Origin of the sequence: Thermoplasma volcanium GSS1 (genome assembly GCF_000011185.1) — an archaeon.
GTDB lineage: Archaea > Thermoplasmatota > Thermoplasmata > Thermoplasmatales > Thermoplasmataceae > Thermoplasma > Thermoplasma volcanium.
Genome location: NC_002689.2, coordinates 516748 through 574418 on the forward strand (window position 1 = coordinate 516748; position 57671 = coordinate 574418).

Sequence of the window (57671 nt, forward strand, 5' to 3'; positions counted from 1 at the left end):
TGCAAGAAGAGGCGTAGCAAACGGAACTATACCGATATCGAGATCCGTGGTAACTTCTGATCCTGAAGTCTTGGGACGGTTTCCTTCCATGATCATCTCTACGGCCATCAGCAGTAAGATGACCCCACCGGCCATCTCTAACGCTTCTATGGATATACCAAAGAAATATATTATAAACTGGCCCGCAAGAGCGAACATGACGAGTATTATCCCACCATATACAACTGCATCTTTTGTAGCACGCATTTTTTCTCCTTCGTTAAAATTGTAAGTCATTGATGTAAACAGCACTAAGCTGCCAAACGGGTCTATAACAATGAAGAGAGGGATGAACACCTTGAGGAATTCAACTATATCATTCACTTCGGTGTATCTAAATCCTATAAAATAGTTTTCTTATCTATTCTTCCGAATGCCACTTTATCATTACGCGCCCGAGAAATGCATATATTATAGTTTCTAAGATAAATATGTATAACATTTGCATAAGTATAGGTGACAGCCCGAATGCGCCCTGGACGATTACTGCTGCTGATGCGGCTGGTGATACAGACAATGCATAGAGAAAAGCCTTGGGTATTATGTAGTAAGGATAAAATGTAGGTGGTAGTACGGTCATAACAACGGATAGTATCCCCGCAATCCCCCACACGTTCCTAACGTGTGAGATAAGACCAGATACTATAAATGAAATTGAGCTGGTCGATATAGTTAAAAGAATCAGGACTGCTACAAGTACAAGCACGCCTATGAATGTGAAAACATGGAATATTATGCCAAGTATCACGTAGACTACAAGCCCAGGAATAGAAAAAACAAAATAACTTAACGTAAGCCCGAACATGTAGTCCGTTGGAGAGATAGATGTTGCTACAAATAGGTCCTGTATTCTTAGTTGTAGTCTAAGAAAAGCGGCATCTCCAGCACTCGATAGGGAGACAGATGACACGAGGCCTATAAAGCCGCCAACAAGTGCGTAGTCTAATAGTTTGCCCCGTGAAATAATGAATATTAAGAATAAAAGGGCAAGAGGCGTGCTCATTGCAGATATAAGGTAGGATGGCCCGCGCTTCACAGCTCTGAAACCGTAATACCAAGCGAACAGTGAAATGTACCTAAGGTTCAAGATATATCCTCTCCTTAATGAAAACATCGTCCAATGTAATGTTCTTTACATCACACCCCATGCTTATATACTCGTTAGCCTCCGAAGCATTTACATATTTTATGTATATCCCGCCTACTGGAGAACTATCTGGCAACGGCTGCCTAGATTCCACTCTTATTAGGCCGTCAAATTCTGATAGGAGTTCTTTCAACGTTCCCTCTTTTATAACAGTCCCGTGGTCTACCATTATTATGTACTTAGACAGCGATGCAGCCTCTTCCATGTAGTGTGTTGTAAGGACTATGTCTGATCTCAGGTTCCTTATGAGGGACCAAACTTCAAGCCTAGACATAGGGTCGAGTCCGGTCGTAGGCTCGTCCAAAAAAACTATATCTGCATTTGCTGAAAGAGCCATAGCAACGAATACCTTCCTCTTCATGCCGCCGGAAAGTGTGTCTGCAGGCGCTTTCATGCTTTCTTCCAGGCCCACTGAGGAGAGTGCAATCCTGGCTTCTCTATCAGCAGACGAAATAGAAAGCCCCCTTGCAACTAAGTACATTTTTACCTGCTCAAGCGGTGTTAATACACCTATTGGTGACGCTTCCTGCGGTATGCTGCATATAATTTTTCTAACTTTGTTGGATTCCTTAACTACATCATAACCGTTAATCGTTACAGAACCGCTTGTAGGTCTTAGCTGCGTTGAGAATATTCGCATCATAGTGGTTTTTCCAGCACCATTTCTGCCTATTACAGAAGTTATGCCAGAACCTATGTCCAACGATATATCTTTTAGCGCGTTGTTTCCGTTTTTGTAGACCTTGGTTAAGGATCGGGTCTCTATCATAAAAAATCACAGCTTTGGTTTACGTTCACTGCAACTCTACATAAAAAGCTTTTTATTGCTTCTTCAATACAATAATCATGAAGATACTCATAATGGGGGTAGATGGCTACATAGGTTTTCCCCTTGCCCTTAGGCTGCTTACTAGAGGACATGACGTTTACGGCATAGATAATTTCATAACAAGGAAACGTGTTCAAAAGGTCGGTTCTGACTCTGCATTGCCTATAAGTTCATTTGCCTTTAGGAATTCGGTAATTAAGAAGAAATTTGGGAAAGGTATAGGATTCTTTTATGGTGACGCGACAAATCCAAAGTTTATCTATCGGGTAATCAATGAGGTGAGGCCTGATGCTATAGTCCATCTCGCCGAACAGCGCTCGGCCCCCTACTCTATGATCGGGTTGAAAGAAGCCAATGAAACAATGGTAAAGAACATAGTGAGTACGTTGAATCTTATATATGCAGTAAAGGATATTACGCCAGAAGCCCACATACTAAAGTTAGGGACTATGGGTGAATATGGGACACCGAACATAGATATACCGGAGGGTTTCTTTGAAATCGAATACCACGGTAGGAAAGATGTTCTTCCATTTCCTAGAAACGCAAGTTCATGGTACCATTGGACAAAGGTGCACGATAGTAACAATTTGATGTTTGCAAACAAAGTTTGGGGGACAAAGGTCACCGATGTCATGCAGGGTGTCGTGTATGGCACAAGGACTGAGGAAATAGAGAAAACTGGACTTTACACCCGCTTTGATATAGACGAGGTATATGGGACTGCCCTAAATCGCTTCACGGCAGAAGCCATAATTAACGAGCCTATAACGCCATACGGAAAGGGCGGGCAGACGAGAGGATTTCTCTCCCTTAACGACAGCATCGAATGCCTTACGTTAGCATTGGAGAATCCGCCTGAGTTCGGTGAATATAGGGTATTTAACCAGTTTGATGAGAAATATTCCGTCAATCAACTAGCAGAAATGGTTCGAGATCTGTATAAGGAGAAATTTGGAAAAGAACCTGAAATAGTACACGTTGATAATCCGAGGGTTGAAAAAGAAGAACACTACTATAATCCAGAGCACGAAAAACTGAAGGCTCTTGGTTACAAGCGGACTAAGGATATAAAATCAGAGATATATGATGCCATAGATGATCTCAACAAGTTTAAGGAACGATTAATGAATTTGCGCAATGTAATAATGCCCCGCACTTATTGGAAGAAATCTGCGTATAATCTCTAAAATTTCCCTATCTTTCTTAGAGCTTTTATGCGTGTTTCACTTACTACGTCTGCGTATCTGTCAGCCAATCCCACACTGATCCACTCGCTTCTGTCTATTTCGATTACATCGCTTTTGACGCCTTTTTTTATTGTTCTATCGATTGCGTCAGTTAGCTCTACGTTTGCCTTTCCTGTATCTATTTCGTTTAAGACGGATTTATCCAATATATATATTGCAGCCAAGGCTAGGTTGGATTTAGGCAAATTTGGTTTTTCTTCTAGGCCTGCTATATTTCCATTCTCATCCATCTCAACTACACCGTATCTCCTTGGGTCATCTACTTTGAAGGCGATAAGCCTATTCCCTGATTTGTACGAATCCACTATCCTCTTTTCGGTATTGTCATCAAATAGTACGCCATCGCCAGCATTAAGGAGAAACGGGCCGTGTATAAATTGGAGCGCCGAGTGAACAGCGTCCCCGTAACCGCGTTTCTCAGTCTGATAGGCAATTTGAACGTCGGGATAGCTTAACTCTATATATTTTTTCGTCACTTCATCTTTCGGATCTAGCACCACTATAATATCGTCTATACCGCTAATCTTCATTCTATATATCACGCAATCTATGATTGGTCTGATTACTACCTTCCCATCCCTTGCGTCATATATTGAGAACATCTCCTTCCGGTAGAACTGAGAGGCGCCTGAACGAGTCCCAAGACCAGCCGCCGTTATTAGACCCTGCAACTCCATGCACTGGTAAGATCAATTCATTAAATTACTTTTCTGCCATAAAAATAAATTTAATAATAGTCCATATTAAGGATCATGGCTGATTTCTTTCTCATGGATTCTTTCGATCTCGCAGGAAGGACTATATATCTAAGGGTTGATATAAACTCACCTGTGAATCCAGTAACTGGAGAAATAATGGGTACAGATAGGTTTAGGGCCCATGTCGAGACTATTAGGAAGCTAAGAGATTCAAAGGTCGTTATTGTGGCCCATCAGAGCCGGCCTGGAAAGGATGATTTTACGTCGCTGAGGCAGCACGCGCAGGTCATGTCGCGTATTTTGAACAAGAAAGTAATGTTTGTAGATCAGCTCTTCGGATCACTTGTAAACAAGACTGTTGAATCAATGAATGAGGGAGATATAGTAATGCTAGAAAACGCTAGGTTCTATTCAGAAGAAGTTGACCTTACGACTTTAGAATCGATGGAAAATTCAAACATAGTTAAGGGTCTCTCTACTCTCTTCGATTACTATATTATAGATGCGTTTGCCGCAATACATAGGGCACAGACCACCCTTGTAGGTTTCAGGAGGATAAAGCCAAACATAGCAGGTGCGCTTATAGAGAAAGAGGTTACAATGATCGATAGGTTCAGGCATCTAAACGAATCTCCAAAAATAGCCATACTAGGCGGCGCAAAGATCGACGATTCTATCGCTGTATCAGAGAATTTCCTGAAATCCGGCTTCGTTGATAAAATACTCACCGGCGGTGTTGTTGCGAACGCATTCCTTTGGGCCAAAGGCATCGACATTGGAAAGAAGAACAGGGACTTCATAATAAAAAATAACGGAGATTACGAGAAGTTGATCGCTAAGTGTAAGGGTCTGCTCTCCGAGTTTGGTGATAGGATACTGGTACCGTCGGATTTCATTTTAAGTCCTTCAGGAGAAAGGGTCTCCGCAAACGGAAAGATTCCTGACGATCAGATACTTGCTGACATTGGACTCGATACCGTGGTCGAATACTCCGAAATAATTGATAAGGCTAAGGCAATATTTATGAATGGCCCAATGGGTATATATGAGATCGAAGCGTATTCATCTGGTACTAGGGAGATATTTTCTTCTGTAGCAAAATCAGAGGCCTTTAGCATAGCAGGTGGAGGGCATACTCTTAGCGCACTGGACAAGCTTGGTCTGACAAACAGGATAGATCATGCGTCAACAGGCGGAGGGGCACTCATAAGCTATTTAAGTGGTGAAGCTATGCCAGTACTCGAAGCATTGAAGGAAAGCAAACGTTTGTTTGAGGTGTAGATAAATGGCAAGAGATGTTGAGGCTCAATTGAATTACATAGAATCTCTAATTTCATCAGTTGATGCACAGATAGATGCAATTAATAAAATGGTATTGGAAGTGCAAACCACGATACAAATACTTAGCAGTGATGAACTGAGACAGAGTAAGGAGAGGCTTATATCTGTTGGATCGGGGATATTTGCTAATGGGAATTTAGATCTGGACAGCGATTTGATAGTCCCAATCGGCTCTGGCGTATATATAGCTGAAAAAAGATCGGAAACTATAGAAAGGCTTAAGGCTAACATAGAAAACCTAAAAGAGTCGATACAGAAATTAATGGATCAAAGGCGTACCCTTGTAGATCAATACAATACCGTATATACTACGGAAGCTACAAGAAATATAAAATGATGCAAGATGTTCGAAAAATTTAAGAAAAAACTTGTAGAGATATTTTCAAGAAAGAAAATCGATCCTGATGAAGCTGCGGAGGAAATACCATTAAAATTGATCGAGGCAGATGTATCAGTAGAAACTGCAGAATACCTTGGAAATTTAGTAAGGAACAAACTAAAGGACAGAGATTTTTCAGGTGAACTAAACGATGTACTCTACGCCTCCATAAAAGAGATCCTTGCGATACCTAAGCCAGACATATTAAATGTGAATAAAAAACCGTTCGTAATAATGTTCCTTGGAATAAATGGCACAGGTAAGACGACAACGATAGGGAAAGTAGCAAAGTACTTAAAATCAAAGGGAAAGTCCGTTGTATTATCCGCTTCCGATACCTTTAGGGCAGGTGCTATTGAGCAGCTTTCTATGATTGGCAAAGAGATCGGTGTTGAAGTAATTAAACATGAAAAGGGCAGTGACCCATCATCCGTTGCCTTTGATGCTATTCAACATGCCAAAGCAAGGAATATAGACTACGTTCTTGTCGATACAGCCGGAAGAATGAATACAAACAAGAACCTTATGGATGAAATGAAGAAGATAAAGAGGGTTTCAAATCCAGATATTACACTTCTCGTCCTGGATGCCGTTGCAGGACAAGATTCAATAAACCAGGCAAGAACGTTTCATGAAAATGTGGGTTTCGATGCGGTTATAGTAACGAAACTAGATACAGACGCAAGGGGCGGTTCCATACTTTCGATTTACCATGACTTGAGAAAACCGGTTCTGTTTGCCTGCGTAGGCCAGGGCCTTGATGATATAATGCAGTTTGACGCAGATTGGTACATAGAAAAGCTGATGCCAGAAAATAGTATAGCCTAATCAAAATGGCAAAGGTTAAAGTTATATTATAATTACACCAAACATGGAAGTTGATATCAATTACTTTCGAACGCTTGATATCAGAGCTGCGAAGGTTGTTTCATGCGAAAAGGTCGAAAAGTCTAGGAGTCTGTTGAGGATAGTTGTAGATCTTGGCGATCAACAGAAACAAATAATATCTAGCATAGCAGATTATTATAATCCATCAGATCTTATAGGAAAAACAATAATAATTCTGAACAATTTGAAACCGGCTAAATTCATGGGGCTTGAAAGCCAGGGTATGCTATTGGCAGTAGATAACGAAGAAGGCGTCAAGCTCCTTACTGTAGACGGAGAAGTTAAACCTGGGTCAAAGGTGTCTTAATGGAATGGGCCGATAAGTATAGGCCAAAACGAATTGAAGACCTTATTGTAAGTGAAGAAATAAGGCAGAAGATTCAATCTTGGATCGATGCGTGGGAGGAAGGCAGCCCTAAAAAGAGGGCATTGATATTGTATGGTGTTCAGGGCTCTGGTAAGACTTCTGCAGCATATGCAATTGCAGGCACTTTCGGTCTTCCTGTTGTTGAAATGAATGCATCTGAACAAAGAAACAGGGAGAGCATGAAAGCTACCGCTTTGATGGCCTCGCTTTACGCTGACCTAGGCGCAAGTGATTTCAGAAAGCCAAGCAAAGTTATTCTTATCGATGAGGCGGACAATATATTTGAGAGCAACAACCCAAAGCGAGGTGGCGATACAGGAGGAGTATATGAATTATCGAAGATAGTTAAAGAAACGCGGAATCCAGTAATAATAACAATGAACGATTTTTACGAATTTAGGAAGAAGAATTACTCATCTGAGGTAATAAATAATTCCGAATCCATAGAGTTCAAACCTTATGCTAGAAGGTTAGATAGAAATTACAACGAGTTTAAGAAAAATGTGAGGAATAGAATAAAATGGATAATCAATCAAGAGGGATTTTCGCTTCCAGATGATATTATAAATTCTATAATAGATAAGAACGCACCGGATATAAGGAGTATAATAAATGATGTGGAGGCAGCAGCAGTATCGCAGTCTAGCATAAGCCAGAACAATGATAGAGATACAGTTGAGAGCGTGTATTACCTCGTGGACAAGGCATTTAAGAAAAACTACGATGACACGTTGAAGTCTATATATGGTTCCGATGTGGACAGCGATTATTTTATCAATTGGGTCGAAGAGAACCTTCCATCGAAGACGGATGATATATCTGATCTTAATTCAGCCTATGAACAGCTGTCTTTCGCTGATCATATCCTTTGGGCTATAGAGAGAAAAAGGCACTTCGATCTTATGACCTTTCCTATGGAGATCGCTGGAGGATTAGCTTACTATATAGAAAATCCGAAGCATGAATACGTGAAATTCCATAGCCCTTCCTACATAAACAGCATGTCAAGATCCAAGGAAAGGAGGCACGCTCTAAATGCAGTTTCTTTGAAGATAGGTCTACTGTTACACATGAGCGGAGTTGAATCCCTCAACTATGTCTGGTTCTACCGTCTTATGTTTAAGGTGAACGCAGGATTCAGGGACACGGTTTATGAAAGGTTGAACTTGACGCAGGGAGAGGAGGCTGTACTTGAGAGTTAGCTGAACCCTATGGCATGGAAGGCAAACTTATATAACAGCGTAATAATTATGGGTAAGTCAGGCGAATTTAATGTCATTTACAAATCTTTACCAGGAAATAAGGGAAGAATGGAAGAGCCTTAAAAAGTCAGAGATATACGATGTAGAGAAAAGTAGGATGATTGGTTGGAGGCACGGCCCTTCCGTTGTTAGGTTAGATCATCCAACAAGGATCGACCGGGCAAGGGCCCTTGGTTATAAGAGCAAGGATGGCTTTATAGTTGTAAGGTCGCGCGTAAGGAGAGGCGGAAGCAACAGAGAAAAGATCATGGGTGGACGCAGGCCAAGGCGTCTTGCGTATAACAAACTCACTAGAAAAAAGAGCCTAAAGCTTATCGCTGAGGAGAGGGCAGCCGATAAGTACCCTAACTTGGAAGTTTTAAACTCATACTATGTCGGAGAAGACGGCCTTTACAAATACTATGAAGTGATCCTAGTTGATAAATCACATCCAAACATATACAACGATCCCCACATATCGTGGATATCTGAGCCTCAGAATACCGGTAGAGTTTATCGTGGTCTTACTTCTGCTGGCTACAAAGTCAGAGGTCTTCGCACTGGAAGGAAGGGGTCTAGCAAGAGCAGGCCTTCTATAAGGGCAAACGGCCGTCTCAGAAGATAAAGCCGCGGTGGCCCAGCGGTACGGCGCCAGACTTGAGATCTGGTTCCCTTGTGGATCGGGAGTTCGAATCTCCCCCGCGGCGCATTAGCTGCCTAAAGTTTTATGTTATTTGTTCATAGAATTTTTCAGACTGATTTTTTTAGTTGGCAGGATTCGTATTTATACGCTAAAATCTGCGGTTTTGGCGAGTATAAATAGTGTATAAAATCATATTTTTTTAAATATTAATCTCAATCCATAAAGTGGACAATGTATTAATGCGATGCAATAATCTGCCCATATGGATAGAGAAATATTCGTGTCTTATAGCGTAAGCGCTAATAGTATAGCCGGATGGGTAGCATACGGCGGTTCCGAATCGTTCCATGATATGTCTAGGGGCATACTGGCAGCGAGGATAGGCATCCCAAGGCTCTTGAGGATGTTTCGTAAATTCTGTATAAAATCTAGCTGGTATGTGCCTGGTATAGTCATGGAAACATTTCCTGATGAAGTTCGGGCTATATACGCTGATGGTCATGAACTTGGCACGCATGGGTACCTGCACGAATATGCGCCATCGATGAGCTATGATCAAGAGGAACGGGTTATTGCTAAAACAGCAGAACTTGTTAAAGACATAACTGGCCACAACCCATATGGCCACCTTCCATCGCAGTGGGAGGAATCAGTGAATACTATGCGTATTCTTATGAATCATGGATACAAATATGCAAGAGGATTAGAGGACGATGATTTTCATCCATTTTATGCTTCGACAGGTAGATCTTGGCCAAGAGTGGACTATTCCAAATTGCCAGAAACATGGATGAAGCCAATGAATCTTGGTGAAAAGATTGATTTTGTTGAGATACCGATCAACTGGTTCCTGAACGATGGCACATATTTCAACTTTAACAAGCATGTGCCTGGAAAAAGACCAATGTCACTCTCAGAAGTACTTGAGAACTGGAAGGCTGCCTTTGATTACGTGTACAGGGAATACGAGTATGCGATATTTCCAGTAAATATACATCCAGATACTAGCGGCAACCCTGAGGTGCAGATATTTCACGAGAAATTCATATCATACATCCTAGAGCACAATGGAGCTAGCTTTGTTTCAGATTCCTTCATCGCGGAAGATTTCAGGAAGAGATATCCATTTCCGCATGAATTCAGGGAAAAAGTTGATCTTTAATTCGAAGATAACAACATCCTTATTTTTTTGGTAATATCAATCTCAATCAAAATTCGCATCTTGGTTTGCTAGATCCTAAGGAAAGTATTTAAAGGGTAATAAAATTACGAGCAGATATTAATGAGCTGGCAAGAAGCAGAAGTTAGAGAACTTAAAGTTGGCAGATACATACTCATAGATGATGTACCTTGCAAAATAGTTGAAATAACGATGTCTAAACCAGGTAAACACGGCGAAGCAAAGGGTAGAATCGTGGCCATTGGGGTATTCGATAATCAGAAACGGAGTGTTGTATATCCAGTGAAGCATAAAGTGAAGATACCTATAATAGAAAAAAAGAATGCGCAGGTGCTATCTGTGATGAACAACGAAGCTCAGCTTATGGATTCCGAAACTTTCGAAACATTCGTGCTCCCGCTTGATCCAGAAATAGCTGACAAAGTTAAGCCGGGAATGGAGGTGCCGTATTGGGAGGCAATGGGCGTGAGAAAGATCATGCTTCAGAATTAAGATCTATTTTTAGCCTTAAAAAGATAGCGGATGCTGTAAACGGCTATGAGGAAGCAAAATACGTTGTATTTGGAATCCCATTTGATAATACGTCTAGCTATAGACGTGGATCAAAGTATGCACCGGATTCTATAAGAGGAGCATACGTGAACTTGGAATCATACGAATATTCCTATGGGATCGATCTCCTAGCATCTGGCATGGCGGATCTAGGGGATATGGAAGAATCGGAAGACGTAGAGTATGTGATAGATACAGTTGAAAGTGTGGTTTCTGCTGTGATGAGCGATGGAAAAATACCAATAATGCTAGGCGGAGAGCACTCAATAACCGTTGGTGCAGTAAGGGCTCTTCCTAAAGATGTGGATCTTGTTATTGTGGATGCGCATTCGGATTTCAGATCATCGTATATGGGCAACAAATACAACCATGCATGCGTAACTCGAAGAGCATTGGATCTGTTGGGAGAAGGAAGGATTACTTCTATAGGGATAAGATCTGTTTCTAGGGAAGAATTTGAAGATCCAGATTTTAGGAAGGTATCCTTTATTTCATCCTTTGATGTTAAGAAGAACGGTATCGATAAGTATATAGAAGAAGTTGATAGGAAGAGTAGAAGGGTGTATATATCCGTAGACATGGACGGCATAGATCCTGCATACGCACCAGCTGTAGGTACTCCTGAACCATTTGGCCTTGCTGATACAGATGTACGGCGCCTTATTGAACGGCTTTCTTACAAAGCTGTTGGTTTCGATATAGTTGAATTCTCACCGCTATACGATAACGGAAATACATCTATGCTTGCCGCAAAATTACTACAGGTTTTCATAGCAAGTAGAGAAAAATACTATAAAGAACACATTTAATTAATAAAATTATTCTATAGAAGTAAATAAGTAAAAATTAAACACCAATTGCCCCAGCTATCTCTTTTCCTTTTGTTATAACAACTTTACAAGGCGTAGGTAGTTTTATAGCTGCCTTTTTGAGAGCAATTTTCAACTCGTGGGCATGCGCTTCGTCAGTTCTGCCTATCATTATAACATCGTTCTGGTAAACTCTCGCTGCCGTGCCTACAGGTCTTCCGAACGCAGCCCTCATTCCGCTTGATATACGGTCAGCTCCTGCCCCAGTAGCCATCTTATGCTCTCTTAATACGTGGTGAGGATAAGGAACAACCTTAAGATAGAAATTATCGAGGCCAGCAGCTTCTGTCATCCTCCTATTTACTGAAACCCTGGCAGCCTCCAGAGCTGTATGTCTAACCTGGCAGGATTCCATGGCAATTAGCTGCATTTCTATTGGAAAGTCTCTTTTCTGATTTCCTTGCACGAAGGTAGTTATTTTTGGATAGGGGACACCTCCCATGAATTCCTTCCTAGTATATGCAGGACCGGTAATACGTGTATACATTCTTGCTGGCTTTGTTACCATAAATACACCTTTTTCTCATATTAATGGCATATATTTAAACTTGTGTCACTTTCAAATTGAATATGCTTTACCATAGTGAAATTGCACTCTGAATTTGAATATTAAAACTAAAGCTTATTTTACGGTAAAATTAAATAGTATACCTGGTAATAAAGACAAATTTCCCTTGTAAATTCAAGTTCTTCTCAGTATTATAGAAACTTCTCCATTCTCCTCCTGAACGTCTATCAATTTAAATTTTGACGTCCTTGCCAACCCATCGTATACGCTGCGGTCAAATGGGAATTTTTCTTTAAGGACTATTAGCTTAACGTCTTGTCCAGGCTCTAACTGAAATGATAGGCCCTTCAAAGTACTCTTCAAATAATTGAAGGGATCACCGCCACACGTTATATTCCTCTGATCTTCAATCTGCATAGTACAATAATTCTTGCGTAGTATTTAACTGTAAAGTAAAAATTATAATTTACAAACTATTTATTTCTGCAATTTGTGAAATTTTAAGTTTTCGAGCGCTAACGTTATATGTCTTTGACCAATATGGAGAGGATATGACAGACGATAACTACGACTCATCCCAAATACAAATACTTGAAGGGTTGAAAGCTGTAAGAAAAGTGCCTGGAATGTATATAGGTTCAACCGATACAAGAGGCTTACATCACTTAGTATACGAGGTTGTGGACAATAGCGTAGATGAATCGGTAGCTGGATTTTGTTCCAACATTTATGTTAAGATAGGAAAAGATGGATCTGTCCTAGTTGAGGATGATGGAAGGGGCATACCTGTAGACATACATCCTAAATATAACAGACCAGGGCTAGAAATAGTACTCACAGAACTGCACAGTGGTGCAAAATTCGATAAGAAAGTATATAAAATAACTGGCGGGCTCCATGGAGTAGGCGTTCATGTTGTCAATGCTCTCTCGTCAAAACTGATCGCAGTAGTGAAGAGGGATGGGCACATATACTACGAAGTGTTTGAAAAGGGCATACCAAAGGAAGGCCTTAAGACCGTTGAAGACAAATCTGTTCTTGAGAAATTTGGAATAGATATTAAATATCCAGGGCACGGTACAATAATAAAATTTTATCCTGATCCTGAAATATTTGAGACAACTGAATTTTCAAAGGAAACTATACTTGCAAGGGTTACTGACCTGGCATATCTTAATCCGCAGCTTACGATCACGCTTGAAGATGAAAGGACAGGATCTTTGGAGACTCTGCATTACGAAGGTGGCATCGTCGAACTAGTAAAGCATCTTTCCGAAGGGAAGAACCTTATAGTTGACCCTCTGTATTGGAGGGAAGAGGTAGATCACTACATCGTTGAATTTGCTTTTACTTACACCACCGATGTTCAGGAAATACTCCAATCGTACGTGAACAATATAAGTACACCTGAGGGGGGCACTCATGTGGCCGGTTTTCATCAAGGCCTTTCGAGGGCAATACAGGATTATGCCAGATCTAATGGTAAAATAAAGGGTGTAGACGACATAACAGGCGATGATGTAAAAGAAGGTGTAATAGCCGTACTCCACATTAAAATGCAGGACCCACAGTTCGAGGGTCAAACTAAAGCTAAGCTTGGCAACAGCAAGGTTAGAGGAATAGTACAGTCTATTACATCAAAATTCGTGAAAACATTCCTTGAAACAAATCCGCATATAGCTGATTTAATATTGTCTAGAGTGTTGTCGGCAGCTGCAGCAAGGGAAGCTTCTAGGAAAGCGAAGGAGCTTGTTAGGAGGAAATCTGCACTTGAAGGCGGAGGGCTTCCGGGAAAGCTTGCTGATTGTTCTTCAAATGATCCAAACAATACTGAACTTTACATTGTAGAAGGAGATTCAGCTGGAGGCTCTGCAAAGCAGGCAAGGAATAGGCAATATCAGGCTGTTCTGCCTTTGAGGGGAAAAATACTCAATGTAGAAAAAGCATCAGACATGAAGGTTGTCGAAAACGAAATAATAAAGGATCTTGTAGTTGCGATCGGCACCGGAGTAAAGGAAGACATAAATCCTAGGAAGTTGAGATATGGGAAGATAATAATAATGACTGATGCAGATGTAGACGGTGCTCACATAAGAACTCTGTTGCTAACGTTCTTCTTCCGTTATGCCAGGTCGTTAATAGAAAACGGAAACGTCTACTTTGCCGAACCACCATTGTACAGGATACAGAAGGGGCAAGATGTTAGGTACGTTTATACGGAGGAAGAGAAGGATAAGCTGAGCATAGAATTCGGTCCAAACGCAATAATACAACGATTCAAAGGATTAGGTGAAATGAATCCAGAGCAGCTTTGGGATACCACCATGAATCCGAAGACTAGAAAGCTGGTTCAAGTAACGATACAAGATGCTGAAGAAGCAGAACGCATATTTTCAATACTTATGGGCGAAAAAGTTGAGCCAAGGAGAAGATTCATCGAAGAAAATGCGGTTTATGCTGAGAACATAGATCTGTAAGGTGTTTTTTTATGGAGAAGAGGCCAGTAGAAGTTGAGATAAAAAAGTCGTACTTAGAGTACGCAATGAGTGTTATCGTGAGCAGAGCAATACCGGACGCTAGGGACGGCCTTAAGCCTGTCCAAAGGCGTGTCCTGTATGCTATGCGGGAATTGAACGTTACACATGATAAGCCGTACAAAAAGTGTGCAAGGATAGTTGGAGAAACCATGGGAAAGTACCATCCGCATGGGGATATGGCTATATACGATGCACTAGTAAGAATGGCACAGGATTTTTCCCTTAGGTATCCGCTTGTAGATGGACAAGGCAACTTTGGTTCCATAGATGGGGACTCTCCGGCGGCGATGAGGTATACAGAAGCCAGGTTAACTCAGTTTGCGGAAGATATGATGGAAGATATTGATGAGGAAACAGTTAACTTCCGGTTAAATTTTGACGGAACCCTGCCTGAGCCTGAATACCTTCCTTCAAAGGTTCCAAACCTTCTAGTAAATGGAAGCTCGGGCATAGCTGTGGGTATGGCAACGAACATGGTGCCCCACAATTTATCGGAGATAAGTGATGCCATTAAATACGAGCTAAGGAATAGATCATGCAGCGTTGACGATCTCCTAAAGATCGTTAAAGGGCCTGACTTCCCAGGCGGGGGAATAGTATTTTACAGCAAGGATCTGATTGAAGCTTATAGGACAGGAAAGGGAAAGGTAATCGTGCAAGGTGAAGTTGATACCTCTGAAGAACGTAGGATCATAATAAAAAGCTTGCCGTATGGTGTGAATAAGTCAGTATTGGTAGAATCAATAGCCAACCTGGCAAAGAATGGCATTATTAAGGATATAACAGACATAAAAGATGAGAGTGACAGGAACGGTATACGAATAGTCATAAGAGTTAGGGACGAAGATCTTAAGCCATTAGTTATGAATCAATTATACGAACATACAGATCTAGAGACGACCATAGGCATAATAAACCTAGTACTTGTCGGAAATCAGCCAAAGCTTCTTAACTTGAAGCAGCTTTTAGACCAATTCATAGATCATCGGCTAGATGTAATTCTTAAAAGGTCACGATATAGGCTTGAGAAGAAGAATGAAAGGCACGATGTACTTTCAGGCGTATTAACAGCTATAGACAACATAGACAGAGTCGTAGAAATTGTGAGAGGTTCGGATGATGTGCAGAAGGCTTCTGAAACACTCAAGAAAACTTTTAATCTTAATGATAGGCAAGTAAAAGCTATTCTTGAGATGAGGCTGCAGAGATTAGTACACATGGAAAGAGAGAGTGTAGTGAACGAACTGAAAAGCATAGAAAAGGAGATAGCCGATCTAAAAGAAATAATAGAAAGCGAACAGAAGAGGATCGAAGTCCTGGAAGGTGAAATCGACGAAATAAAGAAGAGGTATGGGGATAAGCGTAGGACAAAGATCAAATTCAAGGAGATAGGAGAGAGATCGACTGAAGACCTAATTCCAAACGAAGAATCTGTTATAATGTTGAGTTACGGAGGCCTCGTTAAAAGAGTGCCTATCGACGAATATAGATCTCAGCGTAGGGGAGGAAAAGGCGTCAACACATCTATGAAGATATCCGATACCGTGAAAAGCATTATACACTGCTTCTCACACGATACTATATATTTCTTCACCAGTGGCGGAAGAGTTTTCAAGATTAAGGCGTACGAAATACCAAAGAAGAGCAGAACCTCGCTTGGTGTTTCAGCTGGAGCATTCCTCAAACTTCAGCAGAATGAAAGAGTGACTGAGGTAATGAAAGCACCCGCTGACAGAGGCGAACATCTCGTACTAGTGACAAGAAATGGATTTGTTAAGAAGACGCCTGCAGATCCTGTCTTTGATGCAAAAAGTTCTGGGCTTAAAATAATTACATTGGATGGTGACGATGAACTAGTCTCTGCGTCTACGATTGATACAGATACGAACATGTTTGTACTTTCCTCCAAGGGTAAGGGTTCGGTCTTTAACACCTCTGAGGTTAGAGAGACAGGGCGATCATCTATGGGTGTGCGATCAATGAGACTAGGCGAAGAAGATTATGTTGTTACAGCGTTCGTAGTTAAGGAAGGCCAAGATATACTTAGCATATCGGAGAAAGGCTTCGGAAAGAGAACAAACTTATCGGAGTTTCCTGTACACCACCGCGGATCGGGTGGGGTGCTAGTATATAGGGACACTGAGCGCACTGGAAAGATCAGCCAGGCAATTCCAGTTAAGGAAGACGATGAAGTAATTATCGTATCCATGAACGAGAAAACTATAAGGATAAAAGCCTCCGAAATACCAGAGACATCGCGCGTTACATCGGGAGTGAAGCTGATCGATTTAGAAGATGGAGATCGCATAATGGCAGTAGCTGTGTTTTGAGTTGAAAATAGTTTAGTGCAATATATATACTAAGAAATCATTTTAAGCTATGGTTGCAAGACTTTATCGTGAATTGAAAGAGATAGTTGAACCTTCACATACTGTATTAGTAGCATGGGACGTACAGAATGGGCTTGTGAATTCTATATTTAATAAAAATGAATTCTTAGGCGTTGTAAAAAATGTTATACAGTCAGCGAGAAAAAAAGGTGTCAAGGTTATCTACACAAAAATAACTCCAATGCCTCCAGGTTTTGAATCCGGCTATCGCCTATACTCCATGATGAAGAGATACGGTGTAAGTGATCCGGATAAAGTAAGATTTATGGAACCTGGGTCACCGGAAGCCGAAATATATTCAGAGCTCGCGCCAGAACAGGGCGATATCGTTATAAATAAGAACACAGCAGACCTATTCATCGGAACGAATGTGGAGTTGATGTTGCGCAATGCTGGAATAGATACAATACTGTTCACAGGCATAGCGACAGAATTTGGAATAGAATCATCAGCGAGGTCTGCAGGGAATAGAGGATTTTACCCTGTAGTTATACAAGATGGTGTTTCTTCGCCTAACAAAGACATGCACGAAGCCGCTCTGAAAATTCTCGCTACTCAGGCTATAACCATAAAATCAGAAGATCTTATGTCAGCATGGGACACAGCAAAAATTTAAACATTTCTTTTTTATCTCAACGACATGCAACCTTCTTTTACTCCTTCCGGCGGGAAATGGCTGTCAATTGCCGTTATACTCTTGGTTATTGGTTTGGTTGTTGGATTTGCCGCTGGTAGATTTACGGCACCAATACAGCAATCCAAGGAGCTCAATACATTCGCTGCAGGTTCTTTGAAATATGCATTAGGCAACGATTTTAACCCAGAATTTAATAACTTAACTGGGATAAAAGTAGGCATGACGTTTTCTGGTTCGATCTCAGGTGCCAAAGAAGTCCAAGCCGGAAAACAGTATAGTGTTTTTGTATCTGCCTCTGCACCTGTACTCTACCAGAACCTTATAAATAACACGCATTATGCAAGTTGGCAGATCGTCTTTTCTGCCAATGAGATGGCCATCACCTGGACAAACTCCAAATACGCAATAAATCCTTCTTGGCCCTACTGGTTTGAGAACATAACCAAAAATAGTACTATAGTCGCCGCCTCAAACGCTTCCTTAGACCCGAGCGGTTTCCAGGCTATAGAGACCATGAAACTAGCAGGGATCCTCTATACGAACTGGAGCGATCCTTTCGTACAAATGGCATTCAACCATAACGAAAGCTTATTTTTACAATACAACAAAGCATACAACACTTGGTTCGAGAAACTTGGCTACAAAGCTAACGATTCTCTTGCCCTATACCATCAGATCTTCATTTCAAAGTATCTAAACCATACGACAAAACTGACAACCGTTGAGATAGGTTTGGATGGATACTTAACTTCTGGTGCTGCTGATTACGCTCTAACATATGTTTCACAGGCTATTAACCAGAACCTATCCTACTATAAGAGCGCGACTGGCGGAAATGGCCTTCCTATTTGGATAAACCTTGGCAGTCTTAACAAAACTATAGATCAATTTTACGAACAAATAAATGAAAGCGGTCCAGCGTGGGACAACGTGGGCAATCTCCCTGGAGCACCTATATTGTATAGCGTGACAATAATAAATAACTACACAAGCCCATACGCGGTACAATACGTATACGATCTCATAACTCAAATGGGCCAGCATTACCTTGCCATGAGCAGATTCGACCCGTTGTCTCAGCCATTCGGCATTAATATATCGAACATGCCGAAACAGCTTCAGGCGGTTGTGACTCCGCCACCTAGTTATCTGCCGGTTTCAGCCTACGAGTGAAATGAAGTCTAAAATAATTTATCTATTTTTCCCAATATTTTTGCTTTACATATTGATAATACTCGTGCCAATAATAAGGGCGCTTACCTATTCTTCAATTGGCGAGATAACAGCTGATCTTTCTTCAGGCATATTGCCGAGCATAGAGTACACCTACGCCATATGCGGTGTTGTAGCTTTTCTTGCTGTTCTCTTTTCCCTGCCGTATTCGTATGTTATTTCCAGGCATACGGGCCCCGCTTACAAAGCCGCTGATAGCCTAGTCGAGATCCCTATAATGATACCGCACAGCGTGGTTGGAATAATTATGCTTATAACCTTCGAGCCGACCATGCCAATTGGCCATTTGCTTGCTAAATATATTCCTGGATATTCATTTGATGGGACACTCTTTGCTGTGATCATTACCCTCTTCTTTTTATCTTCTGCTTATTCCATAAGAGAGATAGGCATTGCATACCAGAAGGATGTTATGGAGTACGAGAACGTGGCTAAGACGCTTGGATTGGGGGAAACACTGAGTTTCGTTATAATATCAATGCGTTTGCTGCTTAGGCCAATGATGAAAGGTTTCCTCCTTTCATGGGCTCGATCTGTATCAGAGGTCGGAGCAATACTAATTGTAGCATACTACATATTTCCTAGCTTCGTAAAACTAGCAGGCGTATTTATATATTCGCAATGGCTTGGATATGGGTTGGGTCCAGCAGCAGCTTCGTCGGCCATACTCATAATTACTGGGATTGCAGTTACTGGCATATTCAAGATGGTAGAGAGCTATCATGTTAGGTATTAAAGGCTTGAAGGTGCAGATAGGAAAGTTCCAGCTTAGCATCAAGGAGCTTTCGCTTTCGGGAAGGCACAACTTCATAATGGGTGAAAATGGATCAGGAAAATCAACGTTCCTAAAGACTATTGCCGGGTTGATTGATCCGATATCTGGAAGGATCGATATTGACGGAAATGACATCACGAATATGCCTCCTTGGAAGCGTCACATTGCGTATATCCCCCAGAATTTACTGCTCTTTCCGCAATATAAGGTCATGGATAATATCGCGATCTCCATAAAATATGGGCAGGGAGATCCAGAAATATTCAAGGAGGTCGTAAAAGTAATGCACCTTGAGGATCTATTGGAACGAAACATATATCAGCTTTCTGGTGGTCAGCAGCAAAGGGTTGCAGTAGCCAGGGCTATTGTCTCTATGCCAAGGATCCTGCTCATGGATGAACCCTTCTCTATGCAGGACGAAAGGTCTAGAATGTCGCTTATATCGAATCTCCTAGATCTTATAGATAGATACGAAATAGATTATATTTATGTAACGCACAATTCAAGGGATCTAGAACTTGGTTTTGATACCTTATCAATTATGTACAATGGAACTATAATCGAAAGCGTACGATCAATCGATGATCTCCAAACTTACGAAGGGAACTCACTAATTGACTACAGAGATATAATAAAAATTGACGACAAGTACTACAAAGTTGGAATATCATCAGTAATCCCAGCTCAAGACGGTTATTCATCTAGGTGCGTGAAAGAGGGCGATTACTATCTCTGTGTTGTCGATATAGATGGCGATCAGTACTTCGTCCGTTCATCCTTCGATGCCCATAGCGTTAGATTTGACTTGTCTAAAGCTAGAGAACTTAGTATCGCCTCTTCTTTATTATAAGATTGCATAAGGTTAAAAGTTTGAATATAATTCATACCTGCTGGAAACAGCAGATGAGAAAGCACGAGGGCAACTGACGCCGTAAGGTGAGGAAAGTCCCCCCTCCTCGGCAGGGCCCAGTTGGCGCAAGCCAGTGTTCCGAGAGGAATGGTAAAGGCAAAAGAAATCAACGGTTCCCAGTAAAGGATGAACTCGAAGGGGAGACGTTTCTGGGAGATCCGATGGGAAGCCTTCCTGGGTGGAGAAAGTCTAAAATGGCCCTGTGAAGCTGCCGTTAGGGCCGGGTGAGACGACTAGTCGAATGTTGCCAGCCCGAAAGGGTGAACAGAAGGGGGCTTACTCCGTGGATTCTCATCTTAACTTATATAACAGGTAACCTGCAGCCCCTGCAGACATGTGCATAAAATCATAGAAGTTGTGGCCTAACCTTATATCCGTCTTTTTAAGCATTCCCGGGTGTTTTTCCTCGAGCTGCGCCCTTCCGTAGCCATTCCAAAAAGCTTGCTTAAGAAACGATATAAAGCTATCTCTTACTTTAGCATAGACTACGCATTCATTGCAGAATCCAAATTTGAATCCGGACATAGCAGCACGGAGGTTAAGATCTATGTCCTCAGCTGTAACAAATCTCTTGTCGAATCCACCTAGGCTGAAAAAAGCTCTCTTTTTATATGCCAAATTTACTGAAGGAGCAGTAATTTCTATGCCATTGAAATAGATCTTTACTCTATCCTGTATGTACCTTTTCTTTCCGGTATATACTGTCTTTCCTATTGCAATTTCGAATCCGTTGTTTAATACGGAAACCATGCCGCCTATCCAGCCATTTGAAACTATAGCGTCGCCATCCGTGAAAAGTATGTTTTCAAATGAAGAATTCATAGCGCCTATATTTCTGCCTTCGCCCCTGGAACACCTTGTCCTTATGTACTTTACTTTGTCGTATTTCTTCACGATGCCCTCGGTGCCATCATTGCTCATATCATCTACTACAACGACCTCGAAATGTTCGTAATCATTGTTGAATAGGCTGTCAAGCAATTTCTGTATATTTTTGGCTTCATTCTTAATTGTTATTACAACAGACGCCCCTTCTTCATCCATGGCACACGAAATTGATTTAAATCCAGTCGGCGCGATCTACGTCTCTTTCTTCCTTTGTCTTTTTCTTGTACTCCTTGTAGTGTTCCTTGCATAAATGTACTTTAGTTTTGTCGGTTTTGAGGGAAAATACCTTTTTTGCTAGCTCCGCAGGCACAGTTTTAAATCTTTCATTGCTGCATTCTACGACGTCACAAATTTTGTCCATCGTATTAAGATACTATCTACTCTAATTAATTTTCTTTTTTCGTATGTTTAAATTAAACATTAATCTGAGATCAACTCTATCAAAAGCGGCAGCGACTTAAGATATAAGTAGTCAAGGTCGAAGTGTGTTTCGTCGTAGGTTTCGAAGAAGTGGACTATTCCATTTTTCTCCAAAAAATTGTGCATTGCTTCCATTCCGATATCTATGTGAAAGTCATCCCTTGAGCCGACCTGCATAAACACAGCCATATCCTTAAGGACGTCGATATTGTTCGATATATTGAATGCCGGATCGAGACGCCTCCACTTATCCCACACGTCATATTTCAGAAGCCCAGTCCTTGTATCAAATGGGAGTCCGATACCCATCTCTGCTTCCTGATCGGGACTGTAAAAAGCAGACATTGCAAGGACATTCACGACTTTCATGTCTTCTGGCGACATGTTCATTTTGCTCTTCACATAGGTGTACCATTCTAAAACACCGTATCTTCTAAAATATTTGATTGCGGCTGGAAAATCTGGGAGATAGCAATATTCAAATCCGGAATCCCCGGCTACGTCGACAAAGCCAGATATTTTGTCTGGATGCCTTACTGCAAGCGTATAGGCCCCGAAACCTCCAGAAGATTTTCCAAAGAGCCCAACAGGCCTTTTTCCATAACGTTTAAACAAATACTCTAACACATCAGATACAATAAAATCTTCATAGTTTCCAACCGCTGGTGAATTTATGTACTGGTTCCCATAAAGTGAAGTCATTGTATCAGGCAGTGCTATTATGAAGCCGTCATTTTCGGCTTTTTCAGCGATTTTTTCTAGTACTGAAATGAAATCAACTTTATTGAAGTATCGGTTCATAAAGCTTCTGTTAGTACCAAAGAAGCCTTGCAATCCAATCAGAATAGGCGATCGATCGTTTCTACTATGATCGATTATTATAATGGATCTTTTTGAGGGATCTTTAAGTGGATTATTCAGCAGCGATATAGAATCTATCTCATCCTCCGTGATATTCAGCATATAGCATTTAACATATTATCATAGATTAATTTATGCTATTCTCGATCTATGCAACATAATCCCCCGGAACAGCGCCTTCGTCAACCGATAACAATTTTACCCCATCCTTCGTTATGGATCCGAGAACTAGTACCTGTGAAATAAAGTTTGCCACTCTTTTTGGAGGAAAGTTTACTACAGCAACAACTAATCGGCCTAAGAGGTCTTCAGGTTTGTAGTTAGTTATCTGAGCAGAAGAGTTCAATATACCGATGTCGTCTCCGAAATATATCTTTAGCTTATAGGCTGGTTTCCTAGCTTCCGGAAAAGAATCTACTGAAATGATCCTGCCTATCCTTATGTCTAGTTTTTGAAAGGTTTCGTAATCAGTTCTTTCTTTCAATCGATTCACCTGTAGAATGTAACGGACGAATTAAAAAAATATTATTGAAAATTAGAATAACGATGTAGCATAATTTAATATCTTCTAGTTATACCTTAATATGAAGTTTAAAGTCGAAGTTTCCTACAAGCCAGGCGTAGAAGACCCTGAGGCTTTGACGCTGTTAAAAAACTTAAATATACTTGGATATCACGAAATAAGCAATGTATCCATTTCAAAGGTTTACTATTTTGATGCAGGGAACGAGGAGGAAGTTAAACAGGTAGCCGATAAGATACTCTCTAATCCCGTTATACACTCATATAAGGTAGAGAAGCTTGGATAACCTAAATTCGTATCACCAAGTTGCTATACTGCAACAAAATTATTACTAATCAATAATTTACTTGTAGAATTAATTCCAAGTAAAAATGATACCCACATCATAAAAAAAGAAATACTGGTTTCGGTTATCCTATTGTTGAACACTCAAAAAAGCTCAAGAAGCATAGACGATCTTTCCGTATTCGTCAAGAAATCAGTCAATTACAAGTACTTCATATTTCCGATAGCAACGATAGCAGCGCTTGATTATTTAATACTCAAGAATATATACATCTCTGTAAGCCTAGTTGTAGGCACTTATCTTCTAGCCATATTTCTTGACGTGATTTTTTCAAAATTTAGTCGAATAATATTCCCAGTTAAAAGGAGCGCCTACCTGAACTTTGTCTCTTTGGTTATATGGAGTGTGTTCTTCTGGATTTTGTTCGTTATTCATGCATATAGAGATATCGATGTTTCGTTGCTGCTGGCGGTTTCATCGACCACGCTTTTTAGGTTCCTCATATTCTATGTGTTTTATCCAAATGATAGTATAAAGGAACTAATACCGTCAATGAATTATGTGTACTCTATGCTTTTGGTTTTCTTATTTTTCTTTAAGAACCAATATATTCTCGTGGTACCATTTATCCTGTCATCGCTTATTTATGCATTAAGCGCTTATTTCTTGATTCGAAGGTCAACAAACAGCTTCGTAAAAAAATACAAAGCATCGCCATCAAAAATTCTTGAATTTTTCTTAAATTCAGGAAAAAGATTGGAATCAAATATTTCAGTAAAGCACTTTTTCGATCATATATACAGAATTGAGCGCAAAATACCTGTAAAAATAATACAGGTTAGGAAGAAGAATGGTGACATAAAGGTAACAATGGTATTTCCATACATACACCCTGGCCCATTTGGAACTCTAGGAAGTAGCAATTTGCCTGCTAGGCTTTCACAAAGGTTGCCTGAATTTGGCGATCTAATGGTGTTTCATACTACAACAAGCAATGATAACAACTGCCGTGGGGATGAAGACATAGACAATATAGCGGCTGCCATAAGAGCTGCATCACAAAAGATGATTTTTACTGACCGCATATCAAGAGCTAGGAAAGTGGTGGCTGGAAAATACGTAGTTTATCTGCAGCGCTTTGGTAACTTTGGATTTGGTGCAATTGTACCCGAGAAGACTCCATTTGATGATGTATCGCTAGAGGAGGGCCTTAAGGTGATTTCACACTTGAAGAAAAGTGGTGCGGATGACTTCGCTGTTATAGATGCACAGAATAATTTTACGAAAAAAGCTCCAGAGCTAAAGAATTGTTCTACTACGATAAAGGCTTTCGAAAGGGAATTTCTAAGAAACGATCCTAAGTACCCTGCAAGGGTAGGTTACGCTAGAAGTTACCGTGAAGTACCTGGTCTCGCAGAACTTGGTATACAGGCCATTGTATTCCAGACCGCTGATAGGTTTGATGCTGTAGTGTTAACAGATTCCAACAATGTAACCACAGAACTAATTGGGAAATCCCGCGAAAAGGTAAAAAACGTTGTTTCCAACTTAGAAATATATACTACGGACAACCATTACGTTAACGCTAGCGTTCTTGACGTTTTTCCATTGGGATCGCGCGGTTCAATAGAAGAAATATCTGATATAATTGCGGACACAGTTAAAAGGGCCAAGGAGGATGTAGAAGATGTGCAGATTGCCATGGGGACTGAATATGCCCTAGTTAGGATGGGAGAAAAGAATAACTTCCAGAACCTTGTATCAACCGTGTTTAGTTCCGTTAAGACGGCTAAGTATACGGCTTTATATACCATACCTGCAGCTATAGCCGCTTCATTTCTGGTATTTAGGTTTATTTAACGCTTGAAGCCAAAGCCTTAATTTCTTTATTTCGACTTAACATTAAACTAGCTGAGCCCATATATTTATTTCTACGAAAATTGTAAAAATAAGGTCAAAATAAACAAAATTTGGTAATCGAGGGGAAGAAATATATTGTTAGAAATTATGTATAAGATGAAAACCTAGATCATAAAGAGTCTATTACAGCATTACCATTTACGTATAGAATGCACTATTGGTATATTAGTGGGTGATTAGGATAAAGGTTGCAGATATTGAGAGGCTCATATCCGATCTCAGAAGTGCGATGTACGCGGAGCAAAGCCATAGGAAAATAATGGCAATAGATCAGGCGTTATATCGCAGGGTACGAGAAGTCATAAAAGAGCTTCAAGTAGAGGCAGATCAGCAACTTAAGAAGCAGGATATACAAGAGTACATGAAGACTACGAGGCTTATAGAGACCATAAAGTCTGATTTTAGGTCATTTTTTCAAAGAAGATACGAAAAGATAGTATCGAAGGCTATATATGATATAAACAGCGAGATAATATCTGTCCTGACTGAAGAGGAAAGAGGGTTCATAGAGAAGATACACAACTTAATAATGAGCGAATATGATAGCTTCCTACCAACGTTAAAGGATATAGCTGTAGAAGAAAACCAGGATCAGACCACTACTACTGAAGTTGAGAAGCCGATGGTTATTAGTGAACCAAGCAACCCTACCTCACAAGAGAAACCCATTAAGGATCAGGCACAAACCGAAAAGAAAGAAATAGAGAAAAAGGATGTGTTAGTTATGATAACGCAGGATTTGCCACCTATAGCACAAGCTGATAGGAATTATATTTTACACGCTAATGATCTTGTATACCTTTCTGAGGACATAGCAAGAATATTGGAAAAGAGAAATTCTGCTATTATTCTTGATCACTGATGCTCATGCATGCCGTGCTCATGCGTAGGCGCAGTAGCTACTGGTATACGCCCATTTATCACATCCTTAATAGCTCGTTCGACTTCTACTTCTGGAGTTATGTAAACCTTGATGCGGTCCTTCAAATAGCTGTATCCTGGCCGTCCAAGTTCGCTTAGTATTATGGCATCTACACCTCTACTTATTGCGGAAGCCAACATTTGCAAGCCTTTAGCTCTGTATGCGTGCATAGCCGGATTCTCATATTTTTCTAGCAGATCAGCATTGCCGTCCTTTACATCGTATATGTAAACATACTGAGATTCCCCAGGGCCGCCGACCTTATTATCCGATACAGCAACTGCAATTTTCATAACCTTGTATGTATAGCAAGTTTAAAAGGATATCGATAATTAGATATCAATTTATTGATATCTATGAATAACTATAATAATAGGGTATGAGATAAGGGAAAAAGGTGGATCTATGACTATATTTCAAGGTAAATCAGGAAAGAAACCGACTGGAGGTAACCTAAAGCAGGCTAAGAAAAAGAGAAGATTTGAGCTCGGGAGGGAGCCAACGCTCACGAAGCTTGGGACAAAAGTTGAGAGGAAGGTAATAAGGACGATGGGAGGAAATTCTAAAGCCATCCTCTTCACAGCAGATACAGCGAATGTGTACGATATCCACGAAAAGAAGATAAAGAAAGTAAAGATAATAACGGTAAAAGAAAATCCTGCAAACAGCCATTACGTCCAGAGGAATATAATAAATAAGGGAACAATAATATCGACAGAAATCGGAGAAGCTATTGTTACTTCACGTCCAGGGCAGGATGGCGTAATAAACGCAAAACTCTTAAACTGATGATCGATGCGCTGTGCCTTGTACCTCCAGTATTTTAACAAGGACCTCCCAAGATCCAAAGGGAGGCGCCTTCCAAAAAAGATATTGCAGAATTTTACCGAGGAAAGGCTCAGATCTATTCTGGAGGAGGCACGTATATCCTACGAAGTTAGAGAATGTAGATATCCGAGAGTTCCATGGCAACCCAGTAAGATGTATGTGTTAGATTCTAATTTGAAGAAAACCAGCATACTCAAACTGATAGAGAAGAAATTATCCTAGTCTCCTGCTTTTGACTTCGTAATAGGTCAGCGGATGCTTCATCCAATCCTGATGGCATAGTTTGTCATCATCCATAAAACAGAGATGGTTTGATCGCATCGTCTCACATTTTGGGGGGGAATACTCTACTCCGGAAATTTCCCCCGATAGGTGCTTTATTTGGTATCTTGTTATAGATTCATCGAAGTCAGGCGCATTCCTGAAATATTCAACTATCTCATCTTCTGTATAGCCAACTTTATGTAGGAAACTTGCAATAGCTAGCCTTCCCATATGCGGTACGTTTATGCCTTCATGAAGATTCCTTATTATCTCTTTCATGCACGGAGGAAACGCTTTTGTATTGCCTCTGCCGATAGTGAGCTTTGCATAAACGGATTTTTTGTAAAACTCACGAAGCTCATTTATTGAATCAGTTTGATCGGACAAGACGGGCGATGCGGTTGTTTGATCTATAGAATCAATTACCTTAAACATATTCGAAACAAAAGATTCTCTTAGAATCTTAATTGCCACATCTTTCTGGCAATATACTATGCCTTTTATTACACTTTGATTTGAGAGCCTGTACTGGGATCCAGTCACTCTACTTGCATATTTTACAAAGTCGAATACGCCAATTTCGAATCTTTCAAGATCCCGGTTATATTTCATGTTTATTTTTAGGTCATCTGCGAAATTTTCAATATCTTCAGGCTGCTGATTTTTTAAAGCATCTTCAACGGCATCCCGCTCTCTTATCACTGTTCTAGCGGTCACTATGTTTTCATTTAATGCTACTAAAACCCATGCTATATACCTCAGCATATCCACGTTGAGAATTTCTTTCTGCTGGTCGCCAGATATGGCATTTCGGATAAATCGCATGGAATGATCTTTGATCTCAGCATCGTCGTCCTTTGTCCCTCTAACAGAATTTGCTATTCTCTTCACGGCCTCGGAATCCTGGAAGAATAAAAGAGGTGGGAATCTCATGAAACCTCAATTAGTTCGTATGTTGGTGCAGAAGTTATCTTTTCGAATCCATCTTTCTTAACTACAACGTCGTCTTCGATTCTTACTCCACCTACGCCAGGAACGTATACGCCGGGTTCGACAGTAACAACCATACTTTCCTTTAACGGGAGATCTAAGCTAGGTGAAAGTGCAGGATGGTCATGCACTTCGAGGCCAACGCCATGTCCTAGGCTATGTATGAATCTGCCTTTGTACTTCGTTGAATCGATTACGTTTCTTGCTGCGGCATCTACGTCTTTGCCGTTTGCTCCACTACGAATAGCGTTCATTCCGGCTTCTTGGGCCTTCTTTACAGTATAATACATTTCTTTCTGTTCTTCGCTAGCTTTTCCAAAAACCACTGTTCTTGTTATGTCAGAACAGTAGCCTTCATATTTTGCACCGTAGTCCATTAGAACGAAATCTCCTTTCTTGAGTTTTGCTTTCCCAGGTGAATAGTGGGGCATGGAGGCATTTTGGCCGAATGCCACAATAGTATCAAAAGAGGGGCCAGACGCACCGTTCCTCATCATGTAATAAACTATCTTAGACGCAACCTCATACTCGGTTACACCTTCCTTTAGATCATTGAGTACGTCTGGCAGTATTTCACTTCCAATCTTTGCTGCCTCCTTGAGTTTCTTTAATTCCTCCTCGTTCTTTACCTTCCTTGCCTCTAGGATACTTGCTGAAACATCAAGAAATTCCTTATCTGGTATTATCCTCAAGAACATCTTGTAGGATGAGAGCGACAACGAGTTATAATTAAGACCCACTGTGTTGACATCCTTTAGCAAGTCGCGAAGGATGTTTTGAAATTCTGTTCCATTTTTGAAAATGTAAACATCCATTCCCGTTGATCTGGCTGCTTCTTCCTCAAGTTGCGAGGTTACTATGGTAGCCTTATCCTTTTTTACAATTAATGCTGATCCTTCGAATATCCCCTTAGTTGTTTGAGTAATATAAGTAAAAGTTGGATCCCGGTTTTGCTCTCCAGCATTGTAGATGAGAACCGTATCAGCTTCTCTAGCGTATTCAAAAATCTTATCAAAAATCATAACACCCCATTTTAAGAATGGATATAACAGTTTGCTGTACCCTTAACGCTACATAAGGATACGTTAAAAAGGTTTGAAAATATGGCTTGAGAACTATCGTTTTGAGTTTACCTATTAAAAACATGCATACATTTGCTTATCCTTACGTTCGTTAGCAGAGACTACATCGTAGTTCTGCTATTTCAGCTGTCTAAAGCCTAGATATACTATTTATTGATATCACGTCTTGGCGGGCATAACGGATATCATAAATTAAGTGCATTTATAAGTTTGTATGGAACAGCCTGGGACGTTTGGAGATGTACCGATTAAAGGGATCGATCAAGATTTGCCTATCCCATCGATAAGAAATAAAAATATACCAAGTAATTATATGAATATTGATGGAGGAAATTTCACTGCAGGAAAAAATTGAGAAATTACCTTTAGGGGTGGCCTGCATAGACGGCCTAACCAACGGTGGCCTTGAAGCCGGCATTATAACCGAAATATTTGGAGAAGGTGGGTCAGGAAAATCTAACGTGTGTATGCTTGCTGCCTGCTCTGCTTTGAGGCTTGGGAAAAAAGTTGTATTTATAGATTCAGAGGGGTTTTCGTCTGAGAGATTTCTTTCCATATGCAAAGCTGATAATTCAAAATTAAAGGTAATCAGAGTATTCTCACTCGATGATCAAGAAGTAGCAATAACAAAGTTTTCAAAGATCATCGAGAAGGATGCGTCATATGGATTATTTATTTTAGATTCATTTTCTGAGTTTTTTAGACTAGAAAGGACAGGAGATAACCAATCAAGGGTGATAGATTTCCAGAGGCAGCTTTCTTTGCTGTCGAGCATAGCAGCCAAGAGGAAAATTCCTGTTCTTATAACTAATCAAATATATCAGGACATAGCCAATGGCGACATCCTTCCGTTCGGAGGCTATGTGGTAGATCACATTATGAAAGCCATATACAGACTGGAAAGGCTTCCCGATGGAAGGAGAAAAATGACAGTCATGAAACACCGTTCTGTAAAGGAGGGAAATTCGGTAGAATTCCGTATAGTACAGGATGGCATATCATGCGAGGTGAAGAATGGGAACTGATATTTCTGACATAGTTGTATCTCACCAGACTAGTCTAAAGGATCAGGCTAACCAAGTATTCGCTATAGATACCTACAATATTCTTTACCAACTTCTGAGCAACGTCAGGCAGTACGATGGGACTCCGCTCATGGATTCTAGTGGAAACGTAACATCCCACCTCTATGGCATTTTTTATAGAACCGTTAACCTGGTCGAAAACGGCATTAAACCAATTTTCGTATTCGATGGAAAGCCCAGCCCTTTAAAAAATAGGACGCTTGAGATTAGGCAGCTAGCAAAGGAAAAGGCCAAGGCTGAACTAGAAGAGGCTATTTCTCGGGGAGAGGAAAACTTAAAGCAGTACTATTCTAGAATAAACTATATTACGCCGCAGATCGTGAATGACACGAAGGAACTTTTAACTTACATGGGCATACCTTACGTTGATGCGCCATCCGAGGGAGAGGCCCAGGCATCCTATATGACTAGGAAGGATGCAGATGGTGTGATATCTCAAGATTACGATTGCCTACTCTTTGGCGCCAAGAAAATACTTCGAAATTTTGCTATCTATGGCAGGAGGAAGGTACCGCGGAAGAACGTTTATAGAACGGTTTATCCTGAATACGTGATGCTCGACGAAGTACTGAAAAAGAATGGAATAAACCAGGATCAGTTAATCGAAATAGGAATTTTGGTGGGAACGGATTTCAATGAAGGTATAAAAGGCATAGGGGCTAAAAAAGCCCTCGCCCTAATTAAAAAGGAAGGGAATATAAAGGCAGTGTTAAACAAGATTGGTAAAAATATAGAAAATTTGGACGAGATCATAGACTTCTTCAAGAACCCGCCCGTTGTTGACGTCAAGTACGTATTTGGAAAACCAGACCCAAAAAAGATTGAAGAGTTCCTATGCGTTGTTCATGACTTTTCAAGGGATAGGATACTTGAACATATCAATACATACGTAAAGTATTATAATAAGTCTGTCCAGTTCCGGCTTGATAGTTTCTGATATTAGCATTATCCTAATTTAATTAGCATGATGTTGATAAGGTTTAAATATGTAAATAACTTATCGGTAAGGAGGTGTAATTCCAATGGAAAGCTCTATGAAGTTTGGAAGACCGGAGAGAATTAAAGCTTTAACATTTACTTCCTTAGGCCACTTTACAAATGACTTTAATATACTCCTGTTTTCTGTGTTGATCACGTATTACCATAGGTATTTTGGAATAAGCTTGGCTTTGCTTGGAGCAATAGCAATTATATATAACATAATAAGCGGATTCCTAAGTACTCCTATAGGGCGTTATGCAGACAAGACAAGGGCATACCGCGGTTTGATGATGCTAGGCATCTTTATACTTGGTGTTTCACTGTTTCTCTTCGGTTTTTCATTCCTTTCAGCTTCTTTCGTAATATGGATCATGCTGATAGCCGTAATATTTCTAGGCATAGGGCAAGCCTTTTATCATCCGCTAGGCGGTTCCATACTTAACGTTACTTATGGAGAAAGAGCAGCATCAGCTTTAGGAATAAATGGGGCGTTTGGAAGTATAGGTAGATCAGCTTTGCCTGTCATATTGGTACCGCTCATACTGCTTGTTGGTAAGGCTTATGCTCTCTTCGTAGCAGGCACATACATGTTTGTTGCAGGAGTCGTTATATATGCTGGCCTGTCTTTTCTTAAAAAGCGTGAAATACCTAACAGATCCAGAGAGGCAAGTTCTGCAGCAAACAAAGAAACCTACTTAAGGTACAGGGGAGTTCTTGCTATAATAGTTGCTATGATATTCATAAGGGCGATGTTTCTTACCGGTACTACCACTTACATATCACAATTTGTATTGGATCGCGTAAAATCTGAAATACTGATGAGTTATATTCTTACGATAAGTTTTCTTACTGCTGTTATAGGGCAGCCGGTATTCGGGAGGCTAACTGAAAAATACGGAGGTAAGTGGTCGATATCAATTACAACGATATTATCAACGTTGTTCTTCATATTCTTTATGCTTTCTGGGGACAATGCAGTTCTAGATACTGTGACTTATGCAGCATTCGTTTTTATGGCTTTCACTGGATTTCCAGTATTAATGGGGTATGTAAACCAGATAGTCCCAAATAACATAAGCACGACTGCCAACGGACTCGTATGGGGTCTCGGTAACACTGTAGGGGGCGGTATAGGCATCGCAGTAATGTCAATTTTCCTGAATCTGCATTTTACGTTGACAAGCGTTATGTGGATTATGATCATATTCGGCGTTATATCTGCATTCTTCATTCCACTAATACCCGGCGTGAAGAGGTCAGCGGAGCTTAAGAGTGGCTCTCCGTTATAATCTCGATCACGACGGAATTGTCACATATTTTTAGTAAGATTAATATGACGATAATATATATCGAACGAACAGGATGATCTAATGGGAAAGGCATCAGCAAACAATGTTAAAAGTGATAAGGAGGCTGCTAAGCCTGCAGCTAAAAAAGATGAAAACAAAGATTTCCAATACATAGTCAGGATAGCCAACAAGGACCTGAATGGAGAACGCCCAATTCCTCTTGCCCTTTCGGATCTGAAGGGGATAGGTCTCAGGCTGGGCTACGCGATAGCGGAAAGGTTAAACCTTCAGCCGACCAAGAAAATAGGGGAACTGAAGGAGGATGAAATAGAGAAACTGAAGGAGTATGTGGAAAACAAGGAGTACGATCTTCCGGACTGGCTTCTGAATCACCGCAGGGAGCCTGTAACTGGCAAGAATCTTAACCTTGTAACCACTGATCTGGATGTACAGGTTCAGGAAGATATAAACCTGATGAAGAAGATACGGTCTTACAAGGGAATACGTCACGAAAAAGGTAAAAAGGTCAGGGGTCAAAGGACGCGCTCCAACGGCAGGAGAGGCTTAAGCATTGGTGTAGTGAGGAAGAAAGAGTAAAGGTGATATCATGGGAGACCCAAAATTCCACCACAAGAAATATTCTACTCCAAGGCATCCTTGGGAGAAGGACAGGATAGATGAAGAGAATAAGATACTGGTAAAGTACGGCTTGAAAAACAAAAGAGAAATTTGGAGGAGCGAGGCCATGCTATCCTCCATAAGGTCGCAAGCAAGATACCTGAGAGCTAGGCTCAGAGCAAGCGATGCCAATGCGCAGAAGCAGCTTGAAAGGATGATAAAAAGGTTAAGCCGATATAAGATTTTGTCAGATAAAGCCACTTTAGATGACGTACTGTCGCTTACAGTGGAGAACATATTAGATCGCAGGCTTCAGACCATTGTTTTTAAGAAAAATTTAGCTTTAAGTGAGAAACAGGCGAGGCAGCTTATAACTCATGGGCATATTACGGTCAATGGTAGGAGGGTAACTGTTCCAGGTATGCTTGTAGAGGCCCAGTATGAAGATACGATAGCATACTATGAGAACTCCCCTATTGCTAACGAACTGCATCCAATAAGGCAGGCTCTTTTGTCTCCAGCTGAGAGGGTGAAGGAGGAAGCGGAAAAGGAAGCCGCTGCAAGCGAAGATGGAGGTGAACAGGATGAATAAAACGGGAATTGCACATATATACGCATCACAGAATAATACAATAATACACGTGACTGATCCAACTGGCGCTGAGACAATAGCAATGGTATCTGGCGGCATGGTTGTAAAAAACGATAGGGATCAGGCTAGCCCTTACGCTGCCATGAAGGCTGCCGATATGGTATCCGAGACTTTAAAAGAGCATGAAATAACTGATCTGATCATAAAGGTAAGAGCTCCAGGAGGCAATAAATCTAAAATCCCCGGCCCAGGTGCTCAAGCAGCAATAAGGGCCCTTTCGAGGGCAGGCCTGAAGATAGTAAGGATTGAAGAGGTAACTCCTATTCCACACGATGGAACTAAGAAGAAGGGTGGAAAGAGAGGGAGAAGGGTTTAGATGGAAGTTAAAATATTCAAGCTTTCAGATAAATATATGAGTTTCGAGATCGATGGTATTACACCATCCCAAGCAAACGCCTTGAGAAGAACGCTTATAAATGATATACCTAAGCTTGCAATAGAGAATGTAACTTTCCACCACGGCGAGATTAGGGATGCTGAGGGCAATGTGTATGACTCATCATTACCCCTCTTCGATGAAATGGTTGCTCATCGCCTTGGCTTGATACCACTTAAGACTGATCTTTCATTGAATTTCAGGGATCAATGTAGCTGTGGCGGCAAAGGTTGTTCTCTATGTACTGTAACGTATTCCATAAACAAGATTGGGCCGGCTTCAGTCATGTCAGGGGATATACAGGCTATAAGCCATCCGGATCTTGTTCCGGTAGACCCCGATATACCTATAGTTAAGCTAGGGGCAAAGCAAGCTATACTCATAACCGCAGAGGCGATCCTCGGAACCGCAAAAGAACATGCCAAATGGCAGGTAACGTCTGGTGTAGCGTACAAGTACCATAGAGAATTTGAAGTTAATAAGAAATTATTCGAGGACTGGGCGAAGATCAAAGAACGCTGTCCGAAGTCAGTGCTATCAGAGGATGAAAATACGATAGTGTTCACAGATGATTACGGCTGCAACGATTTGTCGATTCTCTTCGAGAGCGATGGCGTACAGATTAAGGAAGACGATTCTAGATTCATATTCCATTTTGAGACAGATGGTTCTCTTACTGCTGAAGAGACGCTCTCTTACGCGTTAAACAGGCTGATGGATCGTTGGGGCATACTAGTCGAAAGTCTATCAGAGTGATGCTTGACTCAAAAAGTATTTTAATGCCGAAATTATCTCGAACTTAAGTGCGGGTGTGGTGTAGCCTGGCAACACGCGAGCTTGCCAAGCTCGTGCCTCGGGTTCAAATCCCGACATCCGCATAGTTTACTTATATATTATAAGGCAGCGCTTTTTCATAATCGCAGTTCTTGTTATATGTATGAGGCTTTGACCCGATATCCTGATATTCGATTCTGTTATCTAAGATTTAGATGGAGTTCAAAACTTTGAAGAAGTATAGCGAGGCCCTTTTGGCTGGTTCAAAATTAAATTTAAATGTACGCATGAAAGAGGTAAGATCGGATATATCTGCAGGTATGTATTCTGCGATCCCAATCTTGAGCCCTTCAGATTTTCCTCAATACGATAGAAGTGCTGTGGACGGTTTCGCAGTAAGGTACGAAGATGTGTTAAGTGCCGGCTTGAACAATCCAATTTCATTAAAACTTGTAGGAAGTATCCACGTTGGGGATGCAAATAATATACGGATAGGAAAGAACCAATGCGCTGAAATATTTACAGGTGCAGAGGTACCTGAAGGTGCGGATGCAGTTGTTATGCAGGAAGACGCGGAGATAGAAGGTGAATATGTTGCTATATTTCGCAAAGTGAAAAAATTTCAAAATATAGGACGCAAGGGAGAAGATCTAAAGACAGGCGATAAGATCATAGACAGAGGCCAAAGAATAATGCCATGGCATATCCCAGCGTTTATAGAGACCGGAATAGAAAAGGTTAATGTATTCGATTTGAAAATTGGAGTTCTATCAACGGGAGACGAGATAGTTTCAGGTAAAGTCAAGAACGCAAGCGCTCCAATGCTTCAAAGCCTAATTGTTCGAGATGGGTTTAATTCTGTCTTCCTGGGAAACGTCGAAGACAATGTAGAGAAAATTAGCAACGTAATTCGATCCTTTGAGGGGGATTTGTTAATCGTTACTGGCGGATCAGGCCCGAGTTCAACAGATCTAATGGATAGTATTCTCCAAAATCTTGGCCAGATCATATTTCATGGGATCAGAATGAAGCCTGGGCGGACGACAGGGCTTGCTTTAGTTAATGATAAGCCTATCTTCACTATATCTGGTCTCCCTGTTGCGGCCTTGATAGCCTATGAAAACGTGATTCGACCGCTCATATTCAACTGGCTTTCCATAAAGGAAACGAGGCCTAACATCGTTAAGGGGGAACTTACAAGATCTATATTCAACAATGAAGCCATGAAGATGTTTGTAAGGGTTAGGCTATCCAACAAAGATGGGAAAATCTATGTTGACCCGCTGAGGACAACTGGTTCTGGCATAATCAATTCGGTAATAAATGCAGACGGCTATCTGATTATTGATGAAAACGTTGAAGGCTATCAAGAGGGGCAATTGGTAGAAGTTAAATTAATTGGGTGAGCGAGATGAAGATATTCCACAAGCTGGTATCGTCTGATGAAGCTAAAGAGATAATATCGCAAGAAATATCGAAGAGGATAGTATTTGAGGACAGAAAAATTTCAGATTCGGCTGGTTATGTAAGCGCAGAGGATGTCTTTTCAAAATATGACATACCTCCGTTTGACAGATCGGAAGTGGATGGTTATGCCGTATTTCATTCTGATGTAGAGGGATCAGAAGAAGACAATCCGCATCGTCTTAAACTAATTGGAAGCGTCGCTGCGGGAGACAGAAGTGCGCCATCACTGGGAACTGGAAGCTGTGTTTATGTTGCTACAGGAGCAATAATACCTAGGGGCGCAGATGCCGTAGTTATGGTAGAGGATACAAGGGCATCTGGCCAAACAGTAGAGGTATTTAGATCGGTTTATCCAGGTGAGAACATATCATACTCTGGTACAGACATATCGCTTGGTGATCTCATCCTCAAGGCTGGTACAAGGATATCCCCAGAAGCGATTGGTGCGCTTGCTGCAGCCGGAATTGATCGGGTTAAAGTCTATAAAAAAATGAAGATCGCTATACTATCCACTGGAAATGAAGTTATAGAACCTGGAAATGAATTAAAGTATGGTGAAATATTCGACACTAACAGCAATTACTTTGTGGCAAAATTAGCTACGACAGGCCTAATCGATCCAGAGTTTATTGGTATAGCTAGGGATAATGAAGATGAGTTATCCAAACTTGTTAATGACGGACTAAAAAAATACGATGCAATAATGGCCTCAGGGTCTACCAGCGCGGGCTTTTATGATATGCTTTACAAAATAGTAGAAGAACTGGGTGGAGAGATACTGTTCCATGGGATAAACATAAAGCCAGGAAAGCCAACGTTCTTCGGGCTCATATCCGGGCATCCGTTTTTTGGTATGCCAGGATTTCCGCTTTCATCAGCAGTGGTACTAAATTATATAGTTATTCCTGGATTTTTAAGTGCTTATGGCATTGAACACGATAACAGTATTGAGGTCAAGGTTCCATTCAGGATCAACGCAGAAAAATTACAAGAAACAATATATCCTGCCGTGTTGACAAAAAAGGGTTACGGTTTTCCTATAATGGGTAATTCAGGCTCTATTAGTAGGATGTTATACGCTGACGGACTGATGGTAATCCCAGGAGATGAAAAATACGTTTCTCGGGATGAAAAGGTCAAATTTTACAAATTCGATGTACCACAGGCCAAGATAATATGCATTGGAAGCAGCGATCCGTTGCTGGATGAAGTCATATTGGAAACTGATAAAAGCGCGAAGATAGTAAATGTTGGAGCATGGGGTGGAATCTCAGCAATAAAGGCAGGTGAAGCTGACGTATCAGGTATACATATCCTTAAAAATGGCGTCTATAACATATCTGTTTATGACAACGATCTAAGGAATGTGAGTTATCTAGTAAGAGGTTACTTGAGGAATCGTGGCTTTGTATCGAAAACTGGAGTATCCAGTTTTCAGGAGATATTGGATAAAGGAATGGTGTTTGTAAATAGGAATAAAGGATCTGGCACAAGGGATCTCATAGAGGAGCTTATAGGCAACAACGAAAGTATAAGAAAAAATATGAAAGGGTATCTCTGGGAGACAAACACCGAAGCTGGTGTTGCCAGAGCAGTAGAACAAGGACGGGCGGATGCTGGCATAACGCTTGAGTACTACGCTATCAAACTTGGTTTAAAGTATACCCATATAAACAAAGAAAACTACGATATCCTTATCTCAAAGGAGTTCTATGACAGCGAGTACGGTCAGGCTTTCATAAAGAACCTTAAAGGGCTAAAAGACCGAATTAAGAACTATCCTGGTTATAGTGTCCCAGACGACATAGGCGAAATAATCTCTTAAAATAGAATAGATTAATCCAATTCACAATTGCCAAAATTTTACCAAGCGCATAATTTTTAATTCCTAAACGTGTTGTATCTTAGCATGAAGAATAGCTAAGCCTATGGATTAAGAAATTCTAATTAAAAATCAAAAAATATTTGCTTTTACAATGCAGGCTACTGTTATCCCAGCAAGTATAGGCCGGAAGAAATATTTGCAAATATGTCCTTTGTGTAATAGCCTGTAGTCAATTCTATTTTCGTTGTATCCATGGAATAATCGAATACTTTGTCATCAGTAGTTCTCCTTAGTTTACAATTGACGTTTATCTTTGCGCACAGCTCAAGTGCGAAGTCTCTTGGTGTCATCGACTTTGCTGAGGCATTGTATATCCCGTTTTTATCGAGTAACCGTATGATGTATTCCGATAGATCTGCATTGCTTATAAAATTCCTCACAACTGCGCCGCTGAGGTCTATGCTCATGTTTGCCCTTGAAAGATTAATGGTGTTAGTAAGTATGTTAGGGACACATCTTCCAGTGACGAGCCCCACCCTCAATACTAAGTCCGAATTTACATCCAGCGCCGATTCCGCCTCTAGAAAGTACTTTCCTTCCATTGTTGGCGGATACGCATTATCGTTCTCCTTCTTCTTTCCTGGCCTTGGCTCATAAACCAGATCGCTGGATATGAATATGATCTTTTCTGTTGGATAGAGCCATTTCAGCATTTTGTTGGTTACTACTGCATAATCGTGCCTGTCTACGGTGTTAACTATGAAATCGTATTTTTTATTTTTGCGTGATACTAATTCGGAGAGGAGGAGATTATACTTATCTTCGCTGGGGAGGATAGCATCAACATCATACCCCTCTTCAACTAGCCTCTTCCATAAGTTGAAGCCAGCTACATTATTTGCAACAGTGATTAGGGCTCTACCCTTTTCTCTTTTTGAAATTTCTGACTGGGCCATTAACTACCACATTTTCTACTAAGTAAAATACATAGCGGATTACCGTTTCGATTAGCAGCCAAAATATATATCTTTAAGGCATAATTATGGGAATAATACAGGGGGATGTGTTGGACTTGAAAGTAAGAGTTAGGTATTTTGCATATTTTAAAGAAAAAGTTGGCAAGGATGAAGAGTACTTCGAACTTTCACCGGGGTCCAATGTTGGTACATTGATTAATGAAGTTATGAAGAAATACAAGAATATATTCAATCCAAAGGATACGTTGATAGCTGTTAACTACAAGTACGTCGATCAGAATTACAATATCGCAGAAGGGGATACGGTCGCGATAATGCCTCATGTTTCTGGAGGTTAAGGATTGTATGTTCGCATAAATGATATGTTAAATAATTACACTAAGCTTATATATCAATAAAATGTTATACATATGTGATAGAAGGCCAAGAAAGAAATATATTAGTTGATGATTTTTTAGCTAAGTTAAGGAGGTACAAGGGAGCAAAGATTCCAAACAACGTCTCTAGAAATGAAAACTTGAATCGTATCGCGCTATCATTGAAAAGATCAGGACTTATAGATGAAATACCCTTAGAAGTAATGAAGAACGCACTAAATATATACCTGGATAATGTTTCGCATGGCATATCGCGGGGCCGCGGATGCACTGCGGTACTTGCTGCCTGTATTCTAGTCGCGTCAAGGTCCAGCCCATCTCCTGTTACCTTAAGGTATGTCTCTAGGGCGTTAAAAATAGATCCTTCCAGGATATGGAGGACGGAGAGCTTAGTGGTCAAAAATACAAACGGCAAAAATATGGCAGTCAGGCCGATAGATTTTATAGAGAGGTATGCTGAATCGCTTAACGTAGACGACGATGTGCGGGACGAGGCTATTGCACTTACAAATAAAATCGCCTCGCAAGTAAGCCTTATGAGAAAATCGCCATCCACTATTGCGATTTCGGCTCTTTATTTGGCGTCAATACTTAAGGACAGAAAACTAGTACAGAGGTATGTTACTAAGAAGACGGGCATAACCGAGGTAACTCTCATTAGGACTTACAAAGAAATTTACAGTTATCTTACGGGGAATCAAGCAACATAATCCTCACTTATTATCAAACAGACGAACTGGGCACCTAAACCTTGGTTTCTGTGAATTTCAATTGCCCTTTGATATTTTCACATCAAAAAATATAATAGGAGAATTAAACCCCATTCTTGATGAGTATCTCCTGAGCCCTAGTTAACCCTGAACCTAACTTTATATTGATGCCAGCACGCAGCGCTGATCGCTCGATGACGGATAAAGCTGAAAAAACATCGTAATAGTTAAAGTACCCCATATGCCCAATCCTAAAGTATTTTCCTTTTAATTTTGGATGGACTCCAGTCGCGAATTCTATGCCCATGGACAATGCAAATTTCACTATGTCGTCAGATCTTTCTGCGACAACTGCAGTAACTGTATTGCTCCAGTGCTCCCTATCTGCTAGGACTTTCAAACCAATCTCTTCTAATCCTTCGTTGAGCGCTTCAGAGAAAACCCTATGCCTTTTTATGGTATTTTCTAACCCTTCTGCCCTAATATCATTGAATACGTGTGAAAGGGCCATAACAACTCCTACTGGCTCGGTTGACAAGTATCCATTTTCACCCTTTAGATACGTGTTCATAGGTTCTACCCAGTTTTTAAGATCAAAGAAATAGCCGTCACCTGCAGTGTTATTTAGCGAATCCTTTGCAACTACTAGTAGCGCAGCCCCAGGCGGTGAGGCAAGGCCTTTTTGGCTCGCCGTTATTATCGCATCTATGCCCCATTCCTTAACCTTTAACGTTTCACCACCAACGCTCGCTACTCCGTCTACAACTATTCTATCCACTAACGGTCTGGCCTTCCTGCATATTTCCTCTATGTCTGCCCTCACGCCTGTGCTCGTTTCGACATGGGTGAAGACCAAAGATGCGAAGTTGCCAGATGAGAGCTTATCCTTTATAGAAGCAGGATCAACTGACTTCCCAGGTTCAGCCTCAAGTACTTCGTATTCCATCCGGTGTGCATCTAAGATCGGCTTCCACCTATTCCCGAATACTCCATTAGAGGCTACGAGAACCTTTCCTTTTCGTGGCAATATCGAAGTAACTGATTCCATTGCTACCGTACCGCTACCAGGCAATATGAATGGCAAATACGAATTATCTGCTCCTACAACAATCCTTAGGCCTTCAAGGGAATTCCTCATAGCTTCAAGGAACTCTGGCGAAGCAAAACCGACGTTTTCTCTGACTCCTTCAAGCTGTACTTCGTAAGATGTCATTGAAGGGCCAACATGCATGAGTTTTCTAAGCATATAACGAATGTATTACCTATTCATTCATTAACTTTGCCAGATAATGACATACATTTGCATATCGAAATCAACTTTTTTCAATACTGGGTACTATGCCGTTCCACGATACCTTATACCCATATTTTTCCACGATGCTTAAAGGAAGTCCGTTGCTGTCCAGGAAGTCTATTATAGCATCTATATCAGGATATAGTTTAGACAGTGCAGCCATCACATAATCCGCCTTTGTCTCTTTAGGTAAAGTTTTCCTGGCATAGGCTTGCACGAGAGACCAGTCGATCTTTGAACGAAAGCGTAGAGGATAATTGCTCCAGTTTTTTGAAGGCCCGATATAAACTGTGATCCAATTATATCCGGATGCTCTTATTTTGGAATCTCTTTTCAGTATTCGATTAATATCATCATTTCTAACTATGTCGACGTATACCTTCTTTCCATCTATGTCCATCACAGAAGATGGAAAGTAAAGCCTCCCATCGATATTTATTGGCTCCGGGTAAGTCTTATCTAACATCCCTTCTCTTTTCTCCGGAAGGTAATAGTTCAGCGATTGATCGAGCTGGACGGAGTAATCTTTTCCACCAATGCTAACAGTTGCTGAAATTGACCAACTCGAGGAACCTGCCAATAGTGAAAAGGCCTGAGCAAGCGCTGACCCATATCTATCCATACCACCGAAGATGCTGTTTGGCCCATCTATTATTACCGTCAAGCCCTCTTCGTTTAATGCTTCGAACATAAGGCCGAGTTCCTTGATTGCATCTATAAATGGCAGCCAGTTGCTCAACTTTTTGACGACCATGCTCTTCGCCTTATAAATTAGTGTTTCTATCTGTTCCAGGTTGTAATTTCTTACCAGCCAATCGGGAGTTATATCTGGCACGGAGATAAGCCTCTGTTCAGGTTCTATATCTCCGTACAGGGCGTCTTCTATCTCTTGTTTGCCTACAGAAAAATGCTTAGCAGCCATCTCAACAAGTGTATGGCGTTCCTCTGGTCTCACTGCCGGCCCTAGTGAAAAGAGGAAGCGCCTTACCTCTGAACTCGGGACCTGAAAGCTATCACGGAATTTCGATATTCTTTCAAGCAGCAGCGCCATGGATCTTACCGTTTTAGGATTCTTTGCCTGGTATTCTATATCCTTGATTCTCTCGTATAGCTCACGGCGCTTTAAGCCAATAGATGAACGAAATGTATCTATTACGTTTTCTGCAGGCCATTTGCTGTCAGGTGGGATAACTATGGGTCTTATCGAACCGTTTTCAGTCTTTTTCGCTACTAGTAGTTCTAGAGGGAACACCTTTCCTCCTCCTTCTTGATGCCCCAAACTCTGCAGTTTGCGATGTTACGAGCTCATACATTACTGCCTTTTTTCCATACGATGGCCGTAGTATCCTGCCGAGGCGCTGCCTAAATTGCCTTGTGCTGCCAGAACCGCTCATAACTATAGCTACAGATGCATCTGGAAAATCTACCCCTTCGTCTAAGACTCGAGACGTTGCTATTACGTTATATTTACCGGTTTTAAACAATTCCGGTATTTCTGATCTCTCATCCTTTGAAGTCATGTAGGTAATCGCTGGAATCAGGAACTCTTTTGAAATCCTATAGGTCGTTTCAGTATCCTCAGAAAAAATTATTATCCTTTCATTCTTGTGTTGCGCAACTAACGTGCGGGCCATCTCGATCTTCCCTGCTGGATTCATAGCAATTTCTCTTGATTTTCTCCATGCAGTAAGCGCTTCTCTCCCTTCTGGTGTCCAAGAGCTCCTAATAAATTTATTAAAATCCCATGATCCGCCTATTGCCATTCTATGTTTTCTTAGATAGTTTACGAAGATAGAATGATACTTTTCATATTGAGTCTGTTCATCATCATCTAACTCAACTGGTATACGCACTATTTTGTAATCGGCTAGGTATTCATCAATTTCCTCGTATCCAAGTTCAAATATCTTCCCTCCCATAAGGTATTCCAGATCTTTTTCCAGGCCGTCAGTCCTCTCGTATGTAGCTGTAAGTCCTAGCCTATACCTTGCAGTATACATCATGGCTATCATACGAAGCTTCTCAGATGCCAGATGATGGACTTCGTCTGCAATGATCAGATCAAAATGGTTGCCGTATTTCTCTGCCATTAAATAAGCGGAGTCGTAAGTTGAGACAGTTATCTCCCTCTCTTCCTTTTCACCACCGCCTATCTGCCCTGCGTCCAGGTTAAGCAGCTCCTTTATCTTCTGCTTCCATTGCGTGAGTAGATCTATTGTGGGTACAAGTATAATCGTCTTCTTTTTCGTTCTATTTATGGCCTCTATACCTATGTGGGTCTTTCCAGCTGCTGTGGGGAGGACTATGGTTCCACGCATATTACTGGATGCCCACTTATCCAAGGCATCGCTCTGGTATGGCCTTAATTTAATGTTTGCTTTGACTTCTATATCAGGGCAATTACATACGTTATCAGTGAATTCTTTACCCTTAGACTTGAGGTATTCAGCAACCTTTTCGTAGTTCATTCCCAGTGCTCTATAACACATAATCCTGTTATCGAAGATAGCGATATCTGGTGGCAATTCACCTTCATAACCTCTTATAAGTATGGAGCCTCCGGAATATGTGAGTTCAATCACACAGGAAGATCTGAATACGGGTAATAAAGTTGTTTATGAGGAAGGTATATTTAACATTCTTCGGATACGATGCTGAATGTCAAAACACTTGGAGAAGATACTGGAGAGGGCTGTCTACGACGAGGCGTTCAGAAATAAGCTGAACAGCCAAATCGAATATGCTATACAGCAGATCGACCGCGGGGTAAGCGTCCCTGATTCAGTGGTATCAGAATTCGCCAGGGCCAGAATAAGGGTTAGGAAGAAGTACAGCAAATGGGACAAACTATTTTTTGACAAATATTCAGCTATGTATTCCACCCCAGAGAATATAGGGAGATACAGAGCTAGCAGAATAAACGGGCCTGTGCTTGACGTTGGATCCGGGGCTGGCATGCAGTGCATAATGTTTGGCTTGGAATACGGATGTAAAGGCATCGAAGTTGATAGATCAAGATACTTGATGTCTCTACTGAACTCCATAGCTTATAGATGTAAGTCTGAGTTTGTAAACTCAGATTTTTATAAAAATAGCATAAGAGATGCCCATATAGTTTTCTCTGATCCATTAAGAACAAAGGCTTCCAGTATCTCTGAGTTAAAACCTTCACCATTAGATATAATGGAAAAAATCCAAGCAGAAGCCTTCATCTTCGATCTACCACCAAGGATGCCAGCCAGCACTATTAATATAGATGGAGAAAGAGAATATATATCTGTTGATGGAGTATTATCGAGGTTCACAGTATACACTGGCTCGCTAAAAGAAGCGGAGTATTCGGCCCACATTATGCCTTCAGGGATACATTTAAATGGTGAGAAGCAAACTGTAAAATTTGAAGAAGGCGTTCCAGGCCGATTAATATATGTGCCTGATCCAGCAGTTGTTGCTGCCGGCCTCCTGGGTGCATACTCATCGCTTGTTATGGTATCTAACGACGGTAGAAGGCTAATTCTTTCTTCTGACGACACCGTAGAAAATTTTCCAGGCACAATCTACGAAATAATTCATTCTTGCGATGGAACATCGCTTGCATTTTCTCTCAGGAGTTTACGGCCTAGGAACGTTTATTTGCGCTTTAGCATAGATCCGGTTCAATATTATAGTATAACCAATAGCGTCACATCAGCGGACGGGTTAACAGATCTATATGTATTTAGGTATAAAGAGCTATTTCTAATTACAAAAAAAATATTCGACATCAACTCTACTGGTAATAAAGCTGTAAACTTTTTTAAGTAATATAATTTATATAAAAATAGAAGCAATTTTAAATCATGATAAACTAAGTTTTTATACTCTTTGAAGATTTAGAACGACTATCAATGATAGAGCTTTATTCAAATGCAAAGCTGCCTACTGAATTTGGGCTTTTCCGTATATATACGTTTGTCAACGACGAAAATAAGGATCACGCAGTTATTGTAAGGGGTGATCCGAGAGGAAAGGAAAATGTACCTCTCCGCATACATTCCGAATGCCTAACTGGCGATGTCCTTGGCTCACTTCGATGCGACTGCAGAGATCAGCTGATCCAGTCTCTGAGGTATCTTGGCAGACAGGAATACGGAATGCTTATATACTTAAGGCAAGAGGGTAGAGGTATCGGTCTCCTTAACAAGATAAAAGCGTACAGTCTACAGGATATGGGTGCGGATACGGTAGAAGCTAATCTTAAGCTAGGACTGCCTGTCGATAGTCGAAACTATAGTTTTGCTGCAGAAGTTCTAAGGTACTTTGAGATAAAATCTATATACATAATGACAAATAACCCAGAAAAGATAAAATCGCTCATCGAAAGTGGAATCAACGTGAAGGGAAGAATACCAATATTCAGCGATCCAACGCCATACGATAAGTTTTATTTGGAAACAAAGAAAACAAAACTCGGGCATGAGATCGAAAATATATAAAATAGTTTTAGTGCGAATTTGTTAGGTCCGTCAGCCTATTCACACCTATGCCAGCGCGGAAACAAGCCTTGTTGCTTTCGGATACCATAGCCTGCAAAAAATTGTTTACAGATATTTTTAATGTACGAAATGCATTTATTGAATACATATATCCTAAGAGAACGGCATTTGACCCCTTTCTATTCCCAGATTCAGCTGCGATAGTCTCTGCATCTATGTGATAGACCTGATAATCCTTCAGAGCCTCGAACACTTCATCGAGAGTTGCAGGCATCACCTTCGGCAATACAGGCTTAATTAAGTTCTTATTTATGATAAATTTCGTATTAGGTCCGGCATACGATAGATTTCTGACAGCTTCACTTGCCTCCAATCCGATAATATAATCCGCTTTCCCCCTCTCAATTAACGGAGCATAAACATTTCCCATCCTCACATGCACTGCCACCGATCCACCACGCTGCGAGAGGCCATGTGTCTCAGAAACAATTACCTTTACGCCAGCTAAGTCTGCTGCTGTAGCAAGCATTTTTCCCATTGTAATTATTCCTTGGCCGCCTACGCCTGCAATAAGTAAGTTTAGAGATTCCATGCTTCTATCCACCCTTTCGGCGCATTTCCTTTAACTTTTATTGCGTTAAAAGGACAAACCTCAACACAGGCTCCACACCCTATGCAGCTGTCATCTATGAACGCTTTCTTATTGGATAATGGGAGTATGGATGGGCATGTAAAGAAATCGTAGCATATCGAACATCCGGTGCATTTTTCAAGATCTACCTCAGCTTTCATGGTATAATCCCCGACTTTTTCAAGGACTTCTAACGCGCATGCTCTTTTCGCCACAATTAGGGCGGGCTTCTTATTCTCTTTAACGTATTCTGCAGCCTTCTGGACTGCGTCTGAACCCTCCTTTACATCGAATGGATCGAATGTGTCGACAAAATCAATCCCCATCGCCCTTGCCACATTTTCTATGGATATATGCGTTGATGGGCTAGGTTGCTGGCCTGTCATTGCTGTAGATCTGTTGTCTAGGACAATTATTATTTCTGGTGTTCCGTTGTAGACGGCATTGGCAACACCCTGCAGGCCGCTATGGAAAAATGTCGAATCCCCTATAATGGATACAGGTATCTGGCCTGTAGCCCTGAACACGCCATTGCTTATGCCAACGCTAGATCCCATGTTTGTAGCGCTATCTTGCTCGTTAAAGGGGGGCAGCGCACCAAGAGTGTAACATCCGATATCACCTGAAAAGAATGCCTTTTGCATGGATACTTTGCTGAGGCCTTTTTTAATATCGTAGAATGAAGATCTGTGGGGGCATCCTGGGCATAGTGCTGGGGGCCTTGTCCTCAGCGAAACATCATCTGGATAACTGCGCACATATTCCTTTCCGAAAAAGCCCATTATAGCTCCTCTTACCTTTTCCAGAGTAAGTTCGCCTATAGGCGATACGAGATCCTTTCCATGCAGTTCTTTCATAATTCCGTTTTTCACCATGAGTTGAGAGAGTTGCAGCTCGACAACGGGATCGTTTTCCTCAACTACAAGCACTTTCTTTACCCTTGTCATTGAATCTAGGATCGATTTTTCCGGAATAGGTACCGGAGTAACAAGACGAAAGATATTTGCGTTGAGGCCTTCTTCTTCAGTGATTTCCTTCACATAAGGATAGGCTATTCCACTCGCTATAATAAGGGTATTTGAACCGTTGTCTTCAAGTACATTTAGTCTTTCTATGTATTCCGATACCTGATTCCAGCGATCAATCTGCTCAACTCTGTCCCTCCTGGCATTTTCAGGAGCCATAACGTATTTCCCAGGGTTCTTTTCTATGCCCTTTTTTTCTTTCTGACCATCTCTTTCAAAGTTGACTTGAGATCTTACATGGCCTACCCTAGTAGTAGTTCGCAGAATAACAGGATGTCGAAGTTTTTCGCTGATCTCGAATGCCTTTATGGTGAGGTCATAGGCACTTTGCGGATCATACGGTTCAATCACTGGGATTAGAGCGTGAAGGCCATAGTATCTATTATCCTGTTCATTTTGGGAGGACCACATTGACGGATCATCCGCACTTACAATTACAAGGGCCCCATCCACACCAGTATATGAACTGCTGAAAAGCGGATCAGCTGCTACATTCATGCCCACATGCTTCATTGCAGCGAGAGCCTTTGAACCCATCATAGCAGCCCCATATGCGGTTTCAAGGGCTACTTTTTCATTTATGCTCCATTCAGCGTAAACAGAGTCGTTAAGCCCCTTTAATGTTTCTATAATTTCAGTGGAAGGTGTTCCAGGGTAACCTGCTGCAACTTCGACCCCTGCTTTAAGGGCTCCGAACGCAATAGCCTGGTTTCCCATAAGAACTCTATGATTACCCATTGGTAAAGTATTAACCTGCAGCTATGTAAATGTGACGTAGTTGATGCAGAGAAGTTTTGGCAAAAGTCATGTACGTGATTATTTTCATGCGAAAACTATTTTGCTGGTTCTTACGATAGATAAACTTAAATATGAGTGCGGTAATAAGATTATTATCATTATTTTATATATAAAAATGAAGGAAAAACCTAAAATACTACTAGGTTATGAGGTCAAAAACAAAGGTGAAATGCTTGAATACAGGAGATTTCATTAAGATCGAGTATGAAATGAGGGTCGGAGACGATAAAAAGCTTGTGGCTACAAGCAAGGAAGAGCTCGCTAAAGAAAATAATATATATGATGAGAAGCAGAAGTATGGTGATATAGTTGTCATCGTTGGCCAGGAGGGCCTATTCAAAGAGATAAACGAAAGCTTTAAAAATGCACAGGTAGGCCAAGAACTAGAGGTTGAGATACCACCTGAAGACGCTTTCGGACAAAGATTACCATCAAACATCAAAGTGCATACAATGCGTGAATTCCAGCGCCTAAACATAGATCCTAGAGTAGGGATGGAAGTTGAAATAAACAGAAAAATAGGCAGGATAATCTCCGTAACTCCTGGCAGGGTCTTAGTTGATTACAACCACAAGTGGGCTGGAAAGAAAGTATATTATAAGTATAAGATAAATGGTACAATAACAGATACGGCTGAAAAAGTGAAAGCCATCATTGCAAATAATTACGATCCAGAGGGCTTTAACGTATCAGTCGATGATAGCATAAGGATAGAAATTCCTGAAAATGCAAAATTTAGCGTTGCGTGGCTTGACGCAAAGTACACTATAGTCAACACCGCTAGGAAGTATATACCAGGTCTGGATATACTCATAACTGAAAAGTACGAAAAGGGAAAGGGAGAGGAGCAGAATAAGACGGAAACTACGGCTGAGCAGCCAGCTGCTGAACAAAGGGAAACGCCTGCAGAAGCGAAGGGAAGCGGGCAAGAAGAAACAAATGCAAAAAACTGATGGCCTTGCGGACAGGATCTGGGTGGTCCTTGTCCAGCCTAAATACCAGGGAAATATAGGTGCAGTGGCCAGATCGATGAAAAATTCTGGCCTATCCAAACTTATCATTGTAGGCAATAGACCTGATGATGAAGCATTCGCACGTTCCATGGGCGGGAGGCAGATACTGGAAAATGCCGAGATTGTGGATTCACTTGAAGAGATCGTTCATAGGTTTACTATCGTAGCGGGCACTTCGAGCACGGCCTCTTCGAATCTTAAGCGTTTCAGGCGATTACCGGTTGACCCAGAGACATTCTGGAAACAGATGGAGAGTCAAACAGGGAAAGTTGCTCTCGTATTCGGCAGAGAGGACGATGGTCTGAGAAACGAGGAGCTTGATCTTTGCAATTATTTTATATATATACCTGGTAATCCAGATTATCCTGTCTATAACCTTTCGCATGCTGTAGCCATAGTACTTTATGTTATGTATAGGAGCTACGTACCTTCAGATATGATACAACACGAATCAATAAAGCCAGAACACGAAGTATTGCTTATGAGTAACATTCTAGATATTATGAAGCTTAGCAGATATCCAGCGCATAAAATGCGCAATGCAGAAGTCATGCTTAGACGCATAATTGGCAGATCTATGATCACTGAGAGAGAATACTTTAAACTTATGGGCATAGTAAGAAGGATAAAAGAGGCCATTGAGGGGAATTTAGATGAAGGTAATAACGAACGTAACTGATCCTTCAAAGGTTGGCCAAGTAGTCAGAAACCTAATGAATTTGCTGCGTGAAGATCCATCCATAGAAGTAGAAGTCGTTTTTCATGTGGATGCAATAACTGTACTAAGCGCAGAGTCAGAAAATAAAGATGTATATGCCCTTTTGAAAAACGGTATAAATGTGGTTGCCTGCAGAAATTCAATGATTGCAAAAGGAATGGATTCGGATTCACTTATATTAGGTGTTACGGTAGTTAACGCTGGAATATACGAACTCGTGAAGAAAATATCAGAAGGTTGGATTTATATTAGATTATAGTTTCTATAACACACACCTTTCGTTTGAGTTTCTAATTTGAATAAGCTATTTGTCGATTAAGTCTCAATGTACCTGAAAAGTTCATGTATTAGCGTGGTATCTCCTTCTGTTTTATCTGTGTGCCGTCGTAGCTCAGCCTGGTAGAGCGCGTGCTTGGTAAGCACGAGGTCGCGGGTCCGAACCCCGTCGGCGGCTTGTTCTTCAAAGGTTGAATTTATGGATGGTAAATTATGTTGATCATATAGAGTGGTCCAAATCTCAAGAAATTTTTGGCATTGGCCAAAATTTAGAAATCTTGGGTGCCCTATCATACATGTTAATACATATTCTGAAATTGAATTGGATGTTTCTCAAACTAGCAAGGATGTAACTCCTTGTACAAATATTTATCCTGTTGTATGCATCTATCGTTAATACGGCAAAGAATGACGACAAAAAAAGCCGTAATGCTAAATCGATAAACATAACCAATAATAAAGGCTACATTCTACATCTAACATTGTGTAGTAAAAACATTTTCACAACGCATAAATATTCTTGTATACTATTTAGCTATGAAGGTTTTACTTATAAAACCCCTTAACCCTACAGGAAGCGGATACACCACAAAGTTCGGGTTCCTGCCAACACCTCTCGGTCTTGAGGATCTTGCAGGTGAAGCTAGAGTAGTAGGCATAAAAGATGTCAAGATAGTTGACATGGAGGCAGATGAGTTAACGCTAAACGAAATGGTTGCCTATATTGATAGATGGAGACCCGACGTTATAGGAATCACTCTTCACGCGACTGCAGCGCATTCATTTTCTCAGCAACTGGCAACGCAAGTTAAGTCAATATACAATCCACTGATCGTTGCCGGTGGGCATCAGGCTACTTTTGTACCAAATCAGTTACTTGACAACGGTTTTGACGTGATAGTGCTCGGCGAAGGAGACGAAACTTTTAGGGAAATTCTAAAACACTACAAGGACGGAATAGACTTCGACAACATTCCAGGCATAGTTTTCAAAAGGAATGGAAGAAAATTTAGAACGAAAAAACGAGAACTTATTGATGACCTTGATTCATTGCCAATCCCTGCTTTTGACTTAGTTGAACCAGAAAAATATACATTTAAGGTTTTTGGTGAAGGCAGCGTGGCAACGTTAGAGACCTCAAGGGGATGTCCGTATGCCTGCGATTTTTGTTCTGTTACTCCAACGTGGGGTAACAAATGGCGCAATAAATCAAACGAAAGAATAATGGAAGAGCTTAGGATAATAAAGCAATTAGGCTACAAGTGGGTCTTCTTTACAGATGATATTTTTATAGTTTATCCTAACGTAAAGCAGAGAGAAGACTTGTTTAATAGAATCATAGAAGAAGATCTTGGATTGAAATTTATAGTTCAGATGAGGGCAGATGTCACCGCCAAGAACCCAGACTTAATAAAGAAGGCCGCCCAGGCGGGTCTAACTATTGCTTTCCTTGGAATTGAATCTGGAAGTGAGGAAGTACTTAAGGCAATGCATAAGGGCATAATAACAGATTCATCTATCCGAGCAGTCAAAGTTTTAGAGGAAAATAATGTCGTTGTGCTTGGAGGCATGATGCTCGGTGCTCCATACGAGAGGATATCCGACATCAGGAAAACGATAAAATTTTCAAGGATATTGGCAAGGGCGGGAATAGATGCCATTCAATTTAGTACGTATACACCGCTGCCTGGAACCCGAATATTTCTTGATTCATTGAGAAACAAAAAAATATTCACATTAGATTGGTCAAGGTACGACATATTGACCCCTGTTGCTATAACTAAAGTGAATCCAGCGATAATCCAAGCCTTAACGGCGTATGCTTATTATACCTTCTATATCTATAAGTGGCTACACGACAGGCTCCATTCAATTAGAGCTGTAGGCTTCAAAGACCAGATAATGCTAAATGCCCAGAAGTTTATCCTCAGGATGATGCCATCCTATGTAAAGGACATACTCAGACTGCCGTCTGACGTCATAAAGACCGCATTGCTTTACAGGAACGGGTTGAAGCATATGGATTTCGATCAGACTACAGTAAACGAACTCCTTAACGATTCGAGCCAGATTGTGTACAAAGAGACTGGTACTAAGAATCCTTACTTTAAGATCAAGAACCAATGAATAGATCGAAATATTTATTAAAGTAAGACAATTGTTTTCATAATGTATGACGCAGAGATAAGTCGAAGAAATCCTGGCCTTTTCCTTTTTCTTGTCGATCAATCGAGATCCATGGTAAGGAAGATAGCTGGTGGAAGTGAATCAAAGGCCAAAGAAGCTGCAGATGCCATAAATAGACAGATCGGAGAGCTAATAATGAGGTGCACAAAGAACGATGGGGTGCGTGATTACTTTTACGTTGGGGTGATAGGTTATGGGGGAGAGAAAGGCAAGGCATCCTATCTACTTGATGATGATCTAGTACCTGTTTCGAAACTAGCCGAAAACCCCATAAGGACGGAAAAAAGGGTAATGAAGATACCAGACGGATCTGGAGGTACAGCGGACGTTGAATACGAATTCGGAGTGTGGTTCGAAGCTGTTGCGAACAGCGATACACCTATGGTTAAGGCGATGAATATGGCAAAGGAGGCTGTCGAAAAATGGGTCTCAGAGCATCCGTCTTCGTATCCGCCTATAATTATAAACGTAACTGATGGCCAATCTACCGATGGGGATCCTTATCCTGTAGCAAGAAATATAATGGAAATGGAGACAGACGACGGGAATCCTATGATATGGAACTGCCATATATCATCCGAGAACGCTGCTCCTCTCTCGTTTCCTTACTCAGAGAATCAGCTGCCAAATGATATGTATGCAAGGTCCCTTTTTAAGATGTCTAGCATACTTCCTACGAAATATATAAATTACGCTATTGAGGCTTTTCCGGATATTAGAGATGGATCTAGATCATACGTTTTTAACGCTCAACTTGAGCAGATGATTGAGTTCATCGATATTGGTACGAGGGGAGCAATAAGTTCTATGGAATGAAGATTCGCGATGCTGTATCTTTATTCCTATCATCAGCCAAAGATAGGAAACACTGAAAACGAATATGAAGACGCCTTCGCATATGACCTTAACACTGGCAGGTTTGCGATGGCAGACGGCTCTTCAGAATCTGTATTCTCAAACATATGGGCCAAAGCACTTGTTGATGAATTTGTTTCGGGAGACTACATACTTAAAATAGACACTTTAGTAGAAAAGGCAGCTAGCAAATGGCAAAGCAAACTGCCATGGAAGGAAATGAAGTGGTTCGTAAAAAATAAAATAATGATGGGGGCCCTCTCTACCTTTCTTGGTCTTGTCGTATCTGATGAAAAGTTTAGTGCAGTTGCGGTTGGTGATACATGCCTATTTGTATTTTCTTCAGGAGGCTATAGAAGCTTCCCTATTACCAAGTTAAGTGATTTTGGAAATAGCCCAAAGCTGGTTTGGACAGGCAATCCAGTTTTGAGGGCAAGGAGGCAAATCAAATGGGTGAATTTCCTTGAAGGCCAGACTGATGGCGTTGTACTTGTAATGGCAACAGATTCTCTATCCTACTGGATACTAAAGAATGCAGAAAACGATCCGTGGCTGACGCTCCTTAACAGCAAAGGCCATGAAAAAGAGTTTATTGATGATCTGATAGAGAAGAAGAAGATTAAGAACGATGATATTACGTTTACAATTATTTCGCAGAATAAAATTTAGTTGGTTCTACAGCGTTAACGTTTCCATCTTGCAGCGATTTAATGAGCAAGGAGGCTAACTTAGCAGATTTTCCTCCCATTTTTTTGATGTAATCAAAGACTTCAGATCTTTCGTAGTGAAGGAAATCATCCTTCCTAAAGAGCAAAGCATCAGGATCGTCACCATTGAATTTCCATGCTTCAGGCCGAAGTGATAGAACGTAGAGAGATGTATATATTACTAGGGCAGAAAAATTGTCCATGTCCTCGCCGTAATCGCTGGATCTCCTTGAAGGATGCTGAAAATTCTCATGCCCGTTTTCGTTGGAGGGCAGATCCTTGAGCGATGGCACATACATACCGTCGTAATCAACGAATATTACCTTTCCATTTGATATCATTATGTTGTCGCTTGAAAGGTCTCCATGAGCGATGTGGTTTTTCTTTAAAAGAATCACACTCTTTGCGAATTCGTTTGCTATCCTCCTTATTTCTTTGCCGTCATCCAAGTTCCTTTTTATGTAAGTGTAAAGAGAATCACCTTCTATCCAATCCATCTTGAGAACAGGATAATATATGGAAGGGTCTTTCATAGTTCTTACCCCCGCTTCCAAATACTCGAAGTTCACAATACAGCTCAAATTTCTGCTTTTTATGTGTTTGCCAATTTCATAATACCTCTTGTGAAGGTCAGATCCTTTAGTAAAACACTTTATGGCATAGTACTTCGATTCTTTTTCGATCTTGAAAATCAGTCCGTAATTTCCTGATGAATATATCATGTTTCCGGTCATCTTTACATTTGGATTTTTTATGACAGTTCCACCGGAAAGTTCCCGCGCAAAAGAGTAACCGGGATTCTGAAAAGCCTGGGAATACTCGAACTGATTAGGCCATTTCTTCACTTCAGTGAACGTAGATTCTGCATGCTTATGCGATACCTCTTCCGTACTTTCTATAGGTTTAGGTGTGATCAATTCTTTTCTGTCGATTATAGAAACAAAGAGATCTATCACCCAAATAACAACTACTATCGAAGCAACTAAAAGATCAAAGTGCAAATATTTAATATCAACACCAGAAAATAGAAAATACGAATCTATCTGGGTTATATGGCCCAGAAAGAAAGGTTGTAACAAAGATACTAGTAAAACTCCACCCGCTACGGTACCAGCAACAGCAACTGTTTTCTTTAGTGTAGTCAATGCATAGAAAATATACGCAGTGTATATTTAAGGCTAATCGGGCCTTATACGTTACCTTCCATTGTCATTTGTCCTTGCTGTCTAGAATCGTTTCAGCATATGCCCTGATCCTGGCTATTGCATCCTTTACTTTCTTTCTAGCCGCTTCTTGAGATACATCATAGGCTGATACCTCTATCTCCAACGATGGATTTACAACTTCAATATTTTTGGGGTGGCTTTTCACGTAAACTCCGTCCACTTCCCTCATAACCCTCTCAACGTAAGGTGCGAATGTACTCTCCATGATTCCAGTGATATTTATGGATTCATCGAAATAACATGAGTTTTCAATAGCGAGTGAATCCCGCATTGATTCCAGGAGCGCTTGCATTTCCATTGGCACACCGGGAAGTATTACAACTTTCTTCCCACCTACACTGCACAATAGGCCTGGGGCTGTACCTACAGGGTTCCTGATAGGCTTGCATACTTCAGGCATCATTGCCATCTTCTTCCTTTCAGGGGTAATCTCGATATTTTTGTACTTTTCCTCTATCATAGCAAGTGCGTCTTGGTTTAACTTGTTATCAGATCCTATGGCCTTTGCAAAGCCCTCCACAGTCATATCGTCGAAGGTAGGCCCAAGGCCGCCAGATGAGACGATTACATCGCCTCGATCCATGGCAGTCTTAAAAGCCCAGGAGATATCTTCGAGATCATCCATAACAGTCAAGCCGAGCTTAACTCTATATCCTTGATATGTCAGAAAGTTCCCAATAAACGAGGCATTTGTATTAACTGTCCTGCCTTTAAGGACTTCATTCCCAACTGTTATCACTACTGCGTCTTTCATCATCTCATCGCCTACGCTTTTTCCTCTATAGACGTAAATACCGAGGGTTTCCCCTCTAAAATATTTTTAAGGTTGTTAAGGTCTCTAGATGCAACTATAACCTTTATCTTTGACCTCATAGCTATGCTTAGCGCCGTAATATCCATGAACACGTTTGGGCCGGCACCTACAGAACTTCCTGTAGAAAGAGTAATCGCTTCACGGTAGCCTAGTGTATCAAAACGCCTTGCATCTTTGTACTTATTAGGATCTAGATCGTAAACTCCGTCGACAGAGGTTATATTAATAAGTGTATCAGTATCACTTCTTTCACATAGCAGAGCTGCAACAGTGTCTGTTGTATGCCCTGGCTCAGTTCCACCCATGACTACGAATCTATACTCTGACATCAGGTTTACGGCCTCTTCAACCGTTGATGGTATTATTGGATTTGCGCCCTTTAGCAGACTTGCCAACGAAAGGGCATTCATCCTTGTGGCGTATATTCCTATTTCATCCAGCATATTTTCGTTTATGCCAAGAGACCTTAACAATGAAATATAGGATCTTGCGGTTTTTCCTCCACCTGTTACTATACCTATCCTTTTGAACTTTGATGACGCAAGTATTTTTGCGAAGGATTGCAAATAATCGGCATCTATAGGATCTCCAGATATGACGGATCCACCCAGCGATATTACGATCGATTCATTCATTGCCTATCATCCCTCTTTTTTATGGTTATTATCATTACAAGCATTAATTTTGCCAATTGTAATTCTATATGGTCAGCTATGCTTAAAATGAGGAACATACGAGTGTGCTTGCATATCGAAACCTTTATGGATTTTGCTGTGTTTCTCCCTTTATAAAAAACATACTTATATGCAACTATTATGCGTTTACTGGGGCCGTGGGGTAGCCTGGTATCCTTCCAGCTTCGGGAGCTGGAAACTCCGGTCCAAATCCGGACGGCCCCATACTAATCATATTAAATTGGAAAAATTAAATTGGGTTATCGCTTATGGAAAGCCTTATTGATTTTCATTAAATTAAATTATCGTGGAAAAATTCTAATAAATAAGAGGTGCCCACTCAAAGTGATAGATGAGTAAAGACAACTTACTTAAAAATGATACTAGTTAACTTTAGTTTTATGAGCATACAATAGTGAAGGATAAAAAACATCAAATTAAGAAAAATTA

General features: G+C 40.8%; 62 protein-coding genes, 4 tRNA genes and 1 other RNA gene (1 of these 67 running past the window's edge). 45 read left to right on the forward strand and 22 right to left on the reverse strand.

The features are described from left to right. The 3 genes in view from TVG_RS02750 to TVG_RS02760 are tightly spaced (at most 37 nt apart) and all read right to left on the reverse strand, a layout consistent with a single transcriptional unit that may run on beyond the window. Positions 1–363, reverse strand: partial view of a MarC family protein gene (locus tag TVG_RS02750; protein ID WP_010916783.1) — the 5' portion only. 249 nt of this gene lie to the left of the window's left edge; the window shows 363 of its 612 coding nt (coding positions 1–363); the start codon lies at positions 361–363; the stop codon falls past the left edge of the window. Between the two features lie 37 nt (positions 364–400). Further along, positions 401–1126, reverse strand: coding sequence for an ABC transporter permease (locus tag TVG_RS02755; RefSeq protein ID WP_010916784.1), 726 nt, complete (start codon positions 1124–1126; stop codon positions 401–403). Further along, positions 1116–1955, reverse strand: a complete 840-nt coding sequence (locus tag TVG_RS02760; protein WP_010916785.1) for an ABC transporter ATP-binding protein — start codon at positions 1953–1955, stop codon at positions 1116–1118. The genes TVG_RS02755 and TVG_RS02760 overlap by 11 nt, the downstream gene beginning before the upstream one ends. A 77-nt stretch (positions 1956–2032) precedes the next feature. On the opposite strand from TVG_RS02760, the gene agl3 reads away from it, so the two are divergent. Further along, a complete protein-coding gene (gene agl3 / locus TVG_RS02765) occupies positions 2033–3205 on the forward strand; it encodes a UDP-sulfoquinovose synthase (protein ID WP_010916786.1) in 1173 nt (390 codons plus the stop codon). Here the strand turns inward: agl3 and TVG_RS02770 are convergent. After that, positions 3202–3942, reverse strand: a complete 741-nt coding sequence (locus TVG_RS02770; protein WP_010916787.1) for a nucleotidyltransferase family protein — start codon at positions 3940–3942, stop codon at positions 3202–3204. The genes agl3 and TVG_RS02770 overlap by 4 nt on opposite strands. A gap of 75 nt (positions 3943–4017) precedes the next feature. Between TVG_RS02770 and TVG_RS02775 the strand changes: the two genes are divergently transcribed. The 10 genes from TVG_RS02775 to speB all read left to right on the forward strand — a co-directional run bounded on the left by TVG_RS02775 (position 4018) and on the right by speB (position 11363). Then, positions 4018–5244, forward strand: coding sequence for a phosphoglycerate kinase (locus tag TVG_RS02775; protein WP_010916788.1), 1227 nt, complete (start codon positions 4018–4020; stop codon positions 5242–5244). A 4-nt stretch (positions 5245–5248) separates the two neighbouring features. Then, positions 5249–5641 (forward strand): prefoldin subunit alpha, encoded by a 393-nt coding sequence (gene pfdA / locus TVG_RS02780; RefSeq protein ID WP_010916789.1) that lies wholly within the window; start codon positions 5249–5251, stop codon positions 5639–5641. Between the two features lie 6 nt (positions 5642–5647). Further along, a complete protein-coding gene (gene ftsY, locus TVG_RS02785) occupies positions 5648–6511 on the forward strand; it encodes a signal recognition particle-docking protein FtsY (RefSeq protein ID WP_010916790.1) in 864 nt (287 codons plus the stop codon). A gap of 43 nt (positions 6512–6554) precedes the next feature. Further along, positions 6555–6878: a methionine--tRNA ligase subunit beta gene (gene metG / locus TVG_RS02790; RefSeq protein WP_010916791.1), complete on the forward strand. Its 324-nt coding sequence runs from the start codon at positions 6555–6557 to the stop codon at positions 6876–6878. Then, a complete protein-coding gene (locus tag TVG_RS02795) occupies positions 6878–8140 on the forward strand; it encodes a replication factor C large subunit (RefSeq protein ID WP_010916792.1) in 1263 nt (420 codons plus the stop codon). Before metG ends, TVG_RS02795 begins: the two co-directional genes overlap by 1 nt. A 70-nt stretch (positions 8141–8210) precedes the next feature. Beyond that, positions 8211–8804, forward strand: a complete 594-nt coding sequence (locus tag TVG_RS02800; RefSeq protein ID WP_010916793.1) for a 50S ribosomal protein L15e — start codon at positions 8211–8213, stop codon at positions 8802–8804. Position 8805: 1 nt separating this feature from the next. Then, positions 8806–8886 (forward strand) — tRNA-Ser (locus TVG_RS02805). A gap of 198 nt (positions 8887–9084) precedes the next feature. After that, on the forward strand, positions 9085–9984 hold the full coding sequence (locus TVG_RS02810; protein WP_010916794.1) for a polysaccharide deacetylase family protein: 900 nt from the start codon (positions 9085–9087) through the stop codon (positions 9982–9984). A gap of 120 nt (positions 9985–10104) precedes the next feature. Beyond that, complete coding sequence (locus TVG_RS02815; protein WP_010916795.1) at positions 10105–10494, forward strand: translation initiation factor IF-5A; 390 nt, start codon at positions 10105–10107, stop codon at positions 10492–10494. Then, positions 10452–11363, forward strand: coding sequence for an agmatinase (gene speB, locus TVG_RS02820; protein ID WP_010916796.1), 912 nt, complete (start codon positions 10452–10454; stop codon positions 11361–11363). The genes TVG_RS02815 and speB overlap by 43 nt, the downstream gene beginning before the upstream one ends. A gap of 37 nt (positions 11364–11400) precedes the next feature. Here the strand turns inward: speB and TVG_RS02825 are convergent, their stop codons facing one another. Both TVG_RS02825 and TVG_RS02830 read right to left on the reverse strand, forming a co-directional pair. Beyond that, on the reverse strand, positions 11401–11931 hold the full coding sequence (locus tag TVG_RS02825) for a 50S ribosomal protein L16 (RefSeq protein WP_010916797.1): 531 nt from the start codon (positions 11929–11931) through the stop codon (positions 11401–11403). A gap of 174 nt (positions 11932–12105) precedes the next feature. Continuing rightward, complete coding sequence (locus TVG_RS02830) at positions 12106–12348, reverse strand: hypothetical protein (protein ID WP_010916798.1); 243 nt, start codon at positions 12346–12348, stop codon at positions 12106–12108. 134 nt (positions 12349–12482) lie between these two features. On the opposite strand from TVG_RS02830, the gene TVG_RS02835 reads away from it, so the two are divergent. The 7 genes from TVG_RS02835 to rnpB all read left to right on the forward strand — a co-directional run bounded on the left by TVG_RS02835 (position 12483) and on the right by rnpB (position 20704). Further along, the gene (locus TVG_RS02835; RefSeq protein ID WP_010916799.1) at positions 12483–14408 is read left to right on the forward strand and encodes a DNA topoisomerase subunit B; all 1926 of its coding nucleotides are present in this window, start codon (positions 12483–12485) and stop codon (positions 14406–14408) included. Between the two features lie 11 nt (positions 14409–14419). Continuing rightward, positions 14420–16798 (forward strand): DNA gyrase subunit A, encoded by a 2379-nt coding sequence (gyrA, locus tag TVG_RS02840; protein ID WP_010916800.1) that lies wholly within the window; start codon positions 14420–14422, stop codon positions 16796–16798. A 49-nt stretch (positions 16799–16847) separates the two neighbouring features. Then, positions 16848–17474, forward strand: coding sequence for an isochorismatase family cysteine hydrolase (locus TVG_RS02845; protein WP_010916801.1), 627 nt, complete (start codon positions 16848–16850; stop codon positions 17472–17474). 24 nt (positions 17475–17498) lie between these two features. Continuing rightward, the gene (locus TVG_RS02850; protein ID WP_010916802.1) at positions 17499–18668 is read left to right on the forward strand and encodes an extracellular solute-binding protein; all 1170 of its coding nucleotides are present in this window, start codon (positions 17499–17501) and stop codon (positions 18666–18668) included. Between the two features lies 1 nt (position 18669). After that, positions 18670–19464: an ABC transporter permease gene (locus tag TVG_RS02855; RefSeq protein WP_010916803.1), complete on the forward strand. Its 795-nt coding sequence runs from the start codon at positions 18670–18672 to the stop codon at positions 19462–19464. Beyond that, positions 19451–20353, forward strand: a complete 903-nt coding sequence (locus TVG_RS02860; RefSeq protein ID WP_010916804.1) for an ATP-binding cassette domain-containing protein — start codon at positions 19451–19453, stop codon at positions 20351–20353. Before TVG_RS02855 ends, TVG_RS02860 begins: the two co-directional genes overlap by 14 nt. Before the next feature lie 57 nt (positions 20354–20410). Further along, an RNA gene (gene rnpB, locus TVG_RS08205) (RNase P RNA component) lies at positions 20411–20704 on the forward strand. Here rnpB and TVG_RS02870 read toward each other — a convergent pair. From TVG_RS02870 to TVG_RS02885, 4 genes are read right to left on the reverse strand one after another with little or no spacing between them, the layout of a single operon-like run. Then, the gene (locus tag TVG_RS02870; protein WP_010916805.1) at positions 20705–21457 is read right to left on the reverse strand and encodes a glycosyltransferase; all 753 of its coding nucleotides are present in this window, start codon (positions 21455–21457) and stop codon (positions 20705–20707) included. 16 nt (positions 21458–21473) lie between these two features. Then, positions 21474–21662 (reverse strand): hypothetical protein, encoded by a 189-nt coding sequence (locus tag TVG_RS02875; RefSeq protein WP_010916806.1) that lies wholly within the window; start codon positions 21660–21662, stop codon positions 21474–21476. A gap of 59 nt (positions 21663–21721) precedes the next feature. Then, a complete protein-coding gene (locus TVG_RS02880) occupies positions 21722–22684 on the reverse strand; it encodes an alpha/beta fold hydrolase (RefSeq protein ID WP_010916807.1) in 963 nt (320 codons plus the stop codon). Between the two features lie 46 nt (positions 22685–22730). Further along, positions 22731–23066, reverse strand: coding sequence for a tRNA-binding protein (locus tag TVG_RS02885; RefSeq protein ID WP_010916808.1), 336 nt, complete (start codon positions 23064–23066; stop codon positions 22731–22733). Positions 23067–23166: 100 nt separating this feature from the next. Here TVG_RS02885 and purS point away from each other — a divergent pair, with 100 nt between their 5' ends. The 3 genes from purS to TVG_RS02900 all read left to right on the forward strand — a co-directional run bounded on the left by purS (position 23167) and on the right by TVG_RS02900 (position 26173). Continuing rightward, on the forward strand, positions 23167–23391 hold the full coding sequence (gene purS, locus TVG_RS02890; RefSeq protein WP_010916809.1) for a phosphoribosylformylglycinamidine synthase subunit PurS: 225 nt from the start codon (positions 23167–23169) through the stop codon (positions 23389–23391). A 135-nt stretch (positions 23392–23526) separates the two neighbouring features. After that, positions 23527–25251 (forward strand): DUF2070 family protein, encoded by a 1725-nt coding sequence (locus tag TVG_RS02895; protein ID WP_241760312.1) that lies wholly within the window; start codon positions 23527–23529, stop codon positions 25249–25251. Between the two features lie 232 nt (positions 25252–25483). Continuing rightward, positions 25484–26173: a hypothetical protein gene (locus TVG_RS02900; RefSeq protein WP_010916811.1), complete on the forward strand. Its 690-nt coding sequence runs from the start codon at positions 25484–25486 to the stop codon at positions 26171–26173. Here TVG_RS02900 and TVG_RS02905 read toward each other — a convergent pair. Beyond that, positions 26167–26526, reverse strand: coding sequence for a NifB/NifX family molybdenum-iron cluster-binding protein (locus TVG_RS02905; RefSeq protein WP_010916812.1), 360 nt, complete (start codon positions 26524–26526; stop codon positions 26167–26169). The two genes, TVG_RS02900 and TVG_RS02905, sit on opposite strands and share 7 nt — an antisense overlap. A gap of 112 nt (positions 26527–26638) precedes the next feature. Here TVG_RS02905 and TVG_RS02910 point away from each other — a divergent pair, with 112 nt between their 5' ends. Then, on the forward strand, positions 26639–27022 hold the full coding sequence (locus TVG_RS02910; RefSeq protein ID WP_010916813.1) for a 30S ribosomal protein S8e: 384 nt from the start codon (positions 26639–26641) through the stop codon (positions 27020–27022). 6 nt (positions 27023–27028) lie between these two features. Next, the gene (locus TVG_RS02915) at positions 27029–27283 is read left to right on the forward strand and encodes a signal recognition particle subunit SRP19/SEC65 family protein (RefSeq protein ID WP_010916814.1); all 255 of its coding nucleotides are present in this window, start codon (positions 27029–27031) and stop codon (positions 27281–27283) included. On the opposite strand, the gene priL is transcribed toward TVG_RS02915, so the two are convergent. Beyond that, a complete protein-coding gene (gene priL, locus TVG_RS02920; protein WP_010916815.1) occupies positions 27275–28258 on the reverse strand; it encodes a DNA primase regulatory subunit PriL in 984 nt (327 codons plus the stop codon). The genes TVG_RS02915 and priL overlap by 9 nt on opposite strands. Continuing rightward, positions 28255–29337 (reverse strand): aminopeptidase P family protein, encoded by a 1083-nt coding sequence (locus TVG_RS02925; protein ID WP_010916816.1) that lies wholly within the window; start codon positions 29335–29337, stop codon positions 28255–28257. The genes priL and TVG_RS02925 overlap by 4 nt, the downstream gene beginning before the upstream one ends. Before the next feature lie 383 nt (positions 29338–29720). On the opposite strand from TVG_RS02925, the gene radB reads away from it, so the two are divergent. From radB to TVG_RS02975, 10 genes are all read left to right on the forward strand, one after another. Next, on the forward strand, positions 29721–30422 hold the full coding sequence (gene radB, locus TVG_RS02930; protein ID WP_010916817.1) for a DNA repair and recombination protein RadB: 702 nt from the start codon (positions 29721–29723) through the stop codon (positions 30420–30422). Continuing rightward, complete coding sequence (fen, locus tag TVG_RS02935; RefSeq protein ID WP_010916818.1) at positions 30412–31419, forward strand: flap endonuclease-1; 1008 nt, start codon at positions 30412–30414, stop codon at positions 31417–31419. Before radB ends, fen begins: the two co-directional genes overlap by 11 nt. Positions 31420–31504: 85 nt before the next feature. Further along, the gene (locus TVG_RS02940) at positions 31505–32752 is read left to right on the forward strand and encodes an MFS transporter (protein WP_010916819.1); all 1248 of its coding nucleotides are present in this window, start codon (positions 31505–31507) and stop codon (positions 32750–32752) included. 81 nt (positions 32753–32833) lie between these two features. Further along, complete coding sequence (locus TVG_RS02945) at positions 32834–33349, forward strand: 30S ribosomal protein S13 (protein ID WP_010916820.1); 516 nt, start codon at positions 32834–32836, stop codon at positions 33347–33349. A 10-nt stretch (positions 33350–33359) separates the two neighbouring features. Further along, positions 33360–33962 carry a 30S ribosomal protein S4 gene (locus TVG_RS02950; protein ID WP_010916821.1) on the forward strand — a complete coding sequence of 201 codons (603 nt, stop codon included), beginning with the start codon at positions 33360–33362 and terminating at the stop codon, positions 33960–33962. Next, positions 33955–34338, forward strand: coding sequence for a 30S ribosomal protein S11 (locus TVG_RS02955; protein WP_048054090.1), 384 nt, complete (start codon positions 33955–33957; stop codon positions 34336–34338). Before TVG_RS02950 ends, TVG_RS02955 begins: the two co-directional genes overlap by 8 nt. Continuing rightward, a complete protein-coding gene (locus TVG_RS02960) occupies positions 34339–35154 on the forward strand; it encodes a DNA-directed RNA polymerase subunit D (protein WP_010916823.1) in 816 nt (271 codons plus the stop codon). A gap of 49 nt (positions 35155–35203) precedes the next feature. Next, positions 35204–35276: transfer RNA gene (locus TVG_RS02965), tRNA-Gly, on the forward strand. Between the two features lie 111 nt (positions 35277–35387). After that, positions 35388–36578 (forward strand): molybdopterin molybdotransferase MoeA, encoded by a 1191-nt coding sequence (locus TVG_RS02970; protein WP_010916824.1) that lies wholly within the window; start codon positions 35388–35390, stop codon positions 36576–36578. 5 nt (positions 36579–36583) lie between these two features. Next, complete coding sequence (locus TVG_RS02975; protein WP_010916825.1) at positions 36584–38464, forward strand: molybdopterin biosynthesis protein; 1881 nt, start codon at positions 36584–36586, stop codon at positions 38462–38464. A 164-nt stretch (positions 38465–38628) separates the two neighbouring features. Here the strand turns inward: TVG_RS02975 and TVG_RS02980 are convergent, their stop codons facing one another. Next, entirely contained in the window at positions 38629–39420 is a 792-nt protein-coding gene (locus tag TVG_RS02980; protein WP_010916826.1) for an NAD-dependent epimerase/dehydratase family protein, read from the reverse strand. Between the two features lie 86 nt (positions 39421–39506). Here TVG_RS02980 and TVG_RS02985 point away from each other — a divergent pair, with 86 nt between their 5' ends. Both TVG_RS02985 and TVG_RS02990 read left to right on the forward strand, forming a co-directional pair. Further along, positions 39507–39779: a MoaD/ThiS family protein gene (locus TVG_RS02985; RefSeq protein ID WP_010916827.1), complete on the forward strand. Its 273-nt coding sequence runs from the start codon at positions 39507–39509 to the stop codon at positions 39777–39779. Positions 39780–39853: 74 nt separating this feature from the next. Continuing rightward, positions 39854–40528 carry a transcription initiation factor IIB gene (locus TVG_RS02990; RefSeq protein WP_010916828.1) on the forward strand — a complete coding sequence of 225 codons (675 nt, stop codon included), beginning with the start codon at positions 39854–39856 and terminating at the stop codon, positions 40526–40528. Between the two features lie 103 nt (positions 40529–40631). Here the strand turns inward: TVG_RS02990 and TVG_RS02995 are convergent, their stop codons facing one another. From TVG_RS02995 to TVG_RS03005, 3 genes are all read right to left on the reverse strand, one after another. Next, positions 40632–41774 (reverse strand): pyridoxal-phosphate-dependent aminotransferase family protein, encoded by a 1143-nt coding sequence (locus TVG_RS02995; protein ID WP_010916829.1) that lies wholly within the window; start codon positions 41772–41774, stop codon positions 40632–40634. 67 nt (positions 41775–41841) lie between these two features. Further along, a complete protein-coding gene (locus TVG_RS03000) occupies positions 41842–43074 on the reverse strand; it encodes a DUF790 family protein (protein ID WP_010916830.1) in 1233 nt (410 codons plus the stop codon). Next, a complete protein-coding gene (locus TVG_RS03005) occupies positions 43037–44404 on the reverse strand; it encodes a DEAD/DEAH box helicase family protein (protein WP_010916831.1) in 1368 nt (455 codons plus the stop codon). The genes TVG_RS03000 and TVG_RS03005 overlap by 38 nt, the downstream gene beginning before the upstream one ends. A 76-nt stretch (positions 44405–44480) precedes the next feature. Between TVG_RS03005 and TVG_RS03010 the strand changes: the two genes are divergently transcribed. Beyond that, complete coding sequence (locus TVG_RS03010) at positions 44481–45626, forward strand: hypothetical protein (protein WP_010916832.1); 1146 nt, start codon at positions 44481–44483, stop codon at positions 45624–45626. 83 nt (positions 45627–45709) lie between these two features. Beyond that, the gene (gene ribA / locus TVG_RS03015; RefSeq protein ID WP_010916833.1) at positions 45710–46297 is read left to right on the forward strand and encodes a GTP cyclohydrolase II; all 588 of its coding nucleotides are present in this window, start codon (positions 45710–45712) and stop codon (positions 46295–46297) included. Between the two features lie 7 nt (positions 46298–46304). Here ribA and TVG_RS03020 read toward each other — a convergent pair whose 3' ends face one another. Then, on the reverse strand, positions 46305–46889 hold the full coding sequence (locus tag TVG_RS03020) for an indolepyruvate oxidoreductase subunit beta (protein WP_010916834.1): 585 nt from the start codon (positions 46887–46889) through the stop codon (positions 46305–46307). Continuing rightward, positions 46877–48691 (reverse strand): indolepyruvate ferredoxin oxidoreductase subunit alpha, encoded by a 1815-nt coding sequence (locus tag TVG_RS03025; RefSeq protein WP_010916835.1) that lies wholly within the window; start codon positions 48689–48691, stop codon positions 46877–46879. The genes TVG_RS03020 and TVG_RS03025 overlap by 13 nt, the downstream gene beginning before the upstream one ends. Positions 48692–48915: 224 nt before the next feature. Here TVG_RS03025 and TVG_RS03035 point away from each other — a divergent pair, with 224 nt between their 5' ends. From TVG_RS03035 to TVG_RS03070, 7 genes are all read left to right on the forward strand, one after another. Then, on the forward strand, positions 48916–49704 hold the full coding sequence (locus tag TVG_RS03035) for an FKBP-type peptidyl-prolyl cis-trans isomerase (protein ID WP_156769163.1): 789 nt from the start codon (positions 48916–48918) through the stop codon (positions 49702–49704). Next, entirely contained in the window at positions 49691–50443 is a 753-nt protein-coding gene (locus tag TVG_RS03040; RefSeq protein WP_010916837.1) for an RNA methyltransferase, read from the forward strand. Before TVG_RS03035 ends, TVG_RS03040 begins: the two co-directional genes overlap by 14 nt. Beyond that, positions 50418–50741, forward strand: coding sequence for a DsrE family protein (locus TVG_RS03045; RefSeq protein WP_010916838.1), 324 nt, complete (start codon positions 50418–50420; stop codon positions 50739–50741). The genes TVG_RS03040 and TVG_RS03045 overlap by 26 nt, the downstream gene beginning before the upstream one ends. A gap of 121 nt (positions 50742–50862) precedes the next feature. Continuing rightward, positions 50863–50936 (forward strand) — tRNA-Thr (locus TVG_RS03050). Positions 50937–51295: 359 nt separating this feature from the next. Then, positions 51296–52885: a B12-binding domain-containing radical SAM protein gene (locus TVG_RS03060; protein ID WP_010916839.1), complete on the forward strand. Its 1590-nt coding sequence runs from the start codon at positions 51296–51298 to the stop codon at positions 52883–52885. A gap of 42 nt (positions 52886–52927) precedes the next feature. Then, the gene (locus TVG_RS03065) at positions 52928–53761 is read left to right on the forward strand and encodes a VWA domain-containing protein (protein WP_010916840.1); all 834 of its coding nucleotides are present in this window, start codon (positions 52928–52930) and stop codon (positions 53759–53761) included. A 9-nt stretch (positions 53762–53770) separates the two neighbouring features. Beyond that, positions 53771–54469: a hypothetical protein gene (locus TVG_RS03070; RefSeq protein WP_010916841.1), complete on the forward strand. Its 699-nt coding sequence runs from the start codon at positions 53771–53773 to the stop codon at positions 54467–54469. On the opposite strand, the gene TVG_RS03075 is transcribed toward TVG_RS03070, so the two are convergent. The 3 genes from TVG_RS03075 to pyrH form a co-directional block, all read right to left on the reverse strand. Then, entirely contained in the window at positions 54447–55652 is a 1206-nt protein-coding gene (locus TVG_RS03075; protein WP_010916842.1) for a protein kinase domain-containing protein, read from the reverse strand. The two genes, TVG_RS03070 and TVG_RS03075, sit on opposite strands and share 23 nt — an antisense overlap. A gap of 64 nt (positions 55653–55716) precedes the next feature. Continuing rightward, positions 55717–56487 (reverse strand): nicotinamide mononucleotide deamidase-related protein, encoded by a 771-nt coding sequence (locus TVG_RS03080; protein WP_048054092.1) that lies wholly within the window; start codon positions 56485–56487, stop codon positions 55717–55719. An 11-nt stretch (positions 56488–56498) separates the two neighbouring features. Further along, positions 56499–57182 carry a UMP kinase gene (gene pyrH, locus TVG_RS03085; protein ID WP_010916844.1) on the reverse strand — a complete coding sequence of 228 codons (684 nt, stop codon included), beginning with the start codon at positions 57180–57182 and terminating at the stop codon, positions 56499–56501. Positions 57183–57373: 191 nt separating this feature from the next. Here pyrH and TVG_RS03095 point away from each other — a divergent pair. Beyond that, positions 57374–57446, forward strand: a tRNA-Pro gene (locus tag TVG_RS03095). The last annotated feature ends 225 nt before the right edge of the window (positions 57447–57671 follow it).

Excerpts from the sequence above, each read along its gene's own strand:
- TVG_RS02760 (WP_010916785.1), bottom strand. The coding sequence starts at position 1,955 with ATGATAGAGACCCGATCCTTAACCAAGGTCTACAAAAACGGAAACAAC.
- agl3 (WP_010916786.1), top strand. The coding sequence starts at position 2,033 with ATGAAGATACTCATAATGGGGGTAGATGGCTACATAGGTTTTCCCCTT.
- TVG_RS02770 (WP_010916787.1), bottom strand. The coding sequence starts at position 3,942 with ATGGAGTTGCAGGGTCTAATAACGGCGGCTGGTCTTGGGACTCGTTCA.
- TVG_RS02775 (WP_010916788.1), top strand. The coding sequence starts at position 4,018 with ATGGCTGATTTCTTTCTCATGGATTCTTTCGATCTCGCAGGAAGGACT.
- pfdA (WP_010916789.1), top strand. The coding sequence starts at position 5,249 with ATGGCAAGAGATGTTGAGGCTCAATTGAATTACATAGAATCTCTAATT.
- ftsY (WP_010916790.1), top strand. The coding sequence starts at position 5,648 with ATGTTCGAAAAATTTAAGAAAAAACTTGTAGAGATATTTTCAAGAAAG.
- metG (WP_010916791.1), top strand. The coding sequence starts at position 6,555 with ATGGAAGTTGATATCAATTACTTTCGAACGCTTGATATCAGAGCTGCG.
- TVG_RS02795 (WP_010916792.1), top strand. The coding sequence starts at position 6,878 with ATGGAATGGGCCGATAAGTATAGGCCAAAACGAATTGAAGACCTTATT.
- TVG_RS02800 (WP_010916793.1), top strand. The coding sequence starts at position 8,211 with ATGTCATTTACAAATCTTTACCAGGAAATAAGGGAAGAATGGAAGAGC.
- TVG_RS02810 (WP_010916794.1), top strand. The coding sequence starts at position 9,085 with ATGGATAGAGAAATATTCGTGTCTTATAGCGTAAGCGCTAATAGTATA.
- TVG_RS02815 (WP_010916795.1), top strand. The coding sequence starts at position 10,105 with ATGAGCTGGCAAGAAGCAGAAGTTAGAGAACTTAAAGTTGGCAGATAC.
- TVG_RS02825 (WP_010916797.1), bottom strand. The coding sequence starts at position 11,931 with ATGGTAACAAAGCCAGCAAGAATGTATACACGTATTACCGGTCCTGCA.
- TVG_RS02830 (WP_010916798.1), bottom strand. The coding sequence starts at position 12,348 with ATGCAGATTGAAGATCAGAGGAATATAACGTGTGGCGGTGATCCCTTC.
- TVG_RS02835 (WP_010916799.1), top strand. The coding sequence starts at position 12,483 with ATGACAGACGATAACTACGACTCATCCCAAATACAAATACTTGAAGGG.
- gyrA (WP_010916800.1), top strand. The coding sequence starts at position 14,420 with ATGGAGAAGAGGCCAGTAGAAGTTGAGATAAAAAAGTCGTACTTAGAG.
- TVG_RS02845 (WP_010916801.1), top strand. The coding sequence starts at position 16,848 with ATGGTTGCAAGACTTTATCGTGAATTGAAAGAGATAGTTGAACCTTCA.
- TVG_RS02850 (WP_010916802.1), top strand. The coding sequence starts at position 17,499 with ATGCAACCTTCTTTTACTCCTTCCGGCGGGAAATGGCTGTCAATTGCC.
- TVG_RS02855 (WP_010916803.1), top strand. The coding sequence starts at position 18,670 with ATGAAGTCTAAAATAATTTATCTATTTTTCCCAATATTTTTGCTTTAC.
- TVG_RS02860 (WP_010916804.1), top strand. The coding sequence starts at position 19,451 with ATGTTAGGTATTAAAGGCTTGAAGGTGCAGATAGGAAAGTTCCAGCTT.
- TVG_RS02870 (WP_010916805.1), bottom strand. The coding sequence starts at position 21,457 with ATGGATGAAGAAGGGGCGTCTGTTGTAATAACAATTAAGAATGAAGCC.
- TVG_RS02875 (WP_010916806.1), bottom strand. The coding sequence starts at position 21,662 with ATGGACAAAATTTGTGACGTCGTAGAATGCAGCAATGAAAGATTTAAA.
- TVG_RS02880 (WP_010916807.1), bottom strand. The coding sequence starts at position 22,684 with ATGCTGAATATCACGGAGGATGAGATAGATTCTATATCGCTGCTGAAT.
- purS (WP_010916809.1), top strand. The coding sequence starts at position 23,167 with ATGAAGTTTAAAGTCGAAGTTTCCTACAAGCCAGGCGTAGAAGACCCT.
- TVG_RS02905 (WP_010916812.1), bottom strand. The coding sequence starts at position 26,526 with ATGAAAATTGCAGTTGCTGTATCGGATAATAAGGTCGGCGGCCCTGGG.
- TVG_RS02910 (WP_010916813.1), top strand. The coding sequence starts at position 26,639 with ATGACTATATTTCAAGGTAAATCAGGAAAGAAACCGACTGGAGGTAAC.
- TVG_RS02915 (WP_010916814.1), top strand. The coding sequence starts at position 27,029 with ATGCGCTGTGCCTTGTACCTCCAGTATTTTAACAAGGACCTCCCAAGA.
- priL (WP_010916815.1), bottom strand. The coding sequence starts at position 28,258 with ATGAGATTCCCACCTCTTTTATTCTTCCAGGATTCCGAGGCCGTGAAG.
- TVG_RS02925 (WP_010916816.1), bottom strand. The coding sequence starts at position 29,337 with ATGATTTTTGATAAGATTTTTGAATACGCTAGAGAAGCTGATACGGTT.
- radB (WP_010916817.1), top strand. The coding sequence starts at position 29,721 with ATGGAGGAAATTTCACTGCAGGAAAAAATTGAGAAATTACCTTTAGGG.
- fen (WP_010916818.1), top strand. The coding sequence starts at position 30,412 with ATGGGAACTGATATTTCTGACATAGTTGTATCTCACCAGACTAGTCTA.
- TVG_RS02940 (WP_010916819.1), top strand. The coding sequence starts at position 31,505 with ATGGAAAGCTCTATGAAGTTTGGAAGACCGGAGAGAATTAAAGCTTTA.
- TVG_RS02945 (WP_010916820.1), top strand. The coding sequence starts at position 32,834 with ATGGGAAAGGCATCAGCAAACAATGTTAAAAGTGATAAGGAGGCTGCT.
- TVG_RS02950 (WP_010916821.1), top strand. The coding sequence starts at position 33,360 with ATGGGAGACCCAAAATTCCACCACAAGAAATATTCTACTCCAAGGCAT.
- TVG_RS02955 (WP_048054090.1), top strand. The coding sequence starts at position 33,955 with ATGAATAAAACGGGAATTGCACATATATACGCATCACAGAATAATACA.
- TVG_RS02960 (WP_010916823.1), top strand. The coding sequence starts at position 34,339 with ATGGAAGTTAAAATATTCAAGCTTTCAGATAAATATATGAGTTTCGAG.
- TVG_RS02970 (WP_010916824.1), top strand. The coding sequence starts at position 35,388 with ATGGAGTTCAAAACTTTGAAGAAGTATAGCGAGGCCCTTTTGGCTGGT.
- TVG_RS02975 (WP_010916825.1), top strand. The coding sequence starts at position 36,584 with ATGAAGATATTCCACAAGCTGGTATCGTCTGATGAAGCTAAAGAGATA.
- TVG_RS02980 (WP_010916826.1), bottom strand. The coding sequence starts at position 39,420 with ATGGCCCAGTCAGAAATTTCAAAAAGAGAAAAGGGTAGAGCCCTAATC.
- TVG_RS02985 (WP_010916827.1), top strand. The coding sequence starts at position 39,507 with ATGGGAATAATACAGGGGGATGTGTTGGACTTGAAAGTAAGAGTTAGG.
- TVG_RS02995 (WP_010916829.1), bottom strand. The coding sequence starts at position 41,774 with ATGCTTAGAAAACTCATGCATGTTGGCCCTTCAATGACATCTTACGAA.
- TVG_RS03010 (WP_010916832.1), top strand. The coding sequence starts at position 44,481 with ATGTCAAAACACTTGGAGAAGATACTGGAGAGGGCTGTCTACGACGAG.
- ribA (WP_010916833.1), top strand. The coding sequence starts at position 45,710 with ATGATAGAGCTTTATTCAAATGCAAAGCTGCCTACTGAATTTGGGCTT.
- TVG_RS03020 (WP_010916834.1), bottom strand. The coding sequence starts at position 46,889 with ATGGAATCTCTAAACTTACTTATTGCAGGCGTAGGCGGCCAAGGAATA.
- TVG_RS03025 (WP_010916835.1), bottom strand. The coding sequence starts at position 48,691 with ATGGGTAATCATAGAGTTCTTATGGGAAACCAGGCTATTGCGTTCGGA.
- TVG_RS03040 (WP_010916837.1), top strand. The coding sequence starts at position 49,691 with ATGCAAAAAACTGATGGCCTTGCGGACAGGATCTGGGTGGTCCTTGTC.
- TVG_RS03045 (WP_010916838.1), top strand. The coding sequence starts at position 50,418 with ATGAAGGTAATAACGAACGTAACTGATCCTTCAAAGGTTGGCCAAGTA.
- TVG_RS03060 (WP_010916839.1), top strand. The coding sequence starts at position 51,296 with ATGAAGGTTTTACTTATAAAACCCCTTAACCCTACAGGAAGCGGATAC.
- TVG_RS03065 (WP_010916840.1), top strand. The coding sequence starts at position 52,928 with ATGTATGACGCAGAGATAAGTCGAAGAAATCCTGGCCTTTTCCTTTTT.
- TVG_RS03070 (WP_010916841.1), top strand. The coding sequence starts at position 53,771 with ATGCTGTATCTTTATTCCTATCATCAGCCAAAGATAGGAAACACTGAA.
- TVG_RS03080 (WP_048054092.1), bottom strand. The coding sequence starts at position 56,487 with ATGAAAGACGCAGTAGTGATAACAGTTGGGAATGAAGTCCTTAAAGGC.
- pyrH (WP_010916844.1), bottom strand. The coding sequence starts at position 57,182 with ATGAATGAATCGATCGTAATATCGCTGGGTGGATCCGTCATATCTGGA.